General features: G+C 38.7%; 57 protein-coding genes and 1 tRNA gene (1 of these 58 cut by a window edge). 25 read left to right on the top strand and 33 right to left on the bottom strand.

What is annotated here, in order from left to right:
* The 6 genes in view from rfbB to NGC85_RS03015 are tightly spaced (at most 19 nt apart) and all read left to right on the top strand, a layout consistent with a single transcriptional unit that may run on beyond the window.
* Positions 1 to 986 carry the 3' portion of a dTDP-glucose 4,6-dehydratase gene (gene rfbB, locus NGC85_RS03040; RefSeq protein ID WP_005061458.1) on the top strand. The gene continues 73 nt to the left of window position 1, outside the view, so 986 of the gene's 1059 nt are visible here — the last part of the coding sequence; its start codon lies beyond the left edge, outside the window; it ends in the stop codon at positions 984 to 986.
* The gene (gene rfbA, locus NGC85_RS03035) at positions 986 to 1861 is read left to right on the top strand and encodes a glucose-1-phosphate thymidylyltransferase RfbA (RefSeq protein WP_254804788.1); all 876 of its coding nucleotides are present in this window, start codon (positions 986 to 988) and stop codon (positions 1859 to 1861) included. The genes rfbB and rfbA overlap by 1 nt, the downstream gene beginning before the upstream one ends.
* Entirely contained in the window at positions 1858 to 2718 is an 861-nt protein-coding gene (locus NGC85_RS03030; RefSeq protein WP_254804787.1) for a WxcM-like domain-containing protein, read from the top strand. Before rfbA ends, NGC85_RS03030 begins: the two co-directional genes overlap by 4 nt.
* Entirely contained in the window at positions 2715 to 3833 is a 1119-nt protein-coding gene (locus NGC85_RS03025; protein ID WP_254804786.1) for a DegT/DnrJ/EryC1/StrS aminotransferase family protein, read from the top strand. The genes NGC85_RS03030 and NGC85_RS03025 overlap by 4 nt, the downstream gene beginning before the upstream one ends.
* Complete coding sequence (locus NGC85_RS03020) at positions 3830 to 4675, top strand: glycosyltransferase (protein WP_254804785.1); 846 nt, start codon at positions 3830 to 3832, stop codon at positions 4673 to 4675. The genes NGC85_RS03025 and NGC85_RS03020 overlap by 4 nt, the downstream gene beginning before the upstream one ends.
* 19 nt (positions 4676 to 4694) lie before the next feature.
* A complete protein-coding gene (locus NGC85_RS03015) occupies positions 4695 to 5909 on the top strand; it encodes a DUF563 domain-containing protein (protein WP_254804784.1) in 1215 nt (404 codons plus the stop codon).
* Between the two features lie 31 nt (positions 5910 to 5940).
* Here NGC85_RS03015 and NGC85_RS03010 read toward each other — a convergent pair whose 3' ends face one another.
* The 10 genes from NGC85_RS03010 to NGC85_RS02965 all read right to left on the bottom strand — a co-directional run bounded on the left by NGC85_RS03010 (position 5941) and on the right by NGC85_RS02965 (position 17256).
* Positions 5941 to 6720 carry a glycosyltransferase family 25 protein gene (locus NGC85_RS03010; protein WP_254804783.1) on the bottom strand — a complete coding sequence of 260 codons (780 nt, stop codon included), beginning with the start codon at positions 6718 to 6720 and terminating at the stop codon, positions 5941 to 5943.
* Between the two features lie 91 nt (positions 6721 to 6811).
* Positions 6812 to 7726, bottom strand: a complete 915-nt coding sequence (locus NGC85_RS03005; RefSeq protein WP_254804782.1) for a glycosyltransferase family 32 protein — start codon at positions 7724 to 7726, stop codon at positions 6812 to 6814.
* Positions 7727 to 7799: 73 nt separating this feature from the next.
* Complete coding sequence (locus NGC85_RS03000) at positions 7800 to 8558, bottom strand: glycosyltransferase family 25 protein (RefSeq protein ID WP_005061450.1); 759 nt, start codon at positions 8556 to 8558, stop codon at positions 7800 to 7802.
* A 15-nt stretch (positions 8559 to 8573) separates the two neighbouring features.
* Positions 8574 to 9566: a Stealth CR1 domain-containing protein gene (locus NGC85_RS02995; RefSeq protein ID WP_005061449.1), complete on the bottom strand. Its 993-nt coding sequence runs from the start codon at positions 9564 to 9566 to the stop codon at positions 8574 to 8576.
* A gap of 23 nt (positions 9567 to 9589) precedes the next feature.
* The gene (locus NGC85_RS02990; protein ID WP_254804781.1) at positions 9590 to 10345 is read right to left on the bottom strand and encodes a glycosyltransferase; all 756 of its coding nucleotides are present in this window, start codon (positions 10343 to 10345) and stop codon (positions 9590 to 9592) included.
* 173 nt (positions 10346 to 10518) lie between these two features.
* Complete coding sequence (locus NGC85_RS02985) at positions 10519 to 11679, bottom strand: nucleotide sugar dehydrogenase (RefSeq protein ID WP_254804780.1); 1161 nt, start codon at positions 11677 to 11679, stop codon at positions 10519 to 10521.
* A gap of 141 nt (positions 11680 to 11820) precedes the next feature.
* Positions 11821 to 12747, bottom strand: a complete 927-nt coding sequence (locus NGC85_RS02980) for a branched-chain amino acid transaminase (protein WP_005055972.1) — start codon at positions 12745 to 12747, stop codon at positions 11821 to 11823.
* A 29-nt stretch (positions 12748 to 12776) separates the two neighbouring features.
* Positions 12777 to 15524 (bottom strand): bifunctional [glutamate--ammonia ligase]-adenylyl-L-tyrosine phosphorylase/[glutamate--ammonia-ligase] adenylyltransferase, encoded by a 2748-nt coding sequence (glnE, locus tag NGC85_RS02975; protein ID WP_254804779.1) that lies wholly within the window; start codon positions 15522 to 15524, stop codon positions 12777 to 12779.
* 72 nt (positions 15525 to 15596) lie between these two features.
* A complete protein-coding gene (locus tag NGC85_RS02970) occupies positions 15597 to 16868 on the bottom strand; it encodes a sensor histidine kinase KdpD (RefSeq protein ID WP_254804778.1) in 1272 nt (423 codons plus the stop codon).
* Between the two features lie 301 nt (positions 16869 to 17169).
* A tRNA-Leu gene (locus NGC85_RS02965) sits at positions 17170 to 17256 on the bottom strand.
* 181 nt (positions 17257 to 17437) lie between these two features.
* Here NGC85_RS02965 and queA point away from each other — a divergent pair.
* From queA to secF, 7 genes are all read left to right on the top strand, one after another.
* On the top strand, positions 17438 to 18475 hold the full coding sequence (queA, locus tag NGC85_RS02960) for a tRNA preQ1(34) S-adenosylmethionine ribosyltransferase-isomerase QueA (protein ID WP_254804777.1): 1038 nt from the start codon (positions 17438 to 17440) through the stop codon (positions 18473 to 18475).
* Between the two features lie 176 nt (positions 18476 to 18651).
* Positions 18652 to 19680: a hypothetical protein gene (locus NGC85_RS02955; RefSeq protein WP_254804776.1), complete on the top strand. Its 1029-nt coding sequence runs from the start codon at positions 18652 to 18654 to the stop codon at positions 19678 to 19680.
* A gap of 63 nt (positions 19681 to 19743) precedes the next feature.
* On the top strand, positions 19744 to 20313 hold the full coding sequence (locus NGC85_RS02950) for a LemA family protein (RefSeq protein ID WP_254804775.1): 570 nt from the start codon (positions 19744 to 19746) through the stop codon (positions 20311 to 20313).
* Positions 20314 to 20745: 432 nt separating this feature from the next.
* Entirely contained in the window at positions 20746 to 21876 is a 1131-nt protein-coding gene (tgt, locus tag NGC85_RS02945; RefSeq protein WP_254804774.1) for a tRNA guanosine(34) transglycosylase Tgt, read from the top strand.
* 111 nt (positions 21877 to 21987) lie between these two features.
* A complete protein-coding gene (yajC, locus tag NGC85_RS02940; protein WP_005055987.1) occupies positions 21988 to 22317 on the top strand; it encodes a preprotein translocase subunit YajC in 330 nt (109 codons plus the stop codon).
* A gap of 51 nt (positions 22318 to 22368) precedes the next feature.
* Complete coding sequence (secD, locus tag NGC85_RS02935; protein WP_254804773.1) at positions 22369 to 24270, top strand: protein translocase subunit SecD; 1902 nt, start codon at positions 22369 to 22371, stop codon at positions 24268 to 24270.
* Between the two features lie 10 nt (positions 24271 to 24280).
* Positions 24281 to 25249 carry a protein translocase subunit SecF gene (secF, locus tag NGC85_RS02930; RefSeq protein ID WP_254804772.1) on the top strand — a complete coding sequence of 323 codons (969 nt, stop codon included), beginning with the start codon at positions 24281 to 24283 and terminating at the stop codon, positions 25247 to 25249.
* A gap of 85 nt (positions 25250 to 25334) precedes the next feature.
* Here secF and NGC85_RS02925 read toward each other — a convergent pair whose 3' ends face one another.
* The 17 genes from NGC85_RS02925 to NGC85_RS02845 all read right to left on the bottom strand — a co-directional run bounded on the left by NGC85_RS02925 (position 25335) and on the right by NGC85_RS02845 (position 41525).
* On the bottom strand, positions 25335 to 25988 hold the full coding sequence (locus NGC85_RS02925; RefSeq protein ID WP_254804771.1) for a 4'-phosphopantetheinyl transferase superfamily protein: 654 nt from the start codon (positions 25986 to 25988) through the stop codon (positions 25335 to 25337).
* Positions 25989 to 26046: 58 nt separating this feature from the next.
* Positions 26047 to 27456, bottom strand: coding sequence for a ribosome biogenesis GTPase Der (gene der / locus NGC85_RS02920; RefSeq protein ID WP_005055994.1), 1410 nt, complete (start codon positions 27454 to 27456; stop codon positions 26047 to 26049).
* Positions 27457 to 27849: 393 nt separating this feature from the next.
* Positions 27850 to 28992: an outer membrane protein assembly factor BamB gene (gene bamB / locus NGC85_RS02915; protein WP_254804770.1), complete on the bottom strand. Its 1143-nt coding sequence runs from the start codon at positions 28990 to 28992 to the stop codon at positions 27850 to 27852.
* A complete protein-coding gene (locus NGC85_RS02910; protein ID WP_005061432.1) occupies positions 28992 to 29690 on the bottom strand; it encodes a tetratricopeptide repeat protein in 699 nt (232 codons plus the stop codon). Before NGC85_RS02910 ends, bamB begins: the two co-directional genes overlap by 1 nt.
* 31 nt (positions 29691 to 29721) lie before the next feature.
* Positions 29722 to 31014, bottom strand: coding sequence for a histidine--tRNA ligase (gene hisS / locus NGC85_RS02905; RefSeq protein ID WP_254804769.1), 1293 nt, complete (start codon positions 31012 to 31014; stop codon positions 29722 to 29724).
* On the bottom strand, positions 31011 to 32126 hold the full coding sequence (gene ispG / locus NGC85_RS02900) for a flavodoxin-dependent (E)-4-hydroxy-3-methylbut-2-enyl-diphosphate synthase (RefSeq protein ID WP_004652525.1): 1116 nt from the start codon (positions 32124 to 32126) through the stop codon (positions 31011 to 31013). Before ispG ends, hisS begins: the two co-directional genes overlap by 4 nt.
* 22 nt (positions 32127 to 32148) lie before the next feature.
* Complete coding sequence (locus NGC85_RS02895; protein WP_005061429.1) at positions 32149 to 32940, bottom strand: RodZ domain-containing protein; 792 nt, start codon at positions 32938 to 32940, stop codon at positions 32149 to 32151.
* Positions 32931 to 33704 carry a type IV pilus biogenesis/stability protein PilW gene (gene pilW / locus NGC85_RS02890; protein ID WP_254805535.1) on the bottom strand — a complete coding sequence of 258 codons (774 nt, stop codon included), beginning with the start codon at positions 33702 to 33704 and terminating at the stop codon, positions 32931 to 32933. The genes NGC85_RS02895 and pilW overlap by 10 nt, the downstream gene beginning before the upstream one ends.
* Before the next feature lie 44 nt (positions 33705 to 33748).
* A complete protein-coding gene (gene rlmN, locus NGC85_RS02885; RefSeq protein WP_005061427.1) occupies positions 33749 to 34984 on the bottom strand; it encodes a 23S rRNA (adenine(2503)-C(2))-methyltransferase RlmN in 1236 nt (411 codons plus the stop codon).
* Positions 34985 to 35106: 122 nt separating this feature from the next.
* A complete protein-coding gene (gene ndk / locus NGC85_RS02880; protein ID WP_005056009.1) occupies positions 35107 to 35538 on the bottom strand; it encodes a nucleoside-diphosphate kinase in 432 nt (143 codons plus the stop codon).
* 108 nt (positions 35539 to 35646) lie between these two features.
* The gene (iscX, locus tag NGC85_RS02875) at positions 35647 to 35847 is read right to left on the bottom strand and encodes a Fe-S cluster assembly protein IscX (RefSeq protein ID WP_005056012.1); all 201 of its coding nucleotides are present in this window, start codon (positions 35845 to 35847) and stop codon (positions 35647 to 35649) included.
* Positions 35848 to 35941: 94 nt separating this feature from the next.
* Positions 35942 to 36493 carry a phosphatase PAP2 family protein gene (locus NGC85_RS02870; protein WP_005056014.1) on the bottom strand — a complete coding sequence of 184 codons (552 nt, stop codon included), beginning with the start codon at positions 36491 to 36493 and terminating at the stop codon, positions 35942 to 35944.
* Positions 36494 to 36518: 25 nt separating this feature from the next.
* Positions 36519 to 37805 (bottom strand): glycosyltransferase family 1 protein, encoded by a 1287-nt coding sequence (locus NGC85_RS02865; RefSeq protein ID WP_254805534.1) that lies wholly within the window; start codon positions 37803 to 37805, stop codon positions 36519 to 36521.
* Positions 37806 to 37954: 149 nt separating this feature from the next.
* The gene (locus NGC85_RS02860) at positions 37955 to 38794 is read right to left on the bottom strand and encodes a symmetrical bis(5'-nucleosyl)-tetraphosphatase (RefSeq protein ID WP_254804768.1); all 840 of its coding nucleotides are present in this window, start codon (positions 38792 to 38794) and stop codon (positions 37955 to 37957) included.
* Positions 38794 to 39606 (bottom strand): 16S rRNA (adenine(1518)-N(6)/adenine(1519)-N(6))-dimethyltransferase RsmA, encoded by an 813-nt coding sequence (gene rsmA / locus NGC85_RS02855; RefSeq protein ID WP_254804767.1) that lies wholly within the window; start codon positions 39604 to 39606, stop codon positions 38794 to 38796. Before rsmA ends, NGC85_RS02860 begins: the two co-directional genes overlap by 1 nt.
* A 32-nt stretch (positions 39607 to 39638) precedes the next feature.
* A complete protein-coding gene (gene pdxA, locus NGC85_RS02850) occupies positions 39639 to 40607 on the bottom strand; it encodes a 4-hydroxythreonine-4-phosphate dehydrogenase PdxA (RefSeq protein WP_254804766.1) in 969 nt (322 codons plus the stop codon).
* Between the two features lie 276 nt (positions 40608 to 40883).
* Entirely contained in the window at positions 40884 to 41525 is a 642-nt protein-coding gene (locus NGC85_RS02845) for a hypothetical protein (protein ID WP_254804765.1), read from the bottom strand.
* Positions 41526 to 41791: 266 nt separating this feature from the next.
* Here NGC85_RS02845 and rplM point away from each other — a divergent pair, with 266 nt between their 5' ends.
* Both rplM and rpsI read left to right on the top strand, forming a co-directional pair.
* Entirely contained in the window at positions 41792 to 42220 is a 429-nt protein-coding gene (rplM, locus tag NGC85_RS02840; protein WP_005056027.1) for a 50S ribosomal protein L13, read from the top strand.
* 12 nt (positions 42221 to 42232) lie between these two features.
* Entirely contained in the window at positions 42233 to 42619 is a 387-nt protein-coding gene (rpsI, locus tag NGC85_RS02835) for a 30S ribosomal protein S9 (protein WP_004652544.1), read from the top strand.
* A 63-nt stretch (positions 42620 to 42682) separates the two neighbouring features.
* Here the strand turns inward: rpsI and NGC85_RS02830 are convergent, their stop codons facing one another.
* Positions 42683 to 43081: a hypothetical protein gene (locus NGC85_RS02830; protein ID WP_254804764.1), complete on the bottom strand. Its 399-nt coding sequence runs from the start codon at positions 43079 to 43081 to the stop codon at positions 42683 to 42685.
* Between the two features lie 127 nt (positions 43082 to 43208).
* Between NGC85_RS02830 and NGC85_RS02825 the strand changes: the two genes are divergently transcribed.
* From NGC85_RS02825 to NGC85_RS02780, 10 genes are all read left to right on the top strand, one after another.
* Entirely contained in the window at positions 43209 to 43868 is a 660-nt protein-coding gene (locus tag NGC85_RS02825) for a glutathione S-transferase N-terminal domain-containing protein (RefSeq protein WP_005061412.1), read from the top strand.
* 14 nt (positions 43869 to 43882) lie between these two features.
* Positions 43883 to 44308, top strand: a complete 426-nt coding sequence (locus tag NGC85_RS02820; RefSeq protein WP_005056033.1) for a ClpXP protease specificity-enhancing factor — start codon at positions 43883 to 43885, stop codon at positions 44306 to 44308.
* A 19-nt stretch (positions 44309 to 44327) separates the two neighbouring features.
* A complete protein-coding gene (locus NGC85_RS02815; protein ID WP_254804763.1) occupies positions 44328 to 44987 on the top strand; it encodes a hypothetical protein in 660 nt (219 codons plus the stop codon).
* A gap of 381 nt (positions 44988 to 45368) precedes the next feature.
* Complete coding sequence (locus tag NGC85_RS02810) at positions 45369 to 45728, top strand: hypothetical protein (protein ID WP_005056037.1); 360 nt, start codon at positions 45369 to 45371, stop codon at positions 45726 to 45728.
* Between the two features lie 164 nt (positions 45729 to 45892).
* On the top strand, positions 45893 to 46861 hold the full coding sequence (locus tag NGC85_RS02805; protein ID WP_254804762.1) for a hypothetical protein: 969 nt from the start codon (positions 45893 to 45895) through the stop codon (positions 46859 to 46861).
* 8 nt (positions 46862 to 46869) lie between these two features.
* The gene (locus NGC85_RS02800; protein ID WP_005061406.1) at positions 46870 to 47412 is read left to right on the top strand and encodes an ATP/GTP-binding protein; all 543 of its coding nucleotides are present in this window, start codon (positions 46870 to 46872) and stop codon (positions 47410 to 47412) included.
* A 22-nt stretch (positions 47413 to 47434) separates the two neighbouring features.
* Positions 47435 to 47854 (top strand): roadblock/LC7 domain-containing protein, encoded by a 420-nt coding sequence (locus tag NGC85_RS02795; RefSeq protein ID WP_005056043.1) that lies wholly within the window; start codon positions 47435 to 47437, stop codon positions 47852 to 47854.
* A 349-nt stretch (positions 47855 to 48203) separates the two neighbouring features.
* On the top strand, positions 48204 to 49550 hold the full coding sequence (locus tag NGC85_RS02790; protein WP_254804761.1) for a sphingomyelin phosphodiesterase: 1347 nt from the start codon (positions 48204 to 48206) through the stop codon (positions 49548 to 49550).
* Between the two features lie 12 nt (positions 49551 to 49562).
* Entirely contained in the window at positions 49563 to 50483 is a 921-nt protein-coding gene (locus NGC85_RS02785; RefSeq protein WP_254804760.1) for a lipase chaperone, read from the top strand.
* A 110-nt stretch (positions 50484 to 50593) separates the two neighbouring features.
* Complete coding sequence (locus NGC85_RS02780; RefSeq protein WP_254804759.1) at positions 50594 to 51061, top strand: hypothetical protein; 468 nt, start codon at positions 50594 to 50596, stop codon at positions 51059 to 51061.
* A gap of 29 nt (positions 51062 to 51090) precedes the next feature.
* Here the strand turns inward: NGC85_RS02780 and NGC85_RS02775 are convergent, their stop codons facing one another.
* The 5 genes from NGC85_RS02775 to NGC85_RS02755 form a co-directional block, all read right to left on the bottom strand.
* Positions 51091 to 53049 (bottom strand): acetyl/propionyl/methylcrotonyl-CoA carboxylase subunit alpha, encoded by a 1959-nt coding sequence (locus NGC85_RS02775; RefSeq protein WP_254804758.1) that lies wholly within the window; start codon positions 53047 to 53049, stop codon positions 51091 to 51093.
* The gene (locus NGC85_RS02770) at positions 53049 to 53882 is read right to left on the bottom strand and encodes an enoyl-CoA hydratase/isomerase family protein (protein ID WP_254804757.1); all 834 of its coding nucleotides are present in this window, start codon (positions 53880 to 53882) and stop codon (positions 53049 to 53051) included. The genes NGC85_RS02775 and NGC85_RS02770 overlap by 1 nt, the downstream gene beginning before the upstream one ends.
* Positions 53883 to 53896: 14 nt before the next feature.
* Complete coding sequence (locus tag NGC85_RS02765) at positions 53897 to 55054, bottom strand: acyl-CoA dehydrogenase family protein (protein WP_254804756.1); 1158 nt, start codon at positions 55052 to 55054, stop codon at positions 53897 to 53899.
* A gap of 101 nt (positions 55055 to 55155) precedes the next feature.
* Positions 55156 to 56769, bottom strand: coding sequence for an acyl-CoA carboxylase subunit beta (locus NGC85_RS02760; protein WP_254804755.1), 1614 nt, complete (start codon positions 56767 to 56769; stop codon positions 55156 to 55158).
* The gene (locus NGC85_RS02755) at positions 56766 to 57653 is read right to left on the bottom strand and encodes an SDR family oxidoreductase (RefSeq protein ID WP_004950251.1); all 888 of its coding nucleotides are present in this window, start codon (positions 57651 to 57653) and stop codon (positions 56766 to 56768) included. The genes NGC85_RS02760 and NGC85_RS02755 overlap by 4 nt, the downstream gene beginning before the upstream one ends.
* Positions 57654 to 57671 lie beyond the last annotated feature (18 nt).

Genomic DNA, 57671 nt, shown 5'->3' with positions numbered 1-57671 from the left:
ATGATGAAGTTCTAAATCTGGATAAGCTTACATATGCTGGTAACTTAGAGTCGCTAAAAGAAATTGATCAGAACCCCCGCTATCAATTTCAACAAGTTGATATTTGTGATTCATCAAAACTTGAACAGATTTTTGAACATTTTCAACCCGATGCAATTATGCACTTGGCTGCGGAGTCACATGTTGATCGTTCAATTGATGGACCAAGTGCTTTTATTCAAACCAATATTGTGGGAACGTATATTTTATTAGAAGCAGCACGTAAATATTGGCAGGCATTTGACGATAATAAAAAAGCAAATTTTCGCTTTCACCATATTTCAACAGATGAAGTTTATGGCGATTTGGATGGGACTACGGATTTATTCACTGAAGCAACTCCATACGCACCCAGCTCACCTTATTCAGCAAGTAAAGCCAGTTCAGATCACTTAGTTCGAGCTTGGCAGCGTACTTATGGCCTACCTACCATTGTGACCAATTGCTCTAACAATTATGGTCCATACCACTTCCCTGAAAAATTAATTCCTTTAGTCATTTTGAATGCTTTAGATGGTAAAGCATTACCAATATACGGTACAGGTAATCAAATTCGTGATTGGCTATTTGTCGAAGACCATGCTCGTGCCTTATATCAAGTTATTACCCAAGGCACTGTTGGAGAAACCTACAATATCGGTGGACATAATGAAAAACAGAATCTTGAAGTCGTCAAAACTATTTGCAAAATTTTGGATGAACTAAGACCACAAAATAATTCCCAATCTTATGAAAGCTTAATTACTTTCGTGAAAGATCGACCTGGACATGATTTGCGTTATGCAATTGATGCCGCAAAAATAGAACATGAGTTGGGATGGAAACCTCAAGAAACATTCGAAACAGGTATTCGTAAAACAGTCGAATGGTATTTAAACAATTTAGAATGGTGCCGCCATGTTCAAGATGGTAGCTATCAACGTGAAAGATTAGGGGTAAATGTATAATGTCTACAAAGGGTATTATTCTTGCAGGTGGTTCAGGTACACGCCTCTACCCAATCACCAAAGGTGTTTCTAAACAATTACTCCCTATTTACGATAAACCAATGGTGTACTATCCCCTTTCAGTTTTAATGCTGGCGGGTATCCGTGAAATCCTCATTATTAGTACACCTGACGATATCGATGGATTTAAACGTTTACTTGGTGATGGTTCTCAATTGGGTATTGAATTGAGTTACGCAATCCAACCGAGTCCAGATGGTTTAGCCCAAGCATTCATTATTGGTGAACAGTTTATTGGCAAAAGTAATGTATGCCTTGTTCTTGGCGACAATATTTTTTATGGTCAGGGCTTTACACCAATGCTACGTCAAGCTGTCGCTCGTCAAAAAGGCGCGACAGTCTTTGGATATCAGGTTAAAGATCCTGAACGTTTTGGTGTAGTTGAGTTTGATGAACAAAAACGTGCAGTTTCTCTGGAAGAAAAACCTAAACAGCCAAAATCACATTTTGCTGTAACTGGTCTATATTTCTATGACAATGATGTTGTTGAAATCGCAAAAAAAGTTAAACCATCTGAACGTGGTGAATTAGAAATCACAACTGTGAATCAAATGTACTTAGAGCGCGGTGACTTAAATGTTGAGTTACTTGGTCGGGGTTTTGCTTGGCTCGACACAGGCACACATGAAAGCTTACTTGAAGCAGCACAATTTGTAGAAACGATTGAAAAACGTCAAGGCTACAAAGTAGCATGCCTAGAAGAAATTGCGTTTAACAACGGCTGGCTAAGCAAAGAGCAAGTTTTAGAAATCGGCCAAAGTATGAATAAAAATGATTATGGTCAATATCTAATTTCTTTGGTGAATGAAATATGAGCTTAAAGAAACTCATTGATTTACCAGATCTAGGAGATCAACGCGGTGGACTCGTTGCGATCGAAGCGAACCAGCATATCCCCTTTGATATTAAACGTATCTATTATATTTTTGCTGCCTCAAAAGATAAACCTAGAGGTTTTCACGCACATAAAGACTTAAAACAACTTGCAATCTGCCTAAATGGTCAGTGTCGCTTCATTTTAGATGATGGGCATAATAAAGAAGAGGTTATACTCAGCTCACCAACTCAAGGCTTGATCATCGAAAGTATGACTTGGCGTGAAATGCACGACTTTTCAGAAGATTGTGTCTTATTAGTGTTGGCAAGTGAACATTATGATGAAAGCGATTATATCCGTAGTTATGATGACTTTATTAGTATTGTAAATCGTCCATTTATTCATCCATTGTCGGATGTACACACTACTCATATTGGTCAAAATACTCGCATTTGGCAATACAGTGTCATTCTCAAAAATGCGGTGATTGGTGCTGGTTGTAATATCTGTGCCCACACTTTAATCGAGAATGATGTACAAATTGGTGACAATGTCACTGTAAAGTCAGGCGTCTACATTTGGGATGGCATTACCTTAGAGGATAATGTGTTTATTGGCCCATGCGTTACTTTTACCAATGACAAAAAACCACGATCTAAGCAATATCCTGAAAGCTTCGCAAATACGGTTGTAGAACAAGGCGCTAGTATTGGAGCGAATGCAACTATCTTGCCGGGTATTCGAATAGGAAAGAATGCAATGATTGGTGCAGGTGCTGTCATAACAAAAGATGTACCAGAAAATGCAATTATGGTCGGCAATCCAGCAAAAATTAAAGGGTATATTGGACAATGATTCCTTTTCTTGATCTTAAAAATATTAATCAACAATACCGCGAACAACTCATTGAAGCCTGTACACGAGTGATTGACTCTGGATGGTATATTGGTGGAAAAGAACTCGAACAATTCGAACTGAATTTTGCAAAATTTTGCGGAACCAAATATGCGATTGGCGTAGCCAATGGTTTAGATGCCCTTATTCTTACATTAAGAGCTTGGAAAGAACTAGGTAAACTCAATGAGGGTGATGAGGTCCTCGTTCCTTCAAATACCTATATCGCAAGTATTCTGGCGATTAGTGCAAACCAACTTACCCCCGTGTTGGTTGAACCTGATCCACAAACTTTTAACCTTGATCCAAAGAAAATTGAAGCTGTACTTACACCAAAAACTAAAGTCATTTTACCTGTACATCTTTATGGTCAACTTGCTGCAATGCCTGAAATTATGGAAATTGCAAAAAAGAATAACCTACTGGTTCTTGAAGACTCAGCACAAAGCCACGGTGCAGAAATTAATCGGATCAAAGCAGGCAACTGGGGCGATGCTTCTGGCTTCAGCTTTTATCCTGGTAAAAACTTAGGTGCGCTGGGTGATGCAGGAGCAATCACAACCAATAATGAAGAGCTGGCTCAAATGCTACGTGCGCTTCGCAACTATGGCTCACATGAAAAATATAAAAATTTGGTTCCAGGTGTAAACAGCCGTCTAGATGAAATTCAAGCAGCAATGCTTGATATTAAATTAAGTTATTTAGATCAAGAAATACAACATCGCCGAAAAATCGCACGCTTATACCTAGACAACATCAATAATCCATTCATTAAACTACCATTGAATAATGTAAATTCTGAAGAATATCAACAGCATGTATGGCATTTATTCGTAATTCGAACTGAATATAGAGATCTTTTACAGAAATATTTATCGGATCATGGCGTTCAAACGCTTATCCACTATCCTATCCCTCCACATAAGCAACAAGCTTATCAAGAATGGAATCATCAAAGTTATCCTATTTCAGAGCAAATCCATGCAGAAGTCATGAGTCTACCAATAGGACCTACACTTCAATTAGACGATGTTCAAAAAATTATTCAGCTCTGTAATCAGTTTAATCCTGTATGAATAACTCAGTATCTACCCCTTTAGTCACCATAGCAATTCCTAGTTATAATCATGGGCAATATATCCAAGATGCGATAAAAAGTGCTTTGAATCAAAGCTATGAAAACATTGAGCTTATTATCATTGATGATGGCTCAACAGATAACTCGATTGAAAAAATTAAAGAACTACTTTCACAATGTGAAGAGCGATTCGTACGTTTCGAATTTAGACATCGGGCAAATCGAGGGTTATGTAATACGCTTAATGAAGCAATTGAATGGGCTAAAGGACAATTTTTTTGTACTTTAGCTTCAGACGATATTATGTTTCCAGAAAAAACAAGTTTACAACTTGAAGCATTTCAATTAGATCAAGAAATTGTCTGTATTTGTGGTGGAAATCATTCTATAGATTCACATAATCAAACAATTAAAGTGAATGTCAACGATTACGGTGAATATAAATTCCATCGAATTTTTATGCACAGATTTGATCTACCTGCGTCATCTCAAATGATTAAAACAGACATACTTCGTGAAGTTGGTGGATTTAACCCAAATACCAAAGTTGAAGATTGGGATTTATGGTTAAAACTCAGTAAATTAGGTAAAAAAATCATTTATATCCCCCATGCGCTTATTGGTTATAGGTCACATGAAAATAATATTAGTAAAAATTTGGAATTAATGCATAGCGAAGTAATCAAAGTTGTTAATCAATATAAGAATGAACCTGATTATGCTAAAGCGGTGTATCGTATCCAAAAAAAATACAAAGTACGCCCATACCAGAAGAAAAATCCTTTTAAAGCGCTAGTCCTTAGATTAAAGTACTATCTAATTTATTTAACGTCTAAATAATTTTCATAGAGTTTCCAGTATGCTTGGTCGCGTTCTTATAAAGTATTTAATAAAAAAGAATACTCACATTTCTCAATATTTAAAAATATTACTAAAGAGAATGAAAAGGATCGAAACAAGAAAAATTATATGGCTAGATGAGTTAAATGATGAAAAAATTCTGACATTCAAACATAGTAGAAATGATTTAAATTTTCAGCCAATAACGCTTAATTCTAATCAAAAAAATGATTTTATTGCTCAAATACCAGAGGTCAATTTATACAAGTTCAGCAATGTCACTATAAACACCAACTCAAGCAACCTCATCACCACTTCAAATGCAATTTTCGAGCGAGTAAAAGGAGCCAATATTGCATATTGCAATTATTCAACTGGAATTATTAAATGGCATAATCATGAAAATATGATCCTTCGTTATAATAAGAAAAAAGAAAGTATTTCACATGCGATTTTTTTAGGTGGAAATGGTGTTTTTAATTATTATCATTGGTTGTTAGAAGTATCCCCAAAAATCCTTTTATTAGATTCTGACTTATTAAATGAATATAACATCAAACATCTTATACTTGATAAGAGAGTAAAAAAAATCCCCTCTTTTCAAAAAATTTTATCCCTTTACTTTAAAGAAAAAGATCTAAATCTAGAAATTATATATTCAGATCATAATACTGACTTACACATAAGTGAGTTATTCTATATTAACAATGAAAACAATATTGTTTTTAATTCTAAAGAAATTTTATCTTCCCCCGACTTTTCTATACTATCCAAATCACTGATTAGTGAAATACGAGAAATTATTTTAAAATCTAATACATGTTTCTCAAACGATTTTCCGAAAAGAATCTTTCTCGCAAGGAAAGAAAATGCTGCTAGAAGCTACAACCAAAATGAAATATTAGAATATTTTATCAGTAAAGATTTCACACCTCTTTACTTAGAAGATTATGATTTTTATGAGCAAGTCACTATTTTTAATAATGCAGAGTTTATTGCAGGCCCAAGCGGTGCAGCTTGGTCTAATATTATATTTTGTAATTCACATTGCAAAGCGATAAGCTGGCTTCCAAAGCATCTCTCAGAATTTTCTATATTTTCAACATTAGCAAAGATTAATGATTGTGATATGCGGTTTGTTTTAACATCATCAGATGATTCTAATGACATTCATTGTTCCTATTATTTAAATCTTGAAGACATAAAAAAGCTTTATGAGAATTTTATTTCATAACCCTTAAAATTAAGATCACTTAAAGCTCAAGTCATTTAAAACCGACAGACTTTAAAAAAATAAAATTTCTTAATTGTATAAAAATTCGCTTTAACTCTAGAATTATTTTATCCAGCCCCGTTTTTTTATCATAATGTCTTCTGGTTAAGCGCTCTTTATACAAATGACTAGTAAAACGCACACTATCCTTTGTAGAGAAAAGCGTAACGTCTTGAATACACAAGGCTGGTTTCATTTGAGATACGGATAAAATTTTATCTTGAACAAGTTTTTCAAACATCAAATGATCCAATGCAATCAACTTATCCAAGGACTGGATGTAACTGATTAATTGCTTAGCACCATGTAAAGAAAGAATATAACCAGCAGTTCCGAGATTCTTACTTTTAAGCTCAAAAAGCGCTCTATCTGGCTGACTATTAAAGGTTTTAATCTTTTGCCCTAATGCAACTTTGGAAGTAAATTCTTCAATCTTTATAAGATGCCAATTAGAATCAATCCAAGAGTTATCGCTTAGGAATGCTTTAACATTCTCACCTAAATAAATATCATCTTCGAAAATAGCCATATGAGGGATATTCTCGCTAATCATTTTATTCCACAAAAACACATGACTCATAAAGCATGCAACTTCACCTTTAGTTAAAGTTCTCGCATCAATTTTTAAATTGAGTTCTTTGGCGAAAATAGCAGCGGGTTCAGGAGTCAATGCATCGAAAAAGTCAAAGTTTAGATTCTGCTTACTAAATTCAGCACATATATGCTCTCTACGTTCATGTGCAGTAGCAAGGCTAATAACAAATTTTTTCATAGTAGTAAAAAACTGAAGATTAGTCGTATTTTACTACCTTTTTGATTAAGCTTCACCACCAATTCATATAGGCAGCAGAGTTGTCTAAAAGTTAAGATAGATCGAGTAGAGAACCTTCCAGATACATCCCTTTTTCATAATAATGACTCAGCGTTTTTCTTTCCTTACCCGCAAGTTTTATCAATCTTGGCATTTCCGCAGGTGGATAATTCACTGCCATATCAATGAGTACTTTCTCTTTGATCCATTGGTGTTTCACCTGAAAATACAGTGCATTTTTATCGCAGTTAATTAAACACATACTCGGCAGATGATTACGCATCACTTTCTGACAGGCAACATACGCTACAAGATACTCGAGACGACCAATGTGCTGAAATAAGTCCTGACAATCAGGTTCTGTTTCTTTTAATTTTTGCAGATAGGCTTTAGGACTTAATTCAATCGCAGTGACCAGTTCATTAAACCAGTACTTAAAAAATGGATTTTTTTCTGCGCTTGCCAATAACCAGTTTTCTAGAACAGGAGATGCTTTAAGTGTTGTATTCTTCGCACGATAGTAGGCAAAGCTATTGGTTTGATTCTTCACCACTAACGTTTGAATCCAGTCCAAGCTCTCATAAACAATCGTACTAGCATCCAACCAAATGCCACCATGTTGATAAATCAGCTCAAAACGGATGAGATCGGCTTTTTGCTGCGGTGTCGCCTGAGAGAAGCGACTAAAATCAATATCACAGAAATCGTTGACTGTATCTGGGGTTAAAAAATAAACTTCGTAGTCTGGATTGGTCTTTTTCACTTGCTCGATACATTGTTTAACAAAGCCTGAAAGTGCCCCCTCCCAATACATCCAGATTTTTTTAGGAATTACCGCGTTTTGCTTAATCGGATTAAGAACAATTAAATCTGCTTCATTGTCTATTGCTTCATTAACCCCTCTCTTTTTACTCCAATACATCGTATAAAATTTTAAGAGATAGAATATTTTTTTAAATATTTTCATAAAGGGAACTCAGCAAAAACCCAATCATTTATGCTTTTCATTTCATAGCAATGATTTACACAAATCATTTTCATTAGAAGAACAGATGCCTAAAAGCATAAAAACGGTCACGCCACATGCGTTTCTGTTTCTTGAGACCATGAGATGAATCGCGATTTTCCAACTCCTTACGCTGAATCCCCTGCGTTGCAACAGTACCTAAGATATCACTGTCCAACCCTGCTGGTTTTACGAAAGGTTGCCAAACGCCTAAGCCTTTGCCATTTTTACTCAGCCAGCCTTGGAAGAAAATATCGACAGGAACATGTATTTGTTTGCCAAGTTTTACAAACTCTTCTGCACCTTTGCGAGACCAAAGTAGTCCTACCCCACGAATCGGGAAATAATAAGCATGCCACAATTGATATTGATCTATTTGAACAATATCTTTTGCTAATTTTTTCTTTTTAGCCGCCATATTCACCACATACCAATCCAGTTCTTTATGCTGATCTAGATAATTGAGAAGTGAATCAAGATTATGCTTAAAGTTGGGTAGAACCTGAATATCATCCTCTAACACCACCAAATAGTCGGCATCTGTTTCAAGAAATTTTTCAGCGCAGCCATAGTGGCTCAGATAACAACCTAATTCTGAATTAATCAGACTACGCCCTAAAACTCTCTGCGCTTCTGCATCGTCATAATTTTGAAACTCAGATAATGCTTTTCCTCGACCATCATAAGCTGGAAAACGAGTAAACTCCCAATTCGCGTGCTGCAATTGCGCTGTTGCACTCGCTAAACGTTGATCACTACCGTCAAGATTTATAAGATAAGTAACGACTTTCATTTAATTTTCCTTCGCTTATCCTGCATTAATCGGTTGGATTTGACTAGGTAAAACATCTCTAAATTTATCAACAAGCGCAAGACGAATGGACTGTTCATCACTCTGCTGTAATTGATCTAAACTTTGAATACAACCAAATTTCACATCTGGATTAGATAAAGCCTCAATAAAAAACTCTAAATCTCGATGATCTTTTAAATACGCAATTTCTACATCATTTTTGAGAATTGCTTGGTCTTTTTTAATTGCTAGGTGATTAGATAAACCTACAGGCAAAATCTGATCAATATTCCTAAATTTAAAGCCAATTTGCTTCTGCAATTGTTGCATATTTTTTTCAAAATAATTGCATAAAAGTACCCGACTCAAGATATGTGGGCGATGGTGAATCTCAAAATATTTAGACAGTCCTAGACAATCTGCACTTAACATTTGCGCCATTGTATATGAGGGTTGTGGAACTTTTCCAAATTTATTTTGCACAAACTTTCTAACAATATATTTGATTTTTTTTACTAGATTAATTTCCCAATGCCCATACATCACCATGCGATCATCAACTAAAAAATCTTGTTGATCAGAAGGTTGGTTAAAGAAAAAATCATCATTTAAATAAATAAAATAATCTGAAATACCTTGGATATTCCAAAGCATCGTTTCAATACTTAGAGAATTAAATGTGGGCAATGCAAATTCGTGTCCTCTGAACAACTCTGTGTGATCGACTAATCTAATTTTGCCTTTCTCACAGAGATTCTGCTGCTCAAACTGATCCAACCATTGTGGAGTTTGTTGATCAGTGACTACATAAATTTTCCCACAATACGGGACAAACTTGAGTATCGAGGCAATACAAAAATAGATTTCATCATTGCTAGCAAAACGAGTGTCTTGCAAGGCATTAGAAGATTCAGATTGATTCATGAACTGACGGCGTTTATTTTTTAACTTAGAGTCATTTCCATCTACCCAAGCAATTACGATATCAATAGGATGAGTATCTTTCATAAATCAAACTCTTGTAATGTTTATTACTGCCAAGACTCTCTAATCCAGTCCGATGGTAATACATAACGATACCACTTACCGCCACCACCTGAAACCGCGTCAGGTGGGTTAATTTCACCGTGGAAAATAATAATTTTTGCACCTTTAGGCTTTACTGGTGGCTGAAAATAAGCAAATGGCACTTTTCTTAGGCAGTGGTATTTATAACTTTTACACCAATCTTTATTCCAATAACTTAACTTACCTTCTTTGTGAACAAACCAAGATAAGTACTCTTGTTCATTACGGAATTTTTTACGAATCTCATCAAAATTTTCACGGAAATAAGGTAAGATATCTGAAAAAGCACCCAGCTTAAAACGATAAACCGAACTATTCCCTGTGATACGCCAAGGGCGTTTCCAGTCATGAATCACTAAAAATTCGCCTTCTGCTTGGAAAAAACAGTCAATATTATCAATAATGACCACATCCAAATCGAGAAACAATGCATTGCCTTTTAGGCCATACAAATCAGGCTCAAACGTTGAAAGTTTATTCCATCCACGTTCAGGACTACCTGAAGGTAAATCAAGTGAAGGAATTGGAAAACATTGAACATTAGGATCAATACCTTCCGTCCGATCTGTTAAACAGACCATTTTAAAAGGCAAGGTCAAATGACGTTTAACCATGTTATACAAACGGTTTACGTACTCAGCGCCATATTTAGTTCCCCACTTCATGCACAAGATCACATTGTCTTCATGAGCTGCCGAATCTAGTTGAGTATCTACCATCTGATGACCTTAAATGCTTTAGATAGGATTGTTTAGATTGAAAGTTTAAAACAAACTACCAATCAAAACTATGCACTGAATGTATCGTCATCTTAGCATATAGATCATTTTTTTTTTTACTATTAATTGGTCAAACCACTCGCCCTTATTGTTTTTATTCGATGCTAATTAGTTCAATTCACACCAAATAAATCTCGTGTATAAATTTTTTCCATCACATCACTAAACATAGGTACCATTCGATTGACGATAATTAAATCTGATTTAGATTTGAATTTTTGCAAGATAGACTCAACTGGGTGACCCAAGTACTCTTTTACGTCTAAAGTTGGTTCATAAATAATAATTTGAATACCCTGATCAGCCAGTCCTTGTAAAACATCATGCACGGCTGACTCTCTAAAATTATCAGAATCTGCCTTCATTGTGAGGCGATATACGCCCACCACCGAGACTTTACGACTCAGAATATCTTCAATAATGGCATGTTTGCGAGTTTGATTAGAACGTATAATTGCCGATATCAACTCTTGCGGTGTGTCATGGTAATTGGCTAATAATTGCTTGGTATCTTTCGGTAGACAATAACCGCCATAACCAAACGAAGGATTATTGTAGTGATCGCCAATACGCTGATCCAAAGCAACGCCTGTAACGATATCCAAAGCACTTAATTTATTTTTAAGACAATAAGTATCTAACTCATTAAAAAATGCAACACGCATGGCTAAGTAGGTATTTGAAAATAGTTTAATTGCTTCTGCTTCAGTTGAATCGACGCACAGTAACACTGCATTTTTTTCCACCGTTGCTTTTAAATATAGTTTGGCAATCTTTTCAGCCCGTTTTGACTTTTCACCTACGATAATTCTAGAAGGATAAAGGTTATCTTGTAAGGCTTGCCCTTCGCGTAAAAACTCAGGTGAAAAAATTAAATTTTTTAGCTTTAAGCGCTTAGAAATTTCCGCTGTATATCCTACAGGAACAGTCGATTTGATAAGCATAAGTGCTTTAGGATTAGTTTTTACAATATCTTCAATAACAACTTCGATGCTCGATGTATCAAAGTAATTCGTTTCAGGATTATAGTTTGTAGGCGTTGCAATAATAATCAGCTTGGCATGTTGATAAGCAAGTTCTTTATCGCAAGTCGCTTCAATATGAGATTCTGACAAATAGTTTTGGATACAAGTATCACTAATCGGCGATACTTTTTGATTAATATTCTTTACTCGTGTTTTATCAATATCTAGAATAATAACATCATGTTGTTTTGAAAATAATAAAGCATTGGATAATCCAACATAACCTGCGCCAACCACAGTAATTTTCATTGTTACTCTATTTTCTAATTGCTCTTAGAAACCACCGTAGTCGAGTTAAATGAAAGATTGATGATGATTTAATTGCAATCTGTTGACAGCAGCGCAATAAAAAAAGCGAAGCATATGCTTCGCTTTTAAGACGATGTGAACTTATTTTACGTAAGTCAACCAATCTGCGTATTTGTCGTTACGGCCTTGCACTGCATCAAAGAAAGTCTTTTGAATCACAGTGGTAATCGGGCCACGTGAACCACAACCGATTTCACGGTCATCATATTCACGAATTGGTGTTACTTCCGCAGCAGTACCGGTAAAGAATGCTTCATCCGCAATGTAGAATTCATCACGTGTGATACGGCGTTCAATCACTTCATAACCTAAGTCTTTAGCTATGGTAATCACGGTTTGACGAGTAATCCCTTCTAATGCGCCACCAGCCAAATCAGGTGTATGTAATACACCATCTTTGATTAGGAATACGTTCTCGCCTGCACCTTGGCAAACAAAGCCTTGTGGATCAAGTAGCATTGCTTCGTCATAACCTGAACGCGCCACTTCTTGATGTGCTAAGATCGACACAGTGTAGTTACCACATGCTTTTGCTTTACACATCGTCACATTTGGATGGTGATGGGTAAATGAAGAGGTTTTTACACGAATGCCACGTGCCATTGCTTCTTCGCCGAGGTACGCACCCCAGCCCCATGCTGCAACTGCGGCATGAATGGTATTGTCTGTTGCCGCAATACCGAGTTTTTCAGAACCAATCCAAATCAATGGACGTAAATAGCAAGACGCTAATTTATTTTCACGAACCACATCAATTTGAGCTTGTTCTAATGTCGCTTGATCAAATGGAACATTCATTTGATAAATTTTTGCTGAATTTAATAAGCGCTTAGTATGATCTTGCAAACGGAAGATTGCTGTACCATTCGGGGTTTCGTAAGCTCTGACGCCTTCAAAGACACCCATGCTGTAGTGTAGTGTGTGAGTTAAGACGTGAATTTTTGCATCACGCCAATCAACTAACTTTCCATCTTGCCAAATAAAACCATCACGATCAGCCAAACTCATCGCATATACTCCATTTTCTTTTTACACATTTATTCACTTTCCAACGCTTGCGCAGTCGGATCAATTAATCTTTGCCATAACTTGCAAACGATCTCGCGGGTATCGTGCCAATCCGCAGCATTAACTTGCATAGATTGATTTGCAAGCGCTAAACGGTGGCTCTCAGCTCGTTCACGGAGATAAGCGTGTATTAATGCTGTGGCATCTTCACTGGATAAGCAGCCTGCTTTAGCAGCATCTTCTAGAATTCTTACATTGTCGGAAAAATGGGCGAGATCTGTATTCGTCCCACTCCATGCAAGCACAGCATACTGTGCCATAAATTCGATATCAACGATACCACCTGAGTCCTGTTTTAAATGAAAAATCCCATGTTTTTTTTGCTCAGAAGATGATCCTAAATGATCTTTCATCTTTTGGCGCATTTTCAGCACCTCTTCGCGTACATAGTTTTCATCTCGAACTTGTGTCAGGATTTGACAACGAATCTGCTCAAACAACTGACATAAATTTTTATCACCCGCAATTGATCGGGCACGGACAAGAGCTTGATGTTCCCATAACCAGGCACTTTTTTGTTGATATTGCTCATAGGCTTTTAAACTGGTGACCAACATCCCTGCTTCACCAGATGGTCTAAGGCGTGTATCAATTTCATAAACACGCCCATCTAAAGTCTGCGTGGTCATCAGCGACATAAACTTCTGCGCGACGCGAATCGCAAACTCTGCCCCACTAATGCCTTTACGTCCATCAGTTTCATTATGTTCTTGAAAAGCGTGAATAAATACCAAATCAAGATCTGAGCCATAACCTAATTCGATTCCACCGAGCTTGCCATAACCGATCACTGCAAAGCCTTTGGCATCCAAACTGCAACGACTTCCATCTATCCCTAACGGATAACCATGCCGTTGCACAACAGCTTCATATGCTAACCCCAAAGTTGCTTGAACACTGACTTCTGCAATATCTGTTAGAGCATCAGAGACTTTCATTAAAGGACTTTCTGCCAATACATCACTGGCTGCTACGGTGAGTACATTGCTCTTTTTAAATAAACGCAACACTCGCATCTGATCTTCCACTTGATCAATCTCAATCCGTAGTAATTGCTGACGCAGAGAATCTTCGAGATCTTTACGTTGTGGTAAACCAAAATCCATCGATAGAAATTCATCTAATAGCACTGGATATTGTGCTAATTCTTCACAAATCCATGGACTCACTGTCGCCATCTTGACCAAGCGCTGTAAAGCACCACGGCTTTCCATCAGCATCACGAGATACACTGTTCGGCGTAGTACCGACTCGATTAATGGCATCAATCTTAATAGCGCAACCTGTGGTTGATCCGACTGTAAAATAGCTTCGATTAAATGTGGCCAGAATTTCTTTAACCGTTCTAAAGCACTAGCAGGAATTTTACGTAACGTCTGCCCATGCCAAAAGTTTTGAATTAAATTTCTGGCATGATCATCTAAAACTGCATTGAGTTTTTGCTCAAGTAGAACAAAATCATCCACAGGTTCAGAAAACTCTTTTTCCTGAATGAGTTGTTTAAACTGAACTTTGACCTTATCTCGCTTTTGGTTCAACACTTCCAAGAATGCAGACCAATCCTCAAAACCTAATGTATCCAACATACGCTGTCTCAGTTCAGGCTCTGTTGGTAAGGATTGAGTTTGCTGATCATTCAGTGCCTGAATCGCGTGTTCGACTCGTCTTAAAAATAAATAGGCATCTTCAAGATCAATCACCGCTTGTTGATCTAATAATTCGGCTTCGCCCAAATGATGTAAATTGATTAAACATTGGCGATCTTGCAATTCTCGCTTTGATCCGCCATAGATCAACTGGAAGACCTGCACAATGAATTCGATTTCACGAATACCGCCTGCACCTAATTTAATATCATCTTCGATATTACGGCGCATCACTTCACGTTCGATCATGGCTTTCATTTCACGCATGGCAGCAAAAGCGGAATAATCAACGTATCGGCGGAACACAAACGGACGTGACATGTCGAGCAAGTCTGCACCTGTTTGTCCACCAGTAATCACACGCGCCTTAATCCATGCATAACGTTCCCATTCACGCCCATGCTGACTTAGATATTTTTCAAGTCCACTATGACTAATCGCCAATGCTGAGCCGTCACCCCACGGACGCAAACGCATATCGACACGGAATACAAAACCATCTGCAGTAATATGATCCAACAAGTAAATCAGTTTTTGCCCCCACAGAATACAAAACTGCTGTACATCAATAGATTTACGACCATTGGTTTCACCTTGCTCATCAAAAGCAAAAATCAAGTCAATATCACTGGAAAGATTCAACTCTTGAGCACCGAGCTTGCCCATACCAATCACAATTAAGTCTTGAATTTGACCTGAATAACCAATGGGTTCACCGTGTTTGGCTAATAAAGGTGCCAATGCAAAGGCTTTAGCTGCACAAATACTAGCATCGGCAAAATCAGACAATTCACGTGTCAGCGTCACTACATTCGTGAGTTGATTGGCGTCTTGCCAAATCCAACGAAACATTAGCTGAGCACGTAAGATACGTAATGCTTTCATCCATGATTGTTCATCAATGATATTTTCAACAGCTTGCTGAACCTGTTGATAAATCGCATCAGTTGAGAGCGAGGCAGTAAATTGATCTACAAGATATTGTTGTTCTAATTCAGTTTTGTATAAATTTAAAACTTGTTCAGCATATTGGCTTGCAACTAAGGTTTTTTGTAGCTGTTCCACATTCATATAAAAAGGCTCAACTGATAGTATGTCATCTCAAATAGTTATATCAGTTACAAGCTTATGTTTAAAATCTCTTTAGACTAATTTCGCTTTACTTTTATTCTGTTCGGTACATAAATCGACATGTTCTCGCTCAGCTGGTAGCAATACTTTAAATGTAGTGCCATCTCCTTCTTGAGAACTAACACTGATTTGCCCTTGATTCAAATCAACAAAACGTTTACATAAAGTCAGACCTAAGCCTGCACCTTTTTCTCCAGCAGTGCCCTTAAAACTCGCAGTAATCCGAGGTTGAAACAAATTTTGTATCTGCTCTTCAGTCATCCCTAGACCTGAATCTTTAATCGTTATTGCGACAAAGTCGCCCTCACTTTTCGCTCCGATGTAAACCTTTCCAGAGCCATCAATATCGGTAAACTTTAAAGCATTAGAAACAAGGTTTTGGATCAAAGATGTAATCATATGCATATCGGCATAGATCTTTAAATTTTCGTCTACTTCATTAATCAGTTGGATGTTCTTCTTAATCGCCAATGACTTTAAAATATCAGTCACAATATTGGTAATTTGTCTTAATTTAAAATTAATTGGGTGATAAACGAAACGACCACCTTCTGCCATCGCCCAATTCAGCAAGCTTTCTAGTAAGTTATATGTCGACTGCGATGTTTCATAAAGATAATCTGCAATATTTTGAATGCTAGACTCATCTAAAGTATCACGTTCTTTCGCTAAGATTTCTGAAAAACCTAATAGACCATGGAATGGCGCACGTAAATCATGAGAAATAATCGAAAAAAACTTGGTTTTACTGAAATTCAGTGCTGCTTCTTGTTCGTATAACTCTTTAAGCTCGTCATGACTAAACTTTAATTCAAGTTGTTGCATAAAACTAACGCAATGATCTTTTAGCAATTGCTTTTGTAATTCACTAAACTCTTGAGCCACCTCATCAAATAAAATGATATAACCCAGTGAAGTTTGATCAGGATGTCTAAGATGAAAAGCAACTGCGGTTTGAACTTTTCGTTTCAATGGATTGAGAAAAGCCAATAATGTTTGGTATTGAGTATGTTGGCTATCAATCAAATCATCATTTACAAATAAGGTATTTAAACTTTTAATAATTTTTGAAGAGTCAATCGCTTGAAGCTTTTCAGGGCAACGATGCCAAACATAAGGCTCTTGATGAAAGGCAAGCAATGCCGTACTTGCTTGCATGAGCTTACGGTTGAACTGTAAAAATTGCTCAAGCAAGTTTTGCTCTGCGGTTAGCCCCAAAGAAAGAGAAATTTTACAAGCACTTAGCTTTTCGGCTTGCTGTAATTCTAATAATTGAATAGCCATGCCCGCCTCTCGGATATTATCGTTATATCACTGTGTAGGTTTTATTAAGAAAAAATGTGAAAACCATCACCTACTATTAACAAACTTTAACATAAAAGGCAATTCTAGTTTCAATCAATTCGCAACAAAACGTGAAATTTCATCAAATTTGAACTTAATGAATAATTCACCAAAAAATTAATTTTTAGGAATGTGTTGAATGTAAATCAGCACGGATTTCAACCGACACACCTATATTTACAAATAATATATCCATTAAAAAACCCCAAGCCTTTAATACCAGCTTGGGGTCTTTGAATCTTGGTCCCGAGGGTCGGACTCGAACCGACACGTCATCTCTGACAGCGGATTTTGAGTCCGCCGCGTCTACCAATTTCACCACCTCGGGAAGAGTGCGATGCTTTGTGTTGCGTATCATAACCTGTTTGATTTTATTGTCAAACCCCATCTATCACTTATTGCTCACTTTTAAATCACTCAGATATTTTTCGATCTTATAAACATCTAACTCAGCGAGAAAATGCAAAAAAGACTATACTACGCCCAATTTTTTGCAATGTTTTAGATGTATGCAACTCTCCGATTTTTCATTTGATCTCCCAGATGAACTTATAGCTCGCTATCCTCTAGAAAGCCGCAGTGCATCACGACTACTGCATATCGATGCTCAAGGTCAGTATCACGATCATGCTTTCACAGATATTCTAGATTTACTTGAAGATGGCGACTTGCTTGTTTTAAATGACACTAAAGTCATGAAAGCAAGATTAAAAGGTAAACGGGCTACAGGCGGTGCTATCGAAGTTTTAGTTGAGCGCATGTTGGATAGTCATATTGCACATTGCCACATCAAATCAAGCAACTCACCTAAAGCAGGTGCAGAATTATATGTAGGTGAGGACTCAATCCCCGTAACTGTACAGGGTCGTCATGAAAATTTATTTGTGGTGAAATTTTCGCAGCCTATTCTGTCTGTGCTCGATCAATACGGTCAGCTCCCGATTCCACCTTATTTCAATCGAGAAGCTGAAGAAATTGATACAGAACGTTATCAAACGGTTTTCCACGATCCTGAAAAAATTGCCAGTGTCGCTGCACCAACAGCAAGTTTGCATTTCGATCAAGATTTATTAGAAAAACTAGCAGCTAAAGGTGTAAAGAAAACATTCGTAACATTACATGTGGGTGCAGGCACCTTTATGCCTGTTCGTACCACGGATATTAGTAACCACATTATGCACAGTGAATGGTGTGATGTTCCACAAACAACCATTGACCTAATTTTGGAAACCAAAGCACGTGGTAATAAAGTGATTGCCGTTGGTACCACCGCAACGCGTGCTTTAGAAAGTGCAGCTCAAGCTAATCAAGGTAAAATTGCAGCATGGACGGGTGATACTCAAATTTTCATTTATCCAGGTTATCAATTCTGTATTGTGGATCGTTTGATTACCAACTTCCATTTACCTGAATCGACCTTACTGATGTTGGTTTCAGCGCTGTCTAATCGAGATAATATCTTGGCTGCTTATACCCATGCAGTTGAACAACGTTATCGCTTCTTTAGTTATGGCGATGCAATGCTTATTGATAAGCTCGAAGCTTAAAGTTGTTCAATAGGCTAAATCACAATTTAGCCTATTCCCACCTCTCACAAACCTTTGATAAAAATAATTATTCATAATAAAAAGATAACTAGAATCAGATTATAGACTTCTTCGTTTATTAAATTTAACGCATAATTCAAATCAGACCAACTCATTATAATGAAACGATTATTTCCATGCCAATTGACACTATACAACAAGTGCTTCATATCAGACGTAAAAAAAATGCGCAGGTTTTCCGTAATATTGCTCGGCTGTGGGAAGCAGGACAAAAGTCACATAGTGATCAAGCCTTGCTAGATGCTTTACATCCGTGGCGTGACGATCACAGTCTACAATTTTTTAATGTGCTTCCCTACTTACTGGGAGTTATTAGTGTTGGAACATTGGTATTTGGCTATTTTCTGCATCCACATATTCAATATATCTGGAGTTTACTCGGAGGATTTTTAACAGGTTTTTTAGCCTATTTACTTTACGAACCGAAAACCCCTCTGACTCAAGTGATTTCTTTTTTAGAACAGCGAATGACCATATTGCGTTATGGCTTACAGTTTCAACAATTACCTGCATATTTACCCATCCAAGCACAACCACTTTTGGTCATGAGTAAGTTAAAACAACATTTCCCTTTGTTTAATCGAGGAACTGAATCCAACGACATTACTCAATTTGCATCGACCACATGGAATGATGGAACAACTGATCATCAAGTCTTATTATTTCAATATCACTATGTCAGTGAAATGCCAATTATTCAGGACCATAGTAGCGATAAAAAAATCGTCAAAGAAATCCATAAAGATTTATGGGGAGCTTTTATTTTTCAGATGCCCGCATTGGGTATTGCAGTGAGCAACCAACGCTCTCAATTTTTTCAACCTTATAGTAGTTCTTGGCAAAGCAGTGATATCTTAATTAATCAAAAACTGAATATTTTTGGCATCAACCAACACCAACTCGCAAAAGAAGTCAGTCCCAGTATGACCTTAAAATTACATGATTTTTTTGAACATTTTACAGGTGATTTAATTTATCATCATGAAGAGCAAATCTTGTGTTACGTTGGCGAACAAAATCTTTTCCAAACCGCCAGTAAGCGTAGTGAAATTAATGATATTTCTGCATTACGTGGACATTTAAGAACCATGAATATGCCTCAATATCAAAAATTTCAACAACTCATGCTGAATTTAATTCAATAAATTTCTTACCATACTCTTCAATCAAGAGGATGTCGTGGGCGAATAAAAATAAGGGGAGTCAAAATGACAGGCTTAATGATTTTCTTGGGGATTTTTGTTGTAATCATCGTTTGGGGGATTATGACACGTAACAATATTGTCCGTTATTTCAACGCGACTAAACGCGCATGGTCTGATGTGGCTAACTTTGAACGCCAAAAAGTGAAAACACTCGAAGCATTAGAAGCGACATTGGCGCAATATACTCAATTTGAAAAATCAACATTAGAGAAAGTAACTGAACTACGTCAGCAAATTCTTAATCTAAATGTGAATGATGCTGATATTTCTCAGTTACAACAGATTGAGAAAATGAGTAAGGAACTGATCCGTAGTTTAAATGTTGTAGTTGAAAATTATCCTGAGCTTAAAGCGGATACGCTATATAGCAAAATGATGGATGATATTCAGGAACAAAACGAAAATGTTGGTGCTGCAATCACCATCTTTAACCGTAATGTGGAATTATTTAATAATCAAATTGAAGTATTTCCAAATAACTTGATCAATACACTGACCTTATCGAAGAAAACCATTCGCCCGTTTAAAGATAATCTCGCCACTGAAAACTTTGACTATAAACCGAATTTTTAGCGCGGTAGTTATACATATTATTATCTTAGCATCTTTCAGTTATCTCATCTATTTCAGCAAAAAAACCTTCGGTTGGAGTTACTTTTGTTTTGGCAAAAGTAACCAAAACCATTTGTTAGACTGACGGTACATCCATGCTACCGCAGTCTAACGCGGCGGCATCCATGCCGCCATCTCGATAGCAAATTTCCTCACAAATTTCGCATTACAAAATGCAAAAACCTTATTAACGTAAATAAGAATTTACTTCTCAATATTCAAACAAATATCATTCAAAATTTATTAAATTAAATCTATTTTATCTATCGCTACATTTAGTAGTAGAACTACAGACCATAATCGGGGAAAATAGCTGCTTTCGATCAGCGAACTGTTTTTTCGCCTCCTTGCGCTGCAATCAAAGTAGCACTTCGATCTTGCTCAGGTTATTACATGAAATTTGAAAAATTAGGCCAGTCGGGGCGCGCCCGTCGTGGTCGACTTACTTTAGAACACGGTGTGGTTGAAACCCCTGTGTTTATGCCAGTGGGTACTTATGGTACGGTTAAAGGCATGCTCCCTCGTGATATTGAAGAAATTCAGGCACAAATTATCTTAGGAAATACTTTCCATCTGTATCTACGTCCAGGCTTGGAAGTGATTAAAGAGCATGGTGGTTTGCATGAGTTTATCCGTTGGGATAAGCCTATTTTAACCGACTCAGGTGGTTTCCAAGTCTTTAGTTTAGGCGCAATGCGTAAAATTAAAGAAGAAGGTGTGACTTTCCGCTCTCCGATTGATGGTTCAAAAGTGTTTTTATCTCCTGAAATTTCAATGGAGATTCAACATGTACTCAATTCAGATATCGTCATGATTTTTGATGAATGTACACCATACCCTGCGACACATGAAGAAGCGCAAAAATCATTGCAACTTTCTTTACGTTGGGCGAAACGTTGTAAAACCCACCACCACGATGGGCTGAAGAATAAGAATGCATTATTTGGCATTATTCAAGGTGGTATGTACGAAGACCTTCGTGATGAGTCACTTACTGGCTTACTCGAAGTAGGTTTTGATGGGTATGCCATTGGTGGTTTATCAGTAGGTGAGCCAAAAGAGGAAATGATCAAGGTGCTTGATTATTTACCTAATAAAATGCCAGCAGATAAACCGCGCTACCTCATGGGCGTAGGTAAACCAGAAGATATTGTGGAAGCGGTTCGTCGTGGTGTTGATATGTTCGACTGCGTGATGCCTACACGTAATGCGCGTAATGGTCATTATTTTGTGACTGATGGTCTAGTTAGAATTCGTAATAGTCGTTATCGCCATGATCAAGGTCCTTTAGACCCACATTGTGATTGCTACACTTGTAAAAACTTCAGTCGTGCCTATTTATATCATTTAGAGAAGTGTGGTGAGATGTTAGCGTCCATGCTTGGAACAATTCATAATTTACGTTACTACCAACGCCTCACTCAGGGTATGCGTGATGCATTGGATAATGGAACTTTTGATGAATATGTTCAGGACTTTTATGCTCGTCGTGGATTAGAAGTTCCAGCCTGCCCTGAAGATTAATTTATAAGTAAATGCATCAAGATTTGCGCCTAAACGCAAGACAAGGTACATTGCAAAACGAATTGGAATTTATTGTTATTTTTTTGGCTTTTTTAACTTTAGGAAATCGAAATGAGCTTTTTAATTTCTACTGCTCACGCAGCTCCAGCAGCTACACAAGGCCCTAGCCTAATGGCTAACTTATTGATGATTGCTGTATTTATTGCAATCTTTTATTTCTTGATCTGGAGACCTCAAGCAAAACGTGCCAAAGAACATCGCTCTTTAATTGAAAGCTTAGGTGTTGGCAGTGAAATCGTATTTGCGGGTGGTTTAATGGGACGAATCATCAAACTTGAGGGTGACTTTGCAGTTGTAGAACTCAGTCGTGGTGTAGAAGTAAAAATCCAACGTGCAAGTGTTATTTCAGTTTTACCTGAAGGCACACTGAATAACCTTTAATCATAAAACAGTCGTGCCTCAGCACGACTTTTTCATTTAAGAAGAAAGCGAATGCGTTACCCTGCATGGAAATATTTACTGATCCTTGTTGTGTTTGTGATCAGTACGTTATATGCACTTCCAAGTCTGTATCCAGATGAGCCTGCTGTCCAAATTTCTGGTGCAAAAGCAGGCACTCAAATTGATCAAACCATAGTGCAAAAAGCTGAGCAGATTTTAAAAACTGCCAATATTAGCAGTCATGATAATAGTTTCACCAACAATGCGGCTTTATTACGCTTAGACTCATCAGAAGCTCAATTAAAAGCAAAAGAAGTTCTACGCCGTGATTTAGGTGATAATTACGTGGTTGCCCTCAATCTTGCACCAACGACACCTGAATGGCTGCAAAAAATTGGGGCTAAACCGATGAAACTCGGTTTGGACTTACGTGGCGGTGTACATTTCCTGCTTGAAGTCGACATGGATAAAGCAATTAGTCAGCGTATGGAAACATCTGCAACTGACTTGCGTCGTCAATTTCGCGATAACAAAATCAAATTTAATAATCTTGCACTCAGTAATAATACCATTACAGTTCAATTTGCAGACAATGCTGATCGTGATGCTGCAGCTGATTTCTTACGTCGTAATGGTAATGAATTTACGCAACAATCTATTGCAACCTCTTCAGGTGCAACACTTCGATTGAATTATACTGATGCTCGTCGTCAAGAAATTCAGTCTTATGCTGTCAATCAAAACTTAACCACTTTACGTAATCGTATTAACGAGTTAGGTGTAGCTGAAGCATTGGTACAAACCCAAGGTAGCAATCGTATTGTGGTTGAATTACCAGGTGTCCAAGATACAGCGGAAGCAAAACGTGTATTAGGTCGTACTGCGAACTTAGAATTTCGTTTAGTTGCTGATAGCAATGATCAATATATTGACCCATATACGGGTAAATATAATGGTCAACCACTTCCGCCTGGTACTGAAGTTTTTGCTTACGAATCTTTGGATAGCGGTCGTCAATTACTCCTCAACCGCAACCGTATTTTAACGGGTGAACGTGTTCAAAATGCAAGCTCAGGTTTCAGCCAAGATTCAGGTGGTGCTGAAGTAAATATTACTTTAGATACCGCTGGTGGCAAGCTGATGGCTGATGCGACACGTGGTGCTGTAGGCAAGCGTATGGCGGTATTGTTTATTGAAAATAAACAAAAAATTTCTTACGTTGCCGATCCGAAAACTGGTGCACAAACTGAGGTTCGTACACCTTATACGGAGTCTGTGGTCATCAATGCAGCAACCATTCAAGCTGTACTCGGTTCCCAGTTCCGCATCACGGGTCTTGACTCCCCTCAAGAAGCTGCTGAACTTGCATTGATGCTACGTGCTGGTGCTTTAGCCGCGCCAATGTACTTTGTTGAAGAGCGTGTCGTTGGTCCAAGTCTTGGTCAAGAAAATATTGATAAAGGGGTGTTATCTACCCAAATTGGTTTCTTACTCGTTGCTATTTGGATGATCGTATTCTTCCGCTTATTTGGTTTAATCGCCAACTTTGCCTTGGTATTTAACCTTGCGATGATTTTGACAGTGATGTCTTGGTTAGGTGCATCCCTCACCCTGCCTGGTATTGCGGGTATCGTGATTACCATCGGTATGGCAGTCGATGCCAACGTTTTGATCTGTGAGCGAATACGAGAAGAAATGCTCTGGGGCGCCTCGCCGAAACAGGCGATTGTGGCGGGTTATGATCGAGCTTATAACACGATTTTAGACTCAAACTTAACCACATTCCTCGTTGCATTTATTTTATTCGCAATTGGTACAGGCCCGATCAAAGGCTTCGCTGTGACATTGATGATTGGTATTGTTTGTTCGATGTTTACCGCAATCACAGTAACACGTGCAATCGTACAGCTCATTTATGGCAAACGCCGTAATTTGACTAAGTTGAGCATTTAAGGAGATTCACATGACTGATCTGACTCAACAAGACTCAAAGCAATACGGTCGTCCTGATGATCTAAAAATCATTCCATTCATGAAGATCGCAAAACCTGCGGCAATCTTCTCGATTCTGATTACAATTGCGAGTATTTTCTTTATCGTTACTAAAGGTCTAAATCTCGGTTTAGACTTTACAGGCGGTATATCTGCTGAATTGAACTACAAACAAGCAGTTCAACCAGCTCAAGTTGTAAAAGCTTTAGATAGTGCTGGTTTTAAAGATGCTGTGGTGCAAACATTAGGAAGTAATACTGACCTGATCGTGCGTATGCCAGTACAAGATGATCTGAATGTTGAAGATCTCAGCGATAGCATCACTAAAGCAGTACAATTACCAAACAACGCAGTTGAAGTCCATAAGGTCGACGCTGTAGGTGGTGCAGTAGGCAATGAGCTCTATGTTCGTTCAGCAGGTGCTGTTGCGCTTGCATTGATTCTTATGTTGATCTACGTCACCATTCGATTTGAATTTAAACTGGCAATTGGTGCTGTTCTGTCATTATTTCATGACATTATCATCATTTTTGGTGTCTTCGCGCTGTTTCAATGGTCGTTCGATTTAACTGTTTTAGCAGCAGTTCTTGCGGTTATTGGTTTCTCGCTCAACGATAATATCGTTGTATCAGATCGTATCCGCGAAAACTTCCGTAAAATTCGTGGTGCAACACCAACAGAAATCGTCGATATTGCACTGACAGAAACTTTACGTCGAACCATTCATACCTCGATGACATTGTTACTCGTAGTCCTTGCGATGATGTTCCTTGGTGGCGATGGTTTACATTGGTTCTCTGTGGCAATGTTTGTCGGTATATTTGTTGGGACTTACTCTTCAATTTATATTGGTACAGCTTATGCATTATGGCGTGGTTTGAATCGTCAAGATTTTATTGTTCAAGTTAAACCTGAATTTGAAGAAGACGAGATTCCTTAATTACACTCGATTCTTCTGATCCAAATTAAAAGCCAGCAAAATGCTGGCTTTTATCTATTTTTCTATTCAACTTTATGCTTTTCTTTTAATGCTGAATAATCTGAATCTGAGGAAATTGAAAACCACGACAAGATTGCTCTGCCCGCCATGCTAAAGTCAGCACTATCTTCTGATTTAAAATAAAATTCTGATAAGCAAAAGTCCCGATCAAAGGATGAGAACACATACCACCATGATTTGAAGGATGAACCTGCGTGTTCAAACTATTCAAGTCCAAACGAATCCCTAAACCTGATGCCTTTAAAACCGCCTCTTTTGTAGTCCAAACGCGAAACCAATATTCAGTGTCTTGATCTTGTTGCATCCACACATCATATTCTTCGGCATGAAATGCATGTTTTGCCAACGCATCAAAGCGTACTTTGCGATCGAGTTCTTCTACATCAACCCCAATATCTTTGACTCGCTCACTCATCGCCAAGGCATAATATTGCTGGCTATGAGTATAATTAAAATGCAATGTATGCGAACTTAAAAAAGGCTTGCCATGAGCATGTTTTTCAAAGAATAAATCAGCTATCGAACAACCTAGTTCCTTCGCTAGCAGTTGATTGCGATGGTCTTTTATCTGCTGTTTTTTATAAAGGTTAAAACTGCGTAAATCAGCAAAATCAGTTTTATGTTTTTCAAGCAGCTGCGTCAATGCCTGAACATGGATCTGAATAATTCGTGCAGCCATCCCTATCATCTCTTATAAAAAAAGCCCAAAACTTTTGGGCTTTTTGCATCAATAAAAATTAACGCTTAAATTTCTTTTCAGCCTTTTTGAACTTTTGAACATAGCGGCGTTTACGTGCAGCTACACGCTCATCCACTTGTGATTTACGACCCTCAAATGGATTCTCAGATGTTTTAAAATCGACACGAACTGGTGTTCCTTCCAATTTATAAACTTTACGAAAAACATTCTCAAGATAACGGCGATAATCCGCTGGGGTTTTATCCACCTTATTTCCATGGATAACAATCGTTGGTGGATTTTGTCCACCCATATGCGCATAACGCATTTTGATACGTTTACCACCAACCATAGGAGGTTGATGCGCTTCAGTTGCATCATTTAAGATCTGAGTCAACTTTGCAGGTGAAACTTTTAAGTGTGAAGAATCATAGGCACGATGAATCGTCGGGTACATCTCACCAACGCCTGTGCCATGCAACGCAGAAATTAAATGTACTTTTGCCCAAGGAATAAAGTCAAAACGACGGTCAACATCCAACTTACATTGTTTACGATCATACTCGGTCATGTTGTCCCATTTATTAATCGCAATGACCATGGCACGACCAGCTTCTAATGCATAACCAATTAAATGTAAATCTTGCTCAACCACACCTTCACGAGCATCTAATACAACCACAATAACGTGTGCATCTTTAATCGCTTGTAGTGTTTTTACAATTGAGAACTTCTCAATCATTTCATCTACTTTACCCTTACGACGCACACCCGCAGTATCGATCAAAGTATATTGACGACCATCGCGCTCAAAAGGGATGTAAATCGAATCACGGGTTGTTCCTGGTTGGTCAAATGCAACAACACGATCTTCACCCAGTAAGCGATTGACTAATGTTGATTTACCTACATTTGGACGACCAATGATCGCTAAACGTAAACCTGTTGCTTTGTCATGTTCGTCTGGATTTTCATCTTCAGGTACATCAACCAATACTTCTTCAAGCATTTGCTGCACACCACGACCATGACTTGCCGCCACTTGGATGGGTTCACCCATACCCAGCTTATAAAACTCAACCAAAGCAGCTTCAGCATGAACGCCATCAACTTTATTGGCGACTAAATAAACTTTTTTGCCTAGAGTACGCAGTTCACGCGCAATTTGCTCATCAGATGCTAACAAGCCAGCACGCGCATCAACAACAAATACAATAATATCAGCTTCATGGATTGCAGTTTTAGACTGCTCAGCCATATAAGTATCGATACCACCTTCATTTTCACCAATACCACCAGTATCAACGACAATAAAAGATTTGTTCTGATAAACCGCATCACCGTATTTGCGGTCACGAGTTAAACCAGCGAAGTCAGCAACCAAAGCATCACGACTTTTAGTGATTTGGTTAAATAGCGTTGATTTTCCGACGTTTGGACGACCAATGAGCGCAATAACGGGTTTCATAGATTAACCTTGATATAGAGAATAACCTTGAGGTATGAATGATCATAATGGGATATTGCCGAGTGTTCATCTTATTATCAGATAAACCATCGACTCGACCTGAGAAGCCGTTCAAGCTTCACAAGACTTCGCCAAATTAGGCAAAACCATCGTCGTTCGCAAAACTCGTTCTATAGTGATGAGCTTAACCTGTCACAGAAACTACATCCAATTGATGTAGTCCTATTTCAAACAGATGCGAATGACATTTCCGAATATCATATTTTAATTAAAAATTTGATATCGAACTCAAGTAAATAAAATAAAAATTCGGGGCTTTGATTATCAAACACCCCGATTAATGTCTTGTCTAGCAAATGCTAATCAACTATTTTACCACAAGCTTGGGTAAAATTAACGATTCTGCCAAATGCTTAATGCGCCTTTTCGAGTCGCAACATAAAGTTGATTGTCAATCACGCGCAATGATAGTACTTCACCACTGGTTTTTGCACGCCCAACTAATTTTCCAGTAGCAGGATCAATCAGGTGAATCACACCATCTAAATCACCTACGACTAAATTTTGTCCTAAGATTACTGGGTTACTGAGCTTACGATTCAATAACTCTTCATTTTGCCAAACCAACTCACCCGTCGCTAAATTATAAGCATTCAACTTACCATCAACTGTTGAAACAAATACTTTATCTTCTGCAACTTCTGGACGATTTGTACTACTTGCATCTTCGCTCCACACCACACGTTGTGTCGCTAAATCGGTCACCGTTACTTGTCCTTGGAAACTGGTCGTTACCAAGTATTGCCCTGCAACAACTGGATCACCAACAATATCAACTAAACGCTGAATGTCTGAACGCCCTTCACTGATTGCAACACGACGTTGGAATCGAGGTACACCGCTGATAATGTCAATTGCATACACATATGCATTTGCAGAACCAATCAATACGGTACGATCATCTAAACTTACAGGTGCAGGCTGACCGCGTAAACTAAACTGAACATTTGGAAGTTTATACGCCCAAACTTGTTGACCAGTCGCTGCATCATGCGCAAATACAGTCCCGTCATTTGCAATAGTAACCACACGTCCAGATTGAACAAGAGATGGCGATAAAATGGCACCAGATAATTTAGCCGTCCACTTTTGTTCACCAGTACTTTGATCCAAAGCAAATAGTTGCCCTTTTCGATTACCGATAACCACAAGTCCTTCAGCAGCTTCTACACCCGCAGTAAGTTCTTGTTTGGTTATCTTGCTTTTCCAAAGACGCTCTTTGCCTTTATAAGCAGAGACTTGACCATCAGGATCAATCGCAAAAATCACACCATTATCTGTATCTAATTGTAAACGTAATGCTTCAGCAGCATTAGTCGACGATACACTTTGTGAAAACACAAGATTAAGATTTTGTTGTTGCGTGATTTTAGGCAAAGGATTTGGTTTTGCCTCTTTTACTTTATTGCTTGAACAACCAACCAATAAAGCTGAAGCAATTGCAATTGCCAAAGGAAGTTTTAGTTTATTCTGCATTAAGACTCATCCACTTTGGTATCTAAGATTGGGCGCTCAAAATCAGGATCATCCACTAAAACGCCAACACTTTCGAGTTTAATTTGTAAAAGCTGACGCTCTTGCTTACGTTCAAGCAAACTATCCCACGCACTTTGATACGCTTTACGAGCAGAAGCATTGTCTTTTTTAGCAACAAAAATATCACCACGCAACTCTTCAACTGAAGCTTTGAATGCAGGCTCAGTCACGTTTGATAACGTTTTTAACGCCTCATCATATTTCTTCTGCGCCAATTGCGCATCTGCTAAACGCAGTTTAACAATTTGCACCAAACCAGCATCTTTAACCTTAGTATTTTCAACTTTTTTCAATGCTTTTTCGGCAGCAGCATAATCTTGTTTATCATAAGCAAGTTTTGCCAAAATAAACTGAGTTTGAATTGCTTGAACTGAATTTGCATCATCTTTCACAATTTTATCTGCTGCTTCAGAAACCGTTGCAAAAGCATTAGGCTGACCTGATGCAGCTTTCGCTTCATCCATCAACTTTTGTACTTTCGCTGTTTGGTTCTGAGCTTCAGCAAGATTTTTCTTTTGCCAATATTCCCATCCGAAAAAGGCAATCAAAGCAATGAGTATTCCACTAATAATGGCCGAACCATATTTTTTGCCAAACGACTTTAATTGGTCGAGTTGTTCTTCATCACTTACACTCATGTGATTGTCCTTTTCCTAAATATTGTGCAATTTATTGTTTAAATTTTTCGATCAAGAACACAGTTAGCTCGTTTAAACTGACCTGTGATTGCTCAGCCGAGGCAAGCTCTTTGACTAAAAGCTGTTGAGACTCCCATTCACGCTCGCCAAGAATCACCGCAAAGACCGCACCCGATTGATCAGCCTTTTTCATTTGGCTTTTCATGCTGCCTTGTGAACCTGTTTTAAGACGAATCGAACTATTTGCAGCTTCTAATCGATCTCGGATTTGCTCAGCGAAAACCAAAGCTTTAGCTTGATATGCAGGTTCAGCCAATAAAAACACTTCGCAATCACGAACAGGTTTAACTTGCTCAACTTGCTCAAGTAATAACAGCAACCGCTCCATTCCCATCGCAAAGCCAACAGCAGGCACAGATTGATCCGCCTTACCTTTGAGCTGACCGACTAAACCGTCATAACGACCACCCGCACAAACCGTACCTTGCGAGCCCAACATGGTGGTTGTCCATTCAAAAACGGTTTTATTATAATAATCGAGCCCACGTACCAGCTTTTGATTAATCACAAACTCAACACCAGCATCTGTAAGATATTGCTGTAATTGCTGGAAGTGATTGATTGAGTCTTCTTTTAAGAAATCATGCAGCTTCGGCGCATTTTCTAAAATCTTTTGCGTTGATTCAACCTTAGAATCTAAAATACGCAACGGATTTGTGGTTAAACGACGCTGCGAATCTTCATCTAGAGCATCTTTATGCTGGTTTAAAAATTCAACCAGTGCTGCTCGATATTCTGTACGTTCATCTGTTTCACCTAAAGTATTCAACTCTAAGCGTACATTTGCAGCCACACCCATACGCTTCCATAAGCGTGCGGTCATTAAAATAATTTCAGCATCAATATCAGGCGTTGCAACCCCAAAAGTTTCCACACCAAATTGATGAAATTGGCGGTAACGACCTTTTTGTGGTTTTTCATAACGGAACATTGGTCCTACATACCAAACACGTGGCGTAGCACCACGAAGTAAGTTATGTTCCAACATTGCACGCACACAACCTGCCGTTCCTTCAGGACGTAAAGTCAAAGACTCTGGCGGTGTTCCTTTATCGAAAAAGGTATACATTTCCTTTTCAACAATATCGGTCGCATCGCCAATGGCACGTTTGAATAAACCCGTTTGCTCAACAATCGGTAAACGAATTTGTTGATAACCATAAGCATCCATTAGTGATGCAAGTTGTTGTTCCAGACTTCTCCAAGCCGCAGTTTGCGTTGGAAGGATGTCATTAAACCCTTTAATAGCGACAATTGAACTCATGATGAACTACGAATAATTTCTTTAGATTTTGCTTCTTCAAGCTCTTGAACACGTTGACGAACCATTGTTTCAATTTCATCAACCAACTGATTTGTGTCAATTAAATGACTTTTTTCACCATTACGATAGACCAGTGAACGCGGCGATGCGCCAACAATTCCAATATCAGCTTCTTTCGCCTCACCAGGACCATTCACTTTACAACCAATCACCGATAAGTCCATTGGCGTACGAATATCCTCTAAACGCTCTTCCAATGCTTGCATCACTTGAATCACATTAAATTCTTGACGTGAACAGCTTGGACAAGCAATAAAGTTAATTCCATTCGAGCGTAAACCCAACGATTTTAAAATATCAAAACCGATTTTAATTTCATCTTCAGGCTCAGCAGCAAGCGAAATACGCATGGTATCGCCAATGCCTTCCATCAATAAGCCACCTAAAGCGATCGCCGATTTTACGGTACCTGTGCGATAAATTCCTGCTTCAGTTACACCTAAATGTAATGGATTATCAATTTGTTGAGAGAGTAAACGATATGCATCCATCGTTAAAAATACATTCGATGCTTTTACGCTAACTTTGAACTCTTGAAAGTCTAAGCGATCTAAAATATCAATATGACGCATTGCCGACTCAAGCAAAGCCTGCCCTGTCGGTTCACCATATTTCACTTGTAAATCTTTTTCCAGAGAGCCCGCATTTACCCCAATACGAATCGAAATACCATGATGTTTTGCCGCAGCAACAACTTCACGTACTTTTTGATCAGAACCAATATTACCTGGGTTAATTCGCAAACAATCTGCACCATAATCTGCAACAGCTAAAGCAATACGATGATCAAAATGAATATCTGCAACTAAAGGTACTGAAACACGTTTACGAATTGCACCGAATGCTTCTGCTGCTTCCATTGAAGGAACAGAAACGCGCATAATATCTGCACCTGCATCTGCACAGCGCTGGATTTGCGCGACAGTCGCATCGACATCACATGTTTCAGTATTCGTCATACTTTGCACACTAATCGGGGCATCACCACCGACATACACCGAGCCAACACGAATTTTACGTGTCGGGCGGCGTTTAATTGGATTCACAATCATCGTATAGCTCTACTCTTTGGCATTAACGAGACAAACGGAATTCTGCCTTACCATTGACCGTATAAGGCGACAATGGGATTTGCTCTTGATTCAGATTCAATGTAACTGCTGTCGCATCATCTAAACGAATTTGGAATGGTGATTCACCAGACAAAGTTAGTGTAGAAGCCTGACGACCTGTTGCCAATACCTTTCCAGTTGCATCAACAATATGCACTGAGGTTGGACGACTAAAATTTAAGACCAATTGATCGCCTGATGTTGCTACCGTATTCCCCATCGGGAGAATTTCAACATCAGAGTTGTTGATTTTCGGTATATCAGTTTCATCTTTTTGACCTGATGTCCATTTTTGCACAGCCATTACAGCTAACCATGCCAATAATGCAACAACAGCCAAAATAGCAATGCGCTTTAACCATTTACGGTTTCTTACACTTTTCGAACCTGATAATTTCCCCATCGTCTTGATTGGAGAATTACTTAAAGCATGATTAGCTTTAAGCCCAGTATCATTTGCATAAATTTCATCAAAGCGTTGAATGATCGCACTTGCATCCGCATTTAAGCATTTTGCATAAGCACGATAATAACCTTTAATAAAAGTTGCTTCTGGCAATGATTTATAATCATCTTGCTCTAATGCTGTCAAAGTTTTGACAGGCATATTCAAAACGTTTGCAATCTCTTCAAGCTCTTTCTTTTGTGCAATACGAATTTGACGCAAATACTCACCAGGTCGTTGAATATTTCCTAACGTTGACGTTGGTGAGGTTGAGCCAGTTGGCTGATGTGAATTTGGATTTATTTCCATACGGCCTCAGTACTGTACTGTAATTGCAAATAACGTTGATATTCTGGACTATCAGGAAATAAAGCACGCAACTGGTTGACTAACACTTGCATTCCTAATTGATCCGCATTTGCTCGAGCAATGCGTATACCAATCCAAAGTGCACGTGCACCTTGGTTTTTCTGCCCCACACTACGAACATATTGTTCATAGAGTTGTGATGCATCTCTATTATTTTGTTGCAAATAGAAAATTTCAGACAACTCTAACATTGAAATCGTTGCATTTCGATTTGCTTGTAGCGCTTGTTTGAATGATTTTTCAGCATTCGCAACATCACCTAATTTCAAATAGATTCGCCCTAAGTTTTCCAACGATTGAAAGCGTTGGTCATAACCCAAGGTTGCACCTGCACGGGTAAATTGCTCAATCGCATCATTATAACGTTGCAATTGATACAAATATGTACCGTAATTATTACGAGCTTGTGCATTATCAGGTTCAGAGGAAATCGCGCGCTTAAAATAAGCATCCGCTTTGTCCATATTGGTCTTACTGCCTTCTTGTTGCAGCAAGATTCCCATCATCATATTTGCGTTTGCATCACGCGAATCAATGCTTAAAGCTTGATCAAGCGAACGTTTAGCCGAATCTAAATCACGTGTACGAATATATTCCGCTGCAAGTTGTGTACGAACTTGTACTGCCTTTTCTGGGTCTTTTTTTAATGCAGTAGATTGGCAAGCTGTTAAGCCGAATACGGTAAACAAAACAGCATTTGCTATAAGCTTATTTGATTGATTGATATTCAACGCGTTATCCCCAAGTTTTATCCTTGTGTGCGCAAAATTTCCTGTTGTTGCGCCACTTTCTTTTTCCACTGTTCTGCACGACGTGTACGATCAGCAACCTGTCCTACCAATTGACCACACGCAGCATCAATATCATCGCCACGTGTCTGACGAATCGTACACACAAATCCAGCATCAGACAAAGTTTTTTGGAAAGCAATAATGCGGTTTCGGCTCGAACGTCCATATGGTGCGTGAGGAAAAGGATTAAATGGAATTAAGTTGATTTTACTTGGCAAGTTTTTCAATAACTTTAATAACTGTTGCGCGTGTTCAGGTTTATCATTCACTCCATCCAACATCACGTATTCAATCGTGACATGACGGCGTGAACTTTCATTACCATCTTTTGCCAAATAACGCTGACAAGCAGCAATCAATTGTTGTAATGGATATTTTTTATTGATTGGAACCAATTCATTACGAAGTTCATCATTCGGTGCATGTAGCGAAATTGCCAAAGCAACATCGATATCTTGTGCCAACTGATCAATTTTAGGAACAACACCAGAGGTCGATAAAGTCACACGACGTTTCGACATGCCATATGCAAAATCATCTAGCATGAGTTGCATAGAACTAAGTACAGCATCGTAATTGAGTAATGGCTCACCCATACCCATCATCACCACATTGGTCACTGTACGCTCACGCTCAGCGACTGGCACATCTTCCATATAGGAATAATTTGCCATCCAAAGTTGTCCAATAATCTCTGCTGGTGATAAGTCCCGTTGAAAACCCTGTTTACCTGTCGAACAGAATGAACAATCCAATGCACATCCCACTTGAGAAGAAATACATAAGGTTTTTCGCGCACCTGTTTTGTCTTCGGCAGGAATGAGTACAGTTTCAACCAAAGAACCCTCGCCATCACCCACACGGAACACCCATTTACGGGTTCCATCTTTTGAATAATTACGGTGTACAACTTCTGGCGCTTTAATTTCACAAATTTTTTCTAATTTTTCACGCAATTTACCTGAGATATTACTCATCTCGGCAAAATCGGTAACAAAAAATTGGTGCATCCATTTCATCACTTGACCAGCGCGAAACTTCTTTTCACCTAAATCTTCAAAGAATTTTTCTAACTCAGGACGTGACATGCCCAGTAAATTTACTTTCTTATCGACAGATTGAACCACAGGTGTAGAAACAGACTGTTGTTTTTCATCTAAATTTTCTGATGAAACGACCACTGCAGAACTCATGTATATTTACCTAAACAATATCAACGCTAGATTTTATTGCGCATTATTTACGCAACTTTAATCTATAAAAAATAAAAAACCAGATAAGTAGTATACCACTTATCTGGCTTGAATACTTTGGATTAACGAGTGCGTGGGCAGATCTCGTTATCAGCAAAGAAGTAAGCGATTTCACGCTCAGCTGAAGCAACTGAGTCAGAACCGTGAGCAGCATTTTCGTCGATGCTTACAGCGAAGTCAGCACGAATCGTACCAGGAGCAGCTTCTTTCGGATTTGTAGCACCTAAAATTTCACGGTGAGCAAGTACTGCATTTTCACCTTCAAGAGCTGAAACAACAACTGGACCAGAAGTCATAAATGCAACTAAATCACCAAAGAAACCACGTTCTTTATGTTCAGCATAAAAACCTTCAGCATCAGCTTGAGAAAGGTGTTTCATTTTAGTTGCAACAATTTTTAAACCCGCTTTTTCAAAACGAGCAAAAATTTCACCAATGTGGTTCTTAGAAACTGCATCTGGTTTTACGATAGATAAAGTACGTTCAATCGCCATGATTGACTCCTATTATGGTTTAAACTAAAAAAATTTGCCGCATTATACCGATGTCATCGGTAATAAGCAGCTTGAATCTGTAAAACTTATGTCTTTTCTGACGAATTTTTAACGAACTTCATCCAACCACGCCATTTGGATGGCTTCCAACAAGCCTTCAGTCGATTTTGTTGGGTCATCATTAAAGTCAGGTAATGCACACACCCAAGCGTGTAAATCGGTAAATCGAATCCATTGAGGGTCTACATCGGGATGCGCTTCAGTAAGTTCAATCGCAATATCAATCGTATCTGTCCAACGTAAGCCCATATTAATACCTATATATAAAGATCTTATTGAGCGTACTTTAGCAAATCGTAAGCTTTAAGAAATAGTACTGTAGCTAAATTATAGTGAATCTTTTTTATAGTAGAATATTAAAGCTTGGCGCCAGCAAGATAATACCACTTGCAACAGATGCCCCGATTACCGCACCAACAATCACATCACTTGGATAATGCAAGCCTAGAATCATACGTGAAAGTGCCACAAGCACTGTAAACGGTAACATCAAGATAAGTAAAAGTGGTTGAATATAACCGAGCGTGATTGTCACCATCACGGCATGCAACGTATGTCCTGAAGGAAAACTAAAGTGATCCAGAGGACGCTCACCTAAGACGATGACTTGATGAACTTGATACGGTCTTGGTCGTGTGGTTTTGTGTTTTAAAAATTTATAAATGAGTGTTCCGACAGAACCAGCAACAAGCAAATATAAGATTTGCAAACCGTAAGTCAGACCTTGTACCGCTAATACGGTCAATAGCATGACGTACCAAAATGGCCCATCACCTAAACGACTAATCGTTTTAAAAAACAAGGCAATGCGTTGAGACTGGGAGAGATGATTCAGGTATACACACCCTTTTAAATCGAGGTCGAGCATTTTTATTTTTGCATTTTGAAATTTCATACTTTTTCTCCTTTCTGAGGATACTTTAGGTAGAGTTCATAACTGATTCCTTCGCTACCTGATAAAGTGCTTGTTCTAATTGTTGTACAGGAAATTGCCAACTGGTCTCTTGTACACTTTCACTTGCAAGCAAACCCATTTGTCTTAATTGCGGGAGAGCAGGCAAATCACAAATAGATTGGATTAAATCGGCAGTTTGTCCAAGAGGACTTAACCAGCCCGTGACATCTTGTTTTACATGCTGATGTGCGCAGACATAATCATAAGCGACCACTGGCAACCCACTGGCAATCGCTTCGAGCACCACATTTCCAAACGTGTCGGCCTGACTGGCGAAAGCAAAAACATCTGCGCTTGCATAGACAGCAGAAAGATCAGTACCACTTAAGCTACCTGTAAAGATGACATCTTTTGAAGTCGTCAATTTGCCAAGACGCGCACGATCAGGCCCATCACCTACAATCACAAATTTAGTATTGGTACCTTGCTGTGCTTGCCAAGCATGGAAACTTTTAATTAACACATCGACTTCTTTTTCTGGTGATAAACGCCCGACGTACAACATCACACGTGTATCAGTATCAACACCCCATTGTTGACGGAGTTGTTGTGACCGATGTTTAGGTGAAAACTTACTCGTATCCACGCCCCTTCCTACCACAACTAATGGACAGGTCACGCCAAATCCACGTAGTGCTTGTTCTGTATATTGGCTCGGCACACAAGTCACATCGGTACTGTTATGAAACCAAGTTAAATAACGCTGAATCGGTTTGACTAAAAAAGCCAAATCAAAAAATCGACTAAAATCTTGAAAAGCCGAATGAAAACCACTCGAAACTGCTATTTTCTTTGATTTTGCAGCTTGTAACGCAGTTAAACCCAATGGCCCTTCAGTCACAATATGCACTACATCGGGAGAAAATTTCTCAAATGCTTTGGAAACTTTGAGATATTGCGGCCAACCGAACTGAACACTTGGATATTTAGGAATCGGCTGAGACATTACTAAACATTCTTGTTCTGGATGAAATTCGGTACAAACTGCTTTTTGTATAGGTCGTACTAATAAAATCTTATGCCCAAGTCTCTGTAAGCCTTGGCATAACTGCATCATCGACAGTGCAACACCATTAATTTCTGGTGGCCATGTCTCAGTGACAATTGCAATTCTTAGGCGCGGACGAACAAGATCACGAAGCTGAGATAGTTCATCTTGTTTGTTTTGGAGTTGTTTCCTTTTAAAGTAAAATTTAAAATTTTCTGGAAACTGTTCTTGCTTTAATTGAGATGTCGCGTATGTACTTTGCATATCGCCACTCATTTGTGTCGTTATTTTCATGCTTTAAGCTTATAAATATTATTTGACACTTTAATGATCAGTTTATGACAGTTTTTTTACAATCATAATTAAAAAATGCCCATTTATAGAAAAAAAGGGCATCAAGAAAAGTTAAATTATCAACTTAAAGGATTATCCACAGCAAAAATTTGCTGATCTTCTAAGCGTAGAGCCACAAGCTGCTGCCCCCAAACACAGCCACCATCAACATTTTGAATTTGAGAGCTAATGGTTTTACCCTGCAAAGCCGCCCAATGTCCAAAAATCAATTGATGGGTTCGTGCTGCTTGGCTTTCAAACTCAAACCAAGGTTTGAATCCATCAGGCATAGGTGCATCAAGCGCATCTTTAAAATCAAATTCCAAACACCCTTCTGCATCGGTTAAACGCATCCGAGTCAAGTAATTGGTAATACAACGCAAACGCGCTACGCTCTTTAAATCATCCGACCATAGATCAGGTTGCTCACCATACATTTCTGCAAGAAAAGCATCTAATACTGACAAATCATCATGTCCGACAGCATCTTGCACCTCTTTGGCCAATGCGATGGTTTTCTCAACCGACCAAATACAGGGCACTCCAGCATGGGTGATCAAGGTTGACTGATTTGGACAGACACTTAAAGGTTGTTTACGCAACCAATCAATCAATTCATCGCCATCAATCGCATCAATAATCTCTTGTGTACGATCTTTATCTTTGACTTTTTTAAAACCACGCGCACAAGCAATCAGCGTTAGATCATGATTGCCTAATACAGTTGCGGCAGCACCACGATCCGCTAGCTTTTTTACAAACCGTAATGCACCAACCGAGTTTTCACCACGAGCAACTAAGTCACCAGCAAACCATAAAAAGTCTTGGTCAGGATCAAAACGAATTTCTTTTAGCAACGTTTTCAGTGCTTCAAAACAGCCTTGCACATCACCAATCACATAATTATAGCGCTTAGACATCAAGCCACCATCTGATCAGAAAGGGCGACAAAATCAGCCAAGCTCAGTGTTTCTGGACGAGCCATTGGATCGACACCTGCTTTTTCAAAGCCGTCTTCGAGCAACATACCTTTCAAGCTATTGCGCAAGGTCTTACGACGTTGGGTAAACACGTGCCCAACCAGACGCGCCAAAGCTTTTTCATTTTTTGCTACAATCGGTTTAATTGCGTAAGGCTCTAAACGAAAAACCGCTGAAGTCACTTTAGGTGGTGGATTAAACGAACCCGGTGGCACTTCAAACAAAAATGTTGGTTTACAATAATACTGAATCATCACCGATAAACGCCCATACTCTTTGGTATTCGGTACAGCAGTAATGCGATCAACCACTTCTTTTTGCAACATGAAGTGCATATCTTTGACTTTGTCGCCAAATTCTAAGAGATGGAATAGTAACGGCGTTGAAATGTTATAAGGCAAATTACCAACAACACGTAATGGCCGATCCTCTTGAAACAATTCAGTGAAATCATATTTCAATGCATCAGCTTCAATAATCGTGAGACGCTCAGGATGAGGCACACGCCCCGGTAAACCTGCGGCTAAATCTCGGTCAAGCTCAACGACAGTCAGAGCATCACACTCACCGATTAACGGTGATGTAAGCGCTGCCAAACCAGGACCAATTTCAACAATATTTTCGCCTGTACGTGGATTTACAGAACGTACAATTTTGGCAATCACACGTTGATCATGTAAAAAGTTTTGACCAAAACGTTTTCGAGCCTGATGCCCTTCATCTTTAGGGTTTAGGGCATTAATTTGATACATAATAATTCCAACGTGAATAATTTACTTGCTCATCATTGACGAGCTAAATCAAGTGCTAAATCCACTGCAACATGCAAACTTGATGCTTTTGCCTGTCCAGTGCCTGCAAGAGAAAGTGCCGTACCATGATCGACAGAGGTTCGAATAAATGGCAAGCCTAATGTAATGTTTACTGCTTCGCCAAAGCCTTGTGATTTTAACACAGGTAGACCTTGATCGTGATACATCGCTAAAACTGCATCTGCATTGCTTAAATTTTCAGAGGTAAATAAAGTATCCGCAGGTAGGCTTAAACTCATTTTAACACCGTGTGCTCGATAGGTTTCTAACACAGGATTAATCACATCAATTTCTTCGCGACCTAAATAACCATCTTCACCTGCATGCGGATTTAAACCACAAACTAAAATATGAGGTTCTGTGATTTTAAATTTTGTTTTCAAATCGTGAATTAGAATATCAATCACTTGGTGTAGACGCTCTTTTGTAATTGCATTAGGCACGTCGCGTAAAGGTAAGTGCGTCGTCACCAAGGCAACACGCAAACTTTTCGTTGCTAACATCATAACCACGCGATCAATACCAGCAAACTCTTGGTAATATTCCGTATGCCCACTAAATGCAATGCCTGCCTCATTAATAATCGATTTCTGCACAGGTGCGGTTGCCACACCGACACTTTGACCAGACATCGCATAATCAGCTGAACGACGTAATTGTTCTAATACATAGGCTGCATTCGCAGAATCTAATTGCCCTAAAGCAACAGAATGAGCTAAAGGTACGTGCTCAATAAAAAGTTGCCCAGAAACACTCGACTCTTGTTGTCCTTGATACGAAATAAGTTCAACGGTCATACCTAATTGGTCAGCACGTTGTTTTAGTAATTCTAAATCCGCCAAAATAACAATGGGACGCTCATCGATACGCTCAGCCAAACTAAGACAAATATCAGGTCCAATTCCAGCAGGTTCACCTGAAGTGACGTATAGGGGCAACATAAATGATTATTCCCATTGGTTTCTAGTCAATAGTTTACCCAAAGAATCTATTTCTGCCTCTTTTATTTTACGAATTGGGTTGATGAAAATTATAAAGATGTAGAAAGCCGAATGTATAAAATAAAACCTCAAACAGTCAGATGCCTACATTAAGAACTGCTATGAATTATATTTACGATGACGAACTCCAGCCTAACGCGCTACTTTAAGAAGTAAAAGAGCTACAAGGTCAAACACTAGGACATTCATCTAAAATCCAACATTCAATTAACTACTTTAATTCTTATCAGCAGAAGTTGATGTTTTTGGTAGGTTCTGCGGCACTAAATTTGAGGGAACAAACTCAACTTTTCGCGTCCAAGGATTGATTTTAGGTTGAACCTTTTTCTCAGTCTGAGCCACAACTATAACTTCTTCTTTTTTCTCAATCGTTGCAACTGCACTTGCTGCTTTTTCAACAAAAGGATTTGCGACATCTTTCTTTTCTATAACCTGAACTTGTTGCGTTGGTTGGACTTCTTTCTTTTCAGTTGTCGGTATATTGCTAGCAGCTGTCGTTATTGGTCGTGTATAAGGTGCCGCAATTGCGCCTTGTTTAACAACTGTTTGGGTTGCTGGCTGAGGAGCAGGTTGGGCTATTGTATTCGCAGGCTGAACCTGGGTATTCGTTTGATCAAGCGGAATTTCAATCGGTTTCATTTGTGCTGTCACCGCCATCGCAGGATCAACGTGATCATCACCTCGGCTTTCCAATACTTCCAACTTACGGCTGGTCCCTTCTTTCGGTTTAAACTCAGAATAATTGGTAACACTGGTATTATCTACCCATTTATATAAGCGTCGTGCATTTGTTTGCGTAGAACAAACAGCTATTAAAAAGCTAACTACAACTATTTTTGTAGAAAACGACAACTTCATCAAATTCCCCAAGAGAAGAGGTAAATACTTCTATTTATTTCAATTAATTAATACAAAATAATAGGTTAAATACCTAAGCCACTCAAGCCAAAAAATGTAGCGTCTAATAAAGGTCGGTATAGTTACCAAATCGGTCACATTCGCACAAATTATGTTGTGCGGAATGATTTTTTCTTGTGTGAATTTTCAAACTAATGTAGAATTCGGTCTCCTTTTGTTTGGACAGATTTCACCGTCCAAACCAACTATAATAGGTAGTGGTTTAAATGAAAACTCTCAGCGCTAAGCCAGCTGAAGTTCAACATGACTGGTATGTTGTTGATGCTTCTGGCAAAACTTTAGGTCGCCTTGCGACTGAAATCGCTCGTCGTTTACGCGGTAAGCACAAAACTTCTTATACTCCTCACGTTGACACTGGTGATTACATCGTTGTTATCAATGCTGAGCAAGTTCAAGTGACTGGTAAAAAAGCGCTTGATAAAAAATATTATCGCCATACTGGTTTCCCTGGTGGTATCCGTGAGACTAACTTCGAGAAGTTAATTGCTCACAAACCTGAAGCTGTTTTAGAAAAAGCAGTTAAAGGTATGTTACCAAAAGGTCCTCTTGGTTATGCAATGATCAAAAAAATGAAAGTGTACGCTGGTACTGAGCATCCTCATACTGCTCAACAGCCACAAGTTTTGGACATCTAAGGGATACAGCACATGGCTACTAATTATGGTACAGGTCGCCGTAAGACCGCAACTGCACGTGTTTTCTTGTCAGCTGGTACTGGTAAACTCGTAATCAACAACCGTACACTTGAGCAATATTTCGGTCGTGAAACTGCTCGTATGGTTGTGCGTCAGCCTTTAGAGCTTCTAGAAGTTACTGAAAAATTTGACCTTTATATCACTGTTAAAGGTGGTGGTATCGGCGGTCAAGCTGGTGCAATTCGTCACGGTATTACTCGTGCGTTGATCGCTTCTGACGAAACTTTAAAACCTGCTCTTCGTCAAGCTGGTTTCGTTACTCGTGATGCTCGTGAAGTTGAACGTAAGAAACTTGGTTTACGTAAAGCTCGTAAACGTCCTCAATTCTCTAAACGTTAATCGTTTTACGAATTGGACAAAAAACCTCGGATTTATCCGAGGTTTTTTATTGCCTAATTTTCATTACTTCTTTTTAGAACAATCGATCACCGCATCACTTAAGCCATCAGCAGCAACCGATTCAGTCACTGTGCATCCATTTTCTTGATAAGTTCGAGTAGTCTTAGAAAATTGGTGATCTTTTCGGATTGGTGCATTACAAGGTTGATCAGTTTTTTCATTGACCATCTGAATTGGTCCGTCATTGTAAATCGTCACTTTACAGCCTTTGACCACATACTGGCTTTTTATTCCACCATAGTGTGAGCCGTCCTGATCAGCGTCCACAGCAATCGTAACATCTGTAGCTGCATCGCTCTCTCGTAAAGAGCCAACACTCAATTGATTCGAGACAGCAGGTGAGCTGCTGCAACCACCCAACAATACCGCACTAAAGATTGCAGCAAAGTAATATTGCTTCATACTATTTATCTCTCTTTGAGCTTATTGGATCATAAATCTATTCTGTAACAATCATATTGTTCAGCTTTAAGTGCTTTCCAACGTTAATTTTAGTATTCTAAACAGTCAACCATAATTTTTTGGACTTATGTCTTTAGAAAATCCCCCAACCCCTGTTCAAGGCATTACGCTTTATAGTCATGCAGATGATTTCCGCTCACATTGGATTCGTTTTTTACTTGCTGAAAAACAAATCAAATATCAATTGATTATTACTGACCATGAAGATGAGGATTTAGCCGATCTTAATCCTTATAATCAACTACCAATGTTGATTGAACAAAACTTAAAACTATTTTCAAGTAATGTCATCGCTGAATATTTAGATGATCGTTATCGTCAAAATAAGCTATATGCAGATGCACCTATGGCGAGAGCCGAACAACGTCAATATATTTGGAGATTTGAGCAAGACTGGTTCAAGCTTGCCGATCAAATGCTTAGACACTCTGATAGTTTAGATCTAAAGCAAAAGCAAAAAGCTCAAAAAGAACTGAGAGATACTCTCATTTCGCTCACACCCTTATTTCAACACTTTCCTTTTTTCATGTCAGAAACATTTTCTATTTTAGATTGTATGTTAGCCCCTATTTTCATACGCCTAAAAAGCATGGGAATTGATCTTCCACAACAACACTGTCGTCCTATTTTCTTGTATTGTCATCGTATCTTTAACCGACCATCTTTTATTAAATCAATGACAGCACAAGAAAAAAACAGCTACAATGAATTAATTTCAATGATTTAGTTAGTTTATACATTATGTCTGAGCAAACGACCTTCACACCCACTCGCCCCTATCTTGCTCGTGCCATTTATGAATGGATTTGCGACAACCAACTTACGCCCTATTTACTGGTTGACGCAACTCAACCTTACACTGAAGTGCCTCAGCAATTTGTTAAAGATGGACAAATTGTATTAAATCTTGCACCACATGCAGTTCATCAACTTCAGATGAGTAATGAGTCGATTAGTTTTTCGGCAAGATTTGGTGGTGTATCTAAAGATATTTATATTCCTATCAGTGCGGTATTAGGAATTTATGCAAGAGAGAATGGTCAAGGTCTATTCTTTGAACCAAGTGAATATGCAGATGTTCACGTTGAAGCAAATACAAGCGAAACTGAAACACAACAAGAAGCAAAACCAAGTAAGAAAAAGCCTTCTTTAAGAATTTTAGATTAAAAAAATGAGGATATGATCTATGGCATTTGATTTAGTGCAATATTTTTCTGAACAAATCAAAATTCAGAAACCGCAGCTTTTCAATAAATACTCAACCAAAGAGAAAATTAATTTTATTGATGAAGTAAATGTCCTTTCTCTAGGACAACTGATTAGCTTATGGAAACAAAATCCTCAAAAACTTTATCAAGAAATTAAAGCATCTGATCCACTTTATGTGCAAGAAATTGCTCGCCACCTCACCACCTCTAAATCTAACCAATCGAAGCTAAGTGCTACTGAACTTGAGTCTAGTATTTCTGAAGTCATCACTTTACAATTTACTGAATTAAATCAATTAGATCAAACGGGTAGTTTTGGTCAGACAGGCATGGGTGAGTTGCTTATTGGGCAGATCGAACATCTCTCGGGTCAAGCAGAAGATTGGGTATGGTCCACCAATCAACTCATCGAACTGATTGGTTCAAAACCAATCGAGCAACCTGAAACATCTTTAGAAGTCACGATGCAGGAATTTAATCAGCTGGTACATCAACAAGCTCAACCTCTTCAGCATGCAACTGATGATCAACAGCAAATCATCACACCACCCTCTTGGTCATACATATTTTCGCCAATTATCGCATTGGTCATTCTAATATTTTTATATTGTTCATATAGTCAACTTATTGCGGGATAATATTTAAACAATGATAAAGAAGGATTTTTATTCTTCTTTATCATAAACTTAAGAAAATTTTAAATTTATTAAACAATAATTTTACAGATTTTAATCAATATAATTTACATTTATTTACAATCAAATAATATTAATCATATCAAAAATTAATGCCAATCACATCACACTAAAATAAAAATATTATCCTTATTTAATATTTTAATTTGTTTTATTGACAAAAATTGTCAATTATTTTCATTCCTGTGATTTTAATAATTTAAAAGTATTATTGATTTAATAAAAGACTTTCCTATAATGATATTAACTGCTTTTGAAAACTAATCTAAACAAAAGTAGCCAATATAAATTCATAAACAAAGATGCATTAGTAGAGATAATATCATGGCTAAAATTTCATTAGAAAGCTTAACAAATATTGATGGTTTCGTTGCAGCGGCATTAGTAGACACAGAAAGTGGTTTAGCGTTAGCAACTCAAGGTGGGGGCGGAATCGATTTAGAATTAGCTGCAGCAGGTAATACCGAAGTTGTTCGAGCAAAACGCCGTGTTGCAAACTCTTTAAAATTAAATGATGATATTGAAGATATTTTAATCACTCTCGGTAAGGCATACCACCTAATTCGTCCACTCGAAAGCAATGGCAATCTATTCCTTTATTTAGTATTGGATCGCTCTAAGTCAAACCTAGCAATGTCTCGCCATGAACTCAAAACGTTTGAGAAAGAGTTAGACTTTGCTTAACCAGCACAGGTAAGACTTCTAATATATTAGGCTTTATGTATTTATTTTAATTTTATTTATAAAAATAAATAAAGTTAAAATAATGCAAGAGCCTATTATTAGTCTTTATTATTTTAGACTAATTTTGTGCAGTCCAATATTTTATAAAATATTAAAGTGATACTATGAATGGACATTGCATTAATATCGCAATTTCAGGTATAAGTTTAAAAGTTTCAGATGAATTAAAAATAGAACTTAGAAAAACAATACCGAATGAATTTGGCATTAATTGGATTAATATTGCCGATCCTAATATAGACTTGTTATTAATAAATGAAAATTTTTTTGATACTGAAGGTATCCAACGTATTATAGAAACAAAGCAACTACCTTGTTTAAAAGTATCTAAAGGACAAGGTGCGTGCAATATCGAAGAAAACAATACACTTTATCTACCATTTCAACAAACAGATGCTTTAAAAAATTGGATTCAACTTAGACTTTTAAGTTATCTCACTCAACAACAATCACAGCAGCCCAAAGTAGAAATCCAATCGACACACAATGCCGTGAATGCAAAGTTTTTAAATGAGATGTTAAATCCAGAAAATGCGCGGCTTCATCTATTTGATGACCATGGTACTTTGGCCGTCATTGATACACGCAGCCAAATTGCATGGTTGGAACCTACACGCACGATTACGCAAACCAATCATAGTTTTAATTATGAATTTGCGACTACTTTCGATTTTACAAAAGTCTCTCGTAAGATCGAATACGACTTACAAGATTGGTTATGGAATCTTTTTTGGCATTCACTTGAGTTTCAAAAGTTAGCACCAAACGAAAATGAATATTACAAAATTGAGTACTGGCCTCAACCGACTCAAAGCACAGATCGAAAAATTACACTTTTACTCTCTGCATGTTTTATACAAGGAGCTCAACTCTCACAAGTAGCAACACAATTGAAACTTCCTATTGAAACGGTTCAACAATTTATTTCAGCCTGCATTATTTCCAATAACGGAGGCATTATTTCTGCATCAGAATGCCATTATCTAAAAACACAGGCGACTGAGCAGACTGCTGAACAACAAGGTTTTTTAAATAAATTTTTCGGCAAGATTAGACGTCGATTTGGGCTTTAAGGATTTTTATGATTCTTCAACAATATAAAATTGTATTTGCTGGCAGTATGGGTGCAGGTAAGACGGAAGCGATTAGATCACTTTCTGAAGTTCCTGTCCTTGCTACTGAAGCCTTTAATACAGATAGCCAAGCCCATAATAAAATGCAAACAACAGTTGGTATTGATTATGGCGAAATTACATTAGATGACGGTGCCAAAATTGGACTTTACGGAACACCTGGTCAAGCGCGCTTTGATTTTATTTGGCCTGTGATTTGTCAGGGCGCTCTTGGTGCAATTATTTTGGTCGATCACAATAGCAAAGTTGCACTTGAAGAGCTGGAAGGATATTTAGATACATTTAAAGATTATACAAAAAATATCTCGATTGGTATCACGCATATTGATGAAAATAAAGCCCAATCTACTTCGATTTATCGTGATTGGCTGATTCAAAATGAATATCAATATCCATTGTTTTTTATCGATGCGCGCAAACAAGAACATATTTTACTTATGGTTGAATCGCTGATTGCAGCCTTAGAAGTAAATTTACGAGCAACAAATTAATCACTTTATAAAGAGAAGAATTATGTTCAGTATTCCAAGCCAACAACGTACCGCGCCAAAAGAACTGATTCATTTGGCAAAAGCTCAAGCAAGCGAAATATTAACCAATATTCGTGGTATTGATTACATCATGCTTTGCTCGACAGATGGATTTGAGCTTGCTTCTATTTATAAAAAGAACCCTTATAACAGTACTAAGTTAGCTGCGGTGAGTAGCTCAATTTTAGCGATGGTGAGTGCTTTCCTAAATGAGATTCAACTCACTGGCTGTCAAAGTATTACCTTTGATGCTGAGAATGGCAAAGCCATTTTAACGTCGATACCCGCCCCTCATCATCCAATGGTCATGGTGACATTAAGTAATAAAGATGTCCTGTTAGGGCAACTTCTATATAGCCTAAAGCAAGCAAGTGCGGCAATTGTAGACGCTGACCAAGCCTAAAACTAATCTCTTTACTAAAAACTGATAGGTGTCACCCACTTATCAGTTTTTTTATTTCTATCGTTTTATATGTTACTTTTCAATTTTCGTTTATGAATATGAACTATATTCATAATTAACCAATTTTTTATCACATCATTTAAAGTTGTTTCAGGCACAAATAATTTCCTCTTAACTCATTGTTTTTAATAGATCAGATGAATGACATTAAATTTAAATGATTTAGCAACATTTTTTCATTATTATAGTTTTCGAACAAACATCAATCAAAAAATTTTCATTAATGAATAATTACAACCTTTCTTGATTGGCTTTTGTTCATGAATAATTAAGCACTATGGAGATAAAAATGAAGCTGAATAGCTTAAAACTAGGCGCAGGGGTGGCGTTATTGATCGGCGGTTTTGCCAGTCAAAATGCACTAGCAGATTCTTATGTATTTGTAACCAATACAACACCGCAGACTGTATCTATTCAGGTTAACCAAACAGGTAGCCAAATATTGCAGCAAGGTAATCAATGGGCTCAAGAAGCCACACAAATCGGTCCATATGAAACCAAACGTGTATTACGAATGAATCGTTACTCTGGAATAAAATCTGGACAAACCTATAATTTTGATACGATCGTCAGTAGCGGTGGTTCACAAGTAACCTTGAAACAAACGATGACAGGCACTTGGACTGGCAGTAATATTAAACATGGTATTCAGACTGCGACAGCAACTTCTCCTTGGTATTCAGATCGCAGTGTCTATCGATTAAATACGAATTATGGCGGTTTAGCAGCTCAAGCAGCTGTAAAAGCAGAATATACGGGTGGATATGATGATTTTCACTACACCATTCATCAAAATACAGTTCAAGAACCAGTTTCAAGTAATGCTGATGAATTAAAAGTACTGACTTATAATATCTATGCTTTGCCTATGGTCGCGAGCAAGATCAGTGAACGCTTGGCTGAACTGCCAAATCACGTAAAAGGTTATGATGTAATTTTGATGCAAGAAGCATTTGCTTCATCCCGTACAGGTATGTTGAATCAATTGGCTCAACAATATCCGTATCAAACACATATTCCAGTGGGATCAGGTTATAACTTATTTGATAGTGGTTTAGTGATTGTTAGTCGCTATCCAATTGTGAAAACAGCACAAATGATTTATCCAGACTGTACAGGCACAGATTGTTTTGCAGATAAAGGGGTCTTATATGCTGAAATCATTAAAAATGGTAAAGCCTATCATGTAACTTCAACGCATACCGCTTCATTTGATACAACTGAAGCGCGTGCTTTACGTCAGGTTCAATTTCAGCAAATTCGTCAGTTGGTCAATCAACAAAATATTCCGAATTTTGATGCTGTTTTGATGGGTGGTGATTTTAATGTAAATAAATTCTTATGGCCGCAAGACTATCAAGATATGTTAAACAACCTGAATGCAACCGCACCGATAAGCACTGGCTACACCGCTTCGACTTTTGATCCTCGTGTGAATAAACTCGCTGGAGCAGCAGGTTCAGGTGGAACAACGGTTGAATATTTAGATTATGTGGTTTCTTCAAATACACATCGTCAGCCTATTCAATCTCGCAATGATGTTCGTATTTTACGTTCTACTGCAGATCCGCTTTATATGACTTGGGATTTATCAGATCACTTCCCTGTGATGGGACATTTTAACTACGGTCCCTAAGTAGGAAGTATTATGAATAAAAGACTATGGATCACATGCCTTATTGTTCTATTGGTCTTAATTGCATTTGCAGTTTGGAAGAGCACTGCCTCTTCCGCTGCTACGCAACAAACCAAAAATGAACAGTCATCCAATCACACTGTGTCTAATTCAGATGATATGCAAAACAGAAGTAAGGATGAAATATTGCAGCAATCATTACAGACTCAGTTACAGGCTTTACAAAAAAATCCAGGCAATATTAACCAGTTTTTAAATCAATACCGAGCAAGTTGCCATTTAGATGACTGCAATGCTGCATTAACAAAAGCACTTAATGCCTATCCTGATCAAAAATTCGCTCAAACTGTGCAAAATTTATTGAAGCGTATGCCGCAATATGAACAGCAAATGCAAAGTACAGTATTATCAACGGCGCTATCCCCCAAAGAACGCTTTGATGCAATCTGGAAACTTAGAGAACAGATGCTAGGCAAAGACGAAGCGGCTTTAGGTTTTGGACAAGAACGTGAATATGCGGATTATCGTTTTGCTTATGCAGAACTTAAACAAAATACAAAATTGAGTCCCGAACAACGATTGGCTGCATTAGAAACACTTCAACAAGAATATCCTCGATTAATGGATCAAGAAGATAATTTGGCTCGTTATGAACAAGCTGTTCAGCTACTTGATGAGAAACAACCGACTGCTGAAACTCAACGTCTAAAACAAGAGTTACAACAACGCTATCTCACACAAGAAGAGCAATTAGACCTGCAATTTAAGCAACAACGTGAACAACAGCAGCAACAGAAAGTAGATCAATATCAACAGGCACTCAAACAACTGCAACAAGAAATGCAACCGCTTAAGTCTCAGCTTTCCGAAACTGAGTGGCAAAAGCAGTATCAACAACGTCTTGAAAGTTTACGATCGAATCTGTTTCCTTAATTGTGATGCCATCTGATATACAGATGGCGACTATTTCAGCATCTAATTTTTTCACCTATACTGAGGTAAAAGTAAAACTCACGAAAAGCTTCTTTTTGGAAATCAATGGAATGAATTACCCAAAACTGCAACATGACTTAAATACCGCACTAGAATCTGAAATCTTAGGTGAATTGGTTTTTCTGAATGCAGCAAAGCATACCCGCTCGACTGAACAACAATATAAATGGAATGTCTTGGCTCAATTAGAAACTCAAACTTTGCATAAGTTACAAAATTTTCTGATTCAAAATGGTCATACCGCAAAGATACGACCTCATATCAAACTACAAGCCAAAGCGTCAGGAATTGCAATGGCAAGGCTTCCGTGGAAAGTTGCAATGCATTTACTTAAACAAGGTACAAAACCTTTTATGGAAACGTTTGAGAGAATGAATCAACACGCCGATGCTCAGACTCAAACTTTTCTGCAATATTTATTGGCGCATGAACAAGCTTTGGCTGAGTTTGCAACACAAGAATTAAAGGGAAATTCGAGAAGTTCACTCAATGCTGTAGAAAAACTATTAAAAAGCTAGGTCTAACCTAGCTTTTTAACTAATAGGCTTTATGCAACTGCGACATTTAATAACAATTGTCGTTTTTTCACTTGTTGACCGACTTGACCAATCAGCTCATCAACGACACCATCCACATCAGATTTAATCTGTTGCTGGATTTTCATAGCTTCCAAGATCAACAAAGTTTGACCTTTGCTAACGGTATCACCAGCGTTGACCAGTAGATTTACAATGGCGCCATCCATTGGTGCTCGAATCTTCCCATCGCCGATGGCTTCAACCGCTTCAGGTTCTGCGTAAGTGCTATTCTCTATGATGAGATTACCATTCGCTGTATCTAAATAAAGCTGATTTTGGTCAAGTACATAACTCAATTTACGGCGCACACCATCAACGTTATAGATGATCTGAGTATCAGTTATTTCCACGACCTGAATCGTACAGTGTTGATCACATAATCGCACGGTGACTTGCTGCTGATCCATCTCAACTTGTAGTGACAGTTGTTGATCTGCACATTTCAACTTTAATGGTAGCGGCGTTGCAATACCTGTTTGCCATGCCGTTTTTGAAGCCTTGTGTTGTGCGAATAATGTTGCTGCAATCGCTAGACTTTCAATGCTTGGAACTTGTTGATGTAGGCTCACATCATCCTGAAAATGCTGCTGGATAAATGCAATATTGGTATCACCTGCCACGACAATTGGATGACGTAATAAATTCACCAAAAACTGTTTATTACTGTTCACACCCAGTAGCACACAATCATCTACTGCACGTGCTAACAGACGAATCGCATCCTGACGAGTTTTACCATAAGCAATTATCTTCGCCACCATTGGATCATAAAACGGGCTAATTTCACCCTGTTCTAACATACCATGATCAATCCGAACATTTGGTAACATTCCATCAGAGCCTGCAGGTTTCCAACTGAGCACTTTTCCAGTTTGAGGCAAGAAATCCTGACGTGGATCTTCCGCATATAACCTCACTTCGATCGCATGTCCATTTAAAGTAAGTTCATGCTGCTGTAGAGGTAAAGTTTCACCATTTGCGACACGTAGTTGCCATTCAACTAAATCGAGGCCCGTGATCATTTCTGTTACAGGATGCTCAACCTGTAAACGGGTATTCATTTCAAGGAAATAAAACTCACCTGATTGATCAAGTAAGAATTCAACCGTACCTGCTCCGATATAGTCACAAGCTTTGGCGGCAGCAACAGCAGCCTCGCCCATTTGCTGACGTAATTCAGGTGTCATCACGGGACAAGGTGCTTCTTCGACTACTTTCTGATGACGGCGCTGAATTGAACAGTCTCGTTCAAATAGATAAACGTAATTGCCATGCGTATCACCAAACACTTGAATTTCCACATGACGAGGTGCAATCACTGCTTTTTCAATAATCAACTCACCTGAACCAAATGCATTTTCGGCTTCTGAACGCGCTGTTTTTAAAGCTTCGAGTAAATCAACAGATTGGTGAACCAAACGCATACCACGCCCACCACCACCAGCAGATGCCTTCACCATCAAGGGGAAACCAATTTTTTCTGCTTGTTCAGCTAAATATTCGATATCTTGTCGATCACCTTCATAACCCGGTACACAAGGTACGCCCGCCTCAATCATGGCAATTTTTGACAAGCGCTTACTACCCATCAAATGAATCGCAGCGGCATTTGGACCAATAAAAGTGATGCCATGATCACTACAAGCTTGGGCGAAATCGGTATTTTCAGATAAAAATCCATAACCAGGATGAACAGCATCGGCACCAGTCTTTTTGCAGGCTTCGATAATATTGGTGATCGATAAATAAGACTCAGAGACTTTAGAAGCACCAATGTATACAGCTTCATCAGCCACTTGTACATGGCGTGCATTAGTATCTGCATCTGAATATACAGCAACTGTCTGATAGCCCATCGCTTTCGCTGTTTGCATCACTCGAACTGCGATTTCACCACGATTTGCGACTAAAACTTTTGAAAATTTCATTATTGCTCAGTCCAAGTTGGTAAACGTTTTTGAATAAATGCCATCGTACCTTCTTGACCTTCTACTCCACCGACAGCTTGCGCAAATTGCTGTGCAGCATCATCGAGTAGAGAATCTAAAGGTTCATTCAAAGTACGATGTAATAAAGCTTTAGTATTGCGAGAAGCCAATGGTGCAGCACGTTTGATTTGTTGAACGGTATCGCTCAGTAACTGCTCTAGTTCATTTTCATCATGCACTACATCATGTACTACACCTAACTTCTGGGCAGTCTCACCATTGAAACGAGAACCTAACAATGCCAAACGACGCGCTTGTGTTAATCCAATGCGTTTCACTACAAAAGGTGCAATTTGCGCTGGCAAAACACCTAAGCCTGTTTCAGGTAAGCCAAACTGTGCCGTATCGCGACTAATCGCGACATCAGAAACACAAGCCAAGCCAAAACCGCCACCTAATACCGCACCTTCTAATACCGCAACCACGGTTTGTGGCGCTTGATCAACTTGTTCAATCATGGCACCGAAACGACGGTTAAAATCGACATAAGGCTGTAAGCTACCCACATTTGCCGCCTCTACACGGAGTGCTGCCATATCTTTAATGTCACCGCCTGCGCAGAAATGTCCGCCTTTGCCACGTAAAATCACAGCACGAATCGATACATCATCTGCAATGTGGGTAAAGACTTGTTGAATCGCATTGACCATATTGAGACTCATGGCATTGCGGCTTTCAGGTCGATTAAGCCAAATCGTTAAAATACTGCCCTGTTGTTCAAGTTGGATACTTTCACCCACTTGTAAATCTGTTAGAGAAGTTGAAAGTGTCATGATCTTCCCCTGCCTTATTTCTGTTTCTTCGGCAGAATATCCATCAACTTGCAAATAATCCCGAGCATAATTTCATCGGCACCACCACCAATTGAACCAAGACGACCATCACGATAAAGTTGAGAAGCGGGGTTATCCCACATAAAGCCATTGCCGCCCCAATATTGCAGACAGGTATCAGCAACTTCACGAGTGAGACGTCCGGACTTGAGTTTCGCCATCGAAGCCAACATCGTGACATTTTCCCCAGCAATATGCTGTTCACAAGCTTGATAAGTCAGCGCTTTTAATGCTTCAACTTCAGTCATTAACTCGGCGAAGCGGAAATGTACATATTGATTATTAATCAAGGGCTGACCAAAGGTGCTACGTTCTTTAGCGTAATCAATCGTTTGTTGAATGACTTTTTCTAAACCACCTACTGCATTAGCACATGCCCACATACGCTCCTCTTGGAACTGCATCATTTGCATCATAAAACCCATGCCTTCTGCACCAACCAAATAACGCTGCGGCACTCGAACATTATCGAAATAGACTTGAGCAGTTGTCGTTGAACGCATACCTAATTTATTCAGTGGCTCTGAAAAACTGATCCCCGCAGTCTTCGCAGGCACAATAATCATGGATTTATTGACATGCGGTTTGTCATCTGAAGTATTGGCAAGTAAACAAAAGAAATCCGCTTGCAGTGAATTGGTAATCCACATTTTGCTGCCGTTAATCACATAATCATCACCATCTTTTTTCGCAGTGGTTTTGATTGCTGCCACGTCTGAACCTGCATGCACTTCTGATACTGCAATTGATGCCACATATTCGCCGCGAATCGCAGGATTCAAAAACTCTTCTCTTAATTCTCTGCTACCAAAACGAGCAAGTGCAGGTGTCGCCATATCGGTTTGCACGCCAATCGCCAGTGGCACACCACCACATGCAGCACGCCCTAATTCTTCAGCGACAACAAGGTTATAGGAATAATCTAAACCCAGACCGCCATTTTCTTCTGGTTTACAAATCCCTAGCAAACCTAAATCTGCCATTTTCTTAAACACATCATGGATCGGGAAACGTCCCGCTGCTTCCCATTCGGGAATAAACGGATTAAGTTCGTTTTCTACAAACTGACGTGCGGTACGGCGTAATGCTTCATGCTCTGCGGTAAATTTCATTATTTTTTTCCTTAAACATTAAATATTCTTAAATCCCTCCCAACCTCCCTTTTCAAAGGGAGGAGTTCCCCTCTTTAAAAAGAGGGGCTAGGGGAGATTTCTTAAAATCTCGATACACCAAAACGTGTTGGATTAAGTTCACGTTGTTGTGCTTCATAAATGGTTTGTAGTAAGAAGATCAGGACTTTACGCGTATCTCTTGGATCTATAATGCCATCATCATGCAACATTGCTGTATTAAATAAAGCGGTCGATTGCTGTTCCAATTTCATCGAAGTACTTTGTTCTAGAAAATCCAACATCTGTGGATTCGGTTCCATACCTGAAGCTTTCTGTTTACCCTCAGCCACGATACGCAACACTTTTCCTGCCTGTGCTGAACCCATCACCGCTACGTGCGAATTTGGCCAAGCAAAGATAAAGTTAGGCGATAAACTACGTCCACACATGGCGTAGTTACCTGCTCCATAAGAACCAGCAACAATGATCGAGATTTTAGGTACAGTCGCATTGGCAACCGCTTGGATCAGCTTAGAACCATGTTTAATAATGCCGTTTTGTTCAGCATCCGTTCCGACCATAAAACCCGTGGTGTTATGCAAGAATAAAAGTGGTCGTTGGGTTTGTTCACAAAGATGAATAAACTGTGCGGCTTTAACCGCTCCTTGTGGTGTGATTGGTCCATTATTGGTGATAATTCCAATATGTACCCCACCCATTTTTGCCCAACCACAAACAGTAAGCGCATCATATTCTTGTTTAAATTCTAAAAAGTCTGAATCATCAATAATCCGCGCCACGATTTCTTTCATATCAAAAGGTTGCTTTGGATCTTTGGGAATAATGCCAAGCAACTCTTCAGGCGCGAAACGCGGTTCTTTGTAGTTTTGATTTAGACTAGTGGTTTGTTCCTTCCAATTCAAATGCTCTAAAATCTCACGAGCAAGTCGAATTCCATCTGCATCATTTTCCGCCAAATATTCTGCTACACCTGAAACTTGGGTATGCATTTCAGCACCGCCCAACTCTTCAGCCGTTGCCACCTCACCAGTCGCAGCCAATAACAATGGCGGACCAGCCAGTAACATTTCGGTTTGTTTGCGCACCGCGATCACATAGTCAGACAGACCAGGCTGATATGCTCCACCTGCTGTGGCATTACCATGTACCACCGAAATTTGTGGAATCCCTGCCGCAGACATCCGTGCTTGATTGGCAAAGGTCATACCACCATAGGTAAATACTTCAGCCGCATAATTAAGATTTGCCCCACCACTTTCCGTTAAAGTAACAATCGGTAGTTTTTGTTCAAGTGCGATTTTCTGTAAGCGTAAGGTTTTCTGTACACCCATCGGTGACATAGTGCCACCTTTGATCGCACTATTACTTGCAGAGACAAGGCATCGTACACCACTAACAAAGCCCAAACCCGCAATAATCCCACCACCCGCTTCTGAGCCATCTTTATCATCATGCATGTTGTAACCGACTAAGCCACATAACTCGACAAAAGGTGAATCCGCATCCAATAGTAAGCGCACACGTTCGTGCGGCAAGATTTTGCCTTTCTTATCAAACTTTGGTTTAGCCGCATAAGATTTATCAATACTCTTTTGCTGTACTGCACGTACTTCCGCAATTTGATTCAACAAAGCTTCACGGTTTTGTTGATACTGCTCACTACCGACTGCAATTTCAGATTGGAGAATGGTCATTCTTTTGATTCTCCAGCTTTGTCTTTAAAAATTTCTGGAATAAAAGCACGATGGAAACCATTAAAAGACTGGCTATTGGTTGCATCTGCCAATGGATACATGCGTGTTCCCTGAGATGCAGCACCATCAATACGTAAAGTTACCCCTGAAACAAAAGCCGCTGCATCAGAAAGCAAATAACAAATTGCTGAAGAAATTTCAGATTCTGTACCCATACGTTTTAACGGAACATTACCTGCCAAACTCGGAATGATCACTTTGGCAAAGTCACCACTATAGTTGTCCATACCTGATGAAATAATCCATCCTGGCGCAACTGCATTGACGCGCACACCCGATTTACCCCATTCTACAGAAGCCGTTTTAGTCAGGTTATCCACACCTGAGCGTGCTGCACCTGAATGTCCCATACCTGGCATACCGCCCCACATATCTGCAGTCATGTTGACGATGCTGCCCCCATGTTTAGCCATCCATTGGTTATATGCTTCACGCATTAAATAGAATGTAGAATGCAAGTTATTGCGAACCACAGCATCAAAGCCATTAGCAGAAATATTTTCCAATGCCGAAGGAAATTGCCCACCTGCGTTATTCACTAAACCATCGAGCTTGCCAAATTTTTCAATGACTTCAGCAATCATGCTTTTGACTTGTTCTTCATCACGGTTATCACAAACGATAAAATGGACTTTTCCACCATCTTCGCTAATTTCTGCTGCAGTTTTTTCTAACTTTTCAATTTTTCGACCTGTAATCACAACTTGAGCACCCAGAGATGCCAGCTCATGTGCTGTACAGCGTCCAATACCTGAGCCGCCACCTGTGACGATAATCACTTTGTCGTCAAATGCATCTGCTCTGAAAATTGATTGATAACCCATTTGATTTACATCCCTTAC

Source organism: Acinetobacter sp. Z1 (assembly GCF_024296945.1).
Classification (GTDB): domain Bacteria; phylum Pseudomonadota; class Gammaproteobacteria; order Pseudomonadales; family Moraxellaceae; genus Acinetobacter; species Acinetobacter beijerinckii.
Note: the sequence above shows the minus strand (reverse complement) of the source record. Positions and strands in the feature narration are given on the sequence as shown.

Excerpts from the sequence above, each read along its gene's own strand:
- NGC85_RS02860 (WP_254804768.1), bottom strand. The coding sequence starts at position 38,794 with ATGTCTAAGCGCTATAATTATGTGATTGGTGATGTGCAAGGCTGTTTT.
- der (WP_005055994.1), bottom strand. The coding sequence starts at position 27,456 with ATGAAACCCGTTATTGCGCTCATTGGTCGTCCAAACGTCGGAAAATCA.
- NGC85_RS02810 (WP_005056037.1), top strand. The coding sequence starts at position 45,369 with ATGGCTAAAATTTCATTAGAAAGCTTAACAAATATTGATGGTTTCGTT.
- rlmN (WP_005061427.1), bottom strand. The coding sequence starts at position 34,984 with ATGAGTTCTGCAGTGGTCGTTTCATCAGAAAATTTAGATGAAAAACAA.
- bamB (WP_254804770.1), bottom strand. The coding sequence starts at position 28,992 with ATGCAGAATAAACTAAAACTTCCTTTGGCAATTGCAATTGCTTCAGCT.
- NGC85_RS02805 (WP_254804762.1), top strand. The coding sequence starts at position 45,893 with ATGAATGGACATTGCATTAATATCGCAATTTCAGGTATAAGTTTAAAA.
- NGC85_RS02950 (WP_254804775.1), top strand. The coding sequence starts at position 19,744 with ATGACAGGCTTAATGATTTTCTTGGGGATTTTTGTTGTAATCATCGTT.
- NGC85_RS02980 (WP_005055972.1), bottom strand. The coding sequence starts at position 12,747 with ATGAGTTTGGCTGATCGTGATGGTTTTATTTGGCAAGATGGAAAGTTA.
- NGC85_RS02985 (WP_254804780.1), bottom strand. The coding sequence starts at position 11,679 with ATGAAAATTACTGTGGTTGGCGCAGGTTATGTTGGATTATCCAATGCT.
- NGC85_RS02775 (WP_254804758.1), bottom strand. The coding sequence starts at position 53,049 with ATGAAATTTTCAAAAGTTTTAGTCGCAAATCGTGGTGAAATCGCAGTT.
- rplM (WP_005056027.1), top strand. The coding sequence starts at position 41,792 with ATGAAAACTCTCAGCGCTAAGCCAGCTGAAGTTCAACATGACTGGTAT.
- NGC85_RS02780 (WP_254804759.1), top strand. The coding sequence starts at position 50,594 with ATGAATTACCCAAAACTGCAACATGACTTAAATACCGCACTAGAATCT.
- NGC85_RS03000 (WP_005061450.1), bottom strand. The coding sequence starts at position 8,558 with ATGAAAGTCGTTACTTATCTTATAAATCTTGACGGTAGTGATCAACGT.
- NGC85_RS03010 (WP_254804783.1), bottom strand. The coding sequence starts at position 6,720 with ATGAAAAAATTTGTTATTAGCCTTGCTACTGCACATGAACGTAGAGAG.
- NGC85_RS02895 (WP_005061429.1), bottom strand. The coding sequence starts at position 32,940 with ATGGAAATAAATCCAAATTCACATCAGCCAACTGGCTCAACCTCACCA.
- ispG (WP_004652525.1), bottom strand. The coding sequence starts at position 32,126 with ATGATTGTGAATCCAATTAAACGCCGCCCGACACGTAAAATTCGTGTT.
- NGC85_RS03025 (WP_254804786.1), top strand. The coding sequence starts at position 2,715 with ATGATTCCTTTTCTTGATCTTAAAAATATTAATCAACAATACCGCGAA.
- secD (WP_254804773.1), top strand. The coding sequence starts at position 22,369 with ATGCGTTACCCTGCATGGAAATATTTACTGATCCTTGTTGTGTTTGTG.
- NGC85_RS03015 (WP_254804784.1), top strand. The coding sequence starts at position 4,695 with ATGCTTGGTCGCGTTCTTATAAAGTATTTAATAAAAAAGAATACTCAC.
- NGC85_RS02755 (WP_004950251.1), bottom strand. The coding sequence starts at position 57,653 with ATGGGTTATCAATCAATTTTCAGAGCAGATGCATTTGACGACAAAGTG.
- NGC85_RS02830 (WP_254804764.1), bottom strand. The coding sequence starts at position 43,081 with ATGAAGCAATATTACTTTGCTGCAATCTTTAGTGCGGTATTGTTGGGT.
- NGC85_RS02800 (WP_005061406.1), top strand. The coding sequence starts at position 46,870 with ATGATTCTTCAACAATATAAAATTGTATTTGCTGGCAGTATGGGTGCA.
- NGC85_RS02990 (WP_254804781.1), bottom strand. The coding sequence starts at position 10,345 with ATGGTAGATACTCAACTAGATTCGGCAGCTCATGAAGACAATGTGATC.
- NGC85_RS02790 (WP_254804761.1), top strand. The coding sequence starts at position 48,204 with ATGAAGCTGAATAGCTTAAAACTAGGCGCAGGGGTGGCGTTATTGATC.
- ndk (WP_005056009.1), bottom strand. The coding sequence starts at position 35,538 with ATGGCGATTGAACGTACTTTATCTATCGTAAAACCAGATGCAGTTTCT.
- NGC85_RS03005 (WP_254804782.1), bottom strand. The coding sequence starts at position 7,726 with ATGAAAATATTTAAAAAAATATTCTATCTCTTAAAATTTTATACGATG.
- NGC85_RS02925 (WP_254804771.1), bottom strand. The coding sequence starts at position 25,988 with ATGGCTGCACGAATTATTCAGATCCATGTTCAGGCATTGACGCAGCTG.
- rpsI (WP_004652544.1), top strand. The coding sequence starts at position 42,233 with ATGGCTACTAATTATGGTACAGGTCGCCGTAAGACCGCAACTGCACGT.
- queA (WP_254804777.1), top strand. The coding sequence starts at position 17,438 with ATGCAACTCTCCGATTTTTCATTTGATCTCCCAGATGAACTTATAGCT.
- NGC85_RS02765 (WP_254804756.1), bottom strand. The coding sequence starts at position 55,054 with ATGAAATTTACCGCAGAGCATGAAGCATTACGCCGTACCGCACGTCAG.
- tgt (WP_254804774.1), top strand. The coding sequence starts at position 20,746 with ATGAAATTTGAAAAATTAGGCCAGTCGGGGCGCGCCCGTCGTGGTCGA.
- NGC85_RS02865 (WP_254805534.1), bottom strand. The coding sequence starts at position 37,805 with ATGCAAAGTACATACGCGACATCTCAATTAAAGCAAGAACAGTTTCCA.
- rfbA (WP_254804788.1), top strand. The coding sequence starts at position 986 with ATGTCTACAAAGGGTATTATTCTTGCAGGTGGTTCAGGTACACGCCTC.
- NGC85_RS02910 (WP_005061432.1), bottom strand. The coding sequence starts at position 29,690 with ATGAGTGTAAGTGATGAAGAACAACTCGACCAATTAAAGTCGTTTGGC.
- NGC85_RS02955 (WP_254804776.1), top strand. The coding sequence starts at position 18,652 with ATGCCAATTGACACTATACAACAAGTGCTTCATATCAGACGTAAAAAA.
- NGC85_RS02815 (WP_254804763.1), top strand. The coding sequence starts at position 44,328 with ATGGCATTTGATTTAGTGCAATATTTTTCTGAACAAATCAAAATTCAG.
- NGC85_RS02825 (WP_005061412.1), top strand. The coding sequence starts at position 43,209 with ATGTCTTTAGAAAATCCCCCAACCCCTGTTCAAGGCATTACGCTTTAT.
- secF (WP_254804772.1), top strand. The coding sequence starts at position 24,281 with ATGACTGATCTGACTCAACAAGACTCAAAGCAATACGGTCGTCCTGAT.
- NGC85_RS02995 (WP_005061449.1), bottom strand. The coding sequence starts at position 9,566 with ATGAAAGATACTCATCCTATTGATATCGTAATTGCTTGGGTAGATGGA.
- NGC85_RS02970 (WP_254804778.1), bottom strand. The coding sequence starts at position 16,868 with ATGGCTATTCAATTATTAGAATTACAGCAAGCCGAAAAGCTAAGTGCT.
- NGC85_RS02770 (WP_254804757.1), bottom strand. The coding sequence starts at position 53,882 with ATGACACTTTCAACTTCTCTAACAGATTTACAAGTGGGTGAAAGTATC.
- NGC85_RS02785 (WP_254804760.1), top strand. The coding sequence starts at position 49,563 with ATGAATAAAAGACTATGGATCACATGCCTTATTGTTCTATTGGTCTTA.
- glnE (WP_254804779.1), bottom strand. The coding sequence starts at position 15,524 with ATGAATGTGGAACAGCTACAAAAAACCTTAGTTGCAAGCCAATATGCT.
- NGC85_RS02870 (WP_005056014.1), bottom strand. The coding sequence starts at position 36,493 with ATGAAATTTCAAAATGCAAAAATAAAAATGCTCGACCTCGATTTAAAA.
- iscX (WP_005056012.1), bottom strand. The coding sequence starts at position 35,847 with ATGGGCTTACGTTGGACAGATACGATTGATATTGCGATTGAACTTACT.
- pdxA (WP_254804766.1), bottom strand. The coding sequence starts at position 40,607 with ATGTTGCCCCTATACGTCACTTCAGGTGAACCTGCTGGAATTGGACCT.
- NGC85_RS02845 (WP_254804765.1), bottom strand. The coding sequence starts at position 41,525 with ATGAAGTTGTCGTTTTCTACAAAAATAGTTGTAGTTAGCTTTTTAATA.
- NGC85_RS02795 (WP_005056043.1), top strand. The coding sequence starts at position 47,435 with ATGTTCAGTATTCCAAGCCAACAACGTACCGCGCCAAAAGAACTGATT.
- NGC85_RS02820 (WP_005056033.1), top strand. The coding sequence starts at position 43,883 with ATGTCTGAGCAAACGACCTTCACACCCACTCGCCCCTATCTTGCTCGT.
- NGC85_RS03030 (WP_254804787.1), top strand. The coding sequence starts at position 1,858 with ATGAGCTTAAAGAAACTCATTGATTTACCAGATCTAGGAGATCAACGC.
- yajC (WP_005055987.1), top strand. The coding sequence starts at position 21,988 with ATGAGCTTTTTAATTTCTACTGCTCACGCAGCTCCAGCAGCTACACAA.
- hisS (WP_254804769.1), bottom strand. The coding sequence starts at position 31,014 with ATGAGTTCAATTGTCGCTATTAAAGGGTTTAATGACATCCTTCCAACG.
- rsmA (WP_254804767.1), bottom strand. The coding sequence starts at position 39,606 with ATGTATCAAATTAATGCCCTAAACCCTAAAGATGAAGGGCATCAGGCT.
- NGC85_RS03020 (WP_254804785.1), top strand. The coding sequence starts at position 3,830 with ATGAATAACTCAGTATCTACCCCTTTAGTCACCATAGCAATTCCTAGT.
- NGC85_RS02760 (WP_254804755.1), bottom strand. The coding sequence starts at position 56,769 with ATGACCATTCTCCAATCTGAAATTGCAGTCGGTAGTGAGCAGTATCAA.